Raw genomic sequence first — 57671 nt, 5'->3', positions numbered from 1 at the left:
AGCAATAAAACTATGGCCCCAGAACGCGATACCTGCATCACCAGTCACAGGAGAGGGTTCAAAACCGACTCGGTTCGCCACAATAACTGGCACTGAGTTCGCGACGGCATGAGAGCGTTGGATAACTTGCCACGCGTCCTGTTGGCGCTGCTGTTCTTCCTTCGTATCGTTTCGGTCCCAACCTATAGCTGTCGGGTAGAAGAGTATATCGGCGCCAGCCATTGCCATGAGCCTAGCAGCCTCTGGGTACCACTGATCCCAACAAACTAGCACGCCGAGCTTACCGACACTGGTTTGGATAGGTTCGAAGCCCATGTCGCCGGGGGTGAAATAAAACTTCTCATAAAAACCAGGATCGTCAGGAATATGCATTTTGCGATACTTGCCTGCGATTTCAGCGCTGCGATCGAACACTACAGCCGTATTATGATAAAGGCCTGAACCACGTTTTTCGAACAAAGAGGTGACTAACACGATACTCAATTCTGCTGCCAGCTTGCCGAAATACTCGGTGGCTTCACCAGGAATTGGCTCAGCCAAATCGAAGGCATCAACATCCTCTTCTTGGCAAAAGTACAGCGTGCTGTGGAGCTCTTGTAGTAAAATACACTCGCAACCATTAGCGGCAAGCTCTCTTACTTTTTGTGCGCTGTTCTGCCAATTTTCGAGCTTGTCATTTGAGCTTACAGCTTGTTGTACCAAGCCCACTTTTAGGCCCACTTTTAGTTTTTTTGTCTGAGATTGATTCTGTTTCATAATACGGCGACTCCATCTCTGGCTAATTCTATAATATCGGGTGTGATTGTGTTGCTTGGCACTTGCATCGTAATACAATGCAAGCTACCAAACTGTTGCACCAAAGGAGCACAGTTTATCGCGACGATGCGGTGATTTGGAAAAGCGTTTTGAATGACTTCTAACGCAAGTGCATCTTCGCTTTGTTGGTACACCGGAAACAATACGCTTTGATTGCAAATGAGAAAGTTTGCATAAGAAGCCGGTAGTCTTTCACCTTCTGCATTCCTCATATTTGGCAGCGGTAATTCATAAATCGCGTGTGTTGGAAATGTTTGCTGACAGGTTTGTACCAATTTGAACAGGCCCGGAAAGTGATTATCCTCAGGGCAATTATTGGCACTTTGAATCACTAAGCCGTGCAAGGGCGTAAACCGTACTAAGGTATCTATATGTCCGTCGGTATCATCGCCTTCCAAGTGACCGTCAGCAAAAAGTGTGGTTTTTTCAGCGCCTAACGTCCCGTGAAACAGGTTGTCATATTCCTGCCCAGACATGTTCCCATTCCGAAGAGGATTGAATAAACAAGATTGAGTCGATATTAAGTGTTGGTTTTGGTCAATTTCAATTGCGCCACCTTCTAATACAATATCAAAATGTTGCATTGGGTTTTGACATAGCTGCGCGAACACACCCTCATTGATCATTGTGTCTTTGCTTGCATCAAACTTTTGGCCCCAACCATTAAACTGAAAATTAACGGGAACATTGCCGTTTTCACTTTCGCAAGTCAGAAAGGCATAATCTCTCACCCAAGTATCGTTATAGTCACATGGAATACACAGGACTTTGTTGCGATAAGGCACCAAGCTTTTAATTATACCAAGCTCGCTCTCACGACACAGCAAAAGGACCACGCAGCCACTCTCATTTATTGCTTGAATAAGGCTTATATAAGTACTTTGTACTTCGTCTAACCAGGGTTGCCAGTCAGTATCTGAGTGTGGCCATGCGAGTATGACAGCCTCTTGCTCAGCCCATTCAGGCAGCAAGGTAAGTGCAGATTGATGTTGAAAACTTGCCATGTTTTTTGAGTTCTCGAGTTCGAGCCAATTTCCGCTAAGTATAGCCGCCTTGTGCTTGACACAAAAGCGGCATGTTCACATTTCTCTCAGGGTTTATTTGCTATTGCTGAGACCATGACCATGTAGCACCGACAAATATCCTGCGAGGCTGTCCCACAAAGTAACGATAGTTACCAAAGCCAAAATCTGCGCGTTCAGCATAGTCTTTATCCAGTAAGTTATAGATGTTTGCATTGAAGCGTAGTTGCGGTGAATATTCGTAGTGAAGATTCAAATCGACCAATGTGTGACCATCGTACTCAGCCGTGTTTTCAGGGTTCAAAAAGTAGTCGCCCACATGTTGAAGTGATAGTTCAGTTTGAATAGTGTCACTGACATGCCAACCAAGCTGAGCTGAACCAATTGTGCGAGGCGCTGTGTCTATTTCATTACCTTCAATATTGGTATTTGAAATGGCAATGGCATTCGCATATTCATGTGTCGCATAAGTTGCATTGCCAGAAATATAAACGCTTGGCGAGAGATGATATTTTCCACTCAACTCAAGACCGCGGTGACGAGTCTCTCCATTAGATATATTTTGCCGATTAGTATCTTGGAAAATAAAATCTTTTTTCTCTTGCCAAAATACAGACGCATTGAACGCATATTTGTCGCTGACTAATCGCCAACCCAATTCTATAGCGTCTATCTCTTCTTCATTTAGGTCGGCAACGCTTTGATTGTTTTGCAAACGAAATAGCTCTGTTGCTTGAGGGGCGCGAAAGCCTTGACTGAGTTTGAAGTAAGCCGTTTGATACTGGTTTACAATATACAAGGCTGAAAAGCTTGGTGAGAATACAGTGAAGCTTACGTTTTGATCTTCAGGGCGCGTAAACCGACAGGTTGCTACCTCAGGTGCGCAAGCGTTTCCATCTTTTAACAGGTTGTCGTAGTCAAAAAGTACATTTTCAAGTCTTCCCCCCAGCGTTAGTTGCCAGTTAGATAGCTCCCATTGCGCCTGAACGTAAGCTGCTGTTGTTGAGGCATTCACATTGTAATCATAGTGCTCACCTTGAGGAATGTTAGGTGAAAAAGCCTGGTCTTGAGTTTCGCGTAAATTGGCCCGAGTAAAATCAAAATCAAAACCTGTCGTCAAGTTGAGATTATCTTTTTGATAGCGATATTGTGATTGTATCCCGGCACTACTGTGACTATTTTCTTCTAGAGCTTTCCAAGGCAAAAAATGTTGCAAGAAGGCCATTTGGTTTCGTCTGATATATGGCGTTACTGAGAAGTTACCATTCGCTGTTTCCATGCTGAACTGTGAATATGCACGCAATGATGTTGCATCCCGAAATGCTTCAGGGTTTGGGTTTGAACGACGTATTTGTTTATCCTTAAACACCTCAAAGCCTTGCACAAAACCTGCTGTTTCTTGCTCTAAGTTTGCTATATCCAGAACCGTTTTATTTTGCCACACGTTTCCAGTTTGTTGGTATACCAAGGTCATTTTTTGTTGGTCGTAGCCACTGTTTTGTTGATAACCATTATTTTGAGTAAGGTTGCCAAAAACAGCGAAGGCGCTGTTATCTTCTTGTGTGCGGTATGCAAGACTCGCTCGAAGGTGGTCGTCACGTCCTGCCCGTAAGCCGACCGAGTTTGCGGTGCTAGCATATGCATCAGGACTGATGATGTTGATTACGCCATGCACAGCATTCGAGCCAAACAAGGTGCTTGATGGACCGCGCAAAACTTCGATACGTTGAGCTTGCTCTGTGTTGGCATCAAACAATTGATTCGCATTACAGAATCCAGGGGCGCGCAATGATATGCCGTCAAGTGCCATAAAAAAAGCGCCACACCCGCCAGCGCCAGTGAGTACTGGAGATCGAATAGCGGTGAGGTGCTCTTGGCCATTTCCTCTGCTGATCCATGTGCCAGAGATTCGATGCAAAGCTTGATTAATGTGCTGGTGGTTTATCAAATCCAACTCGGACTTGTCGACACTACCAATACTGGCAGCGGTCGTCAGCAATCGACTAGGACTGCGGTTTGCCGTCACTAGAATCCGCTCTACGGCTTGAGAATTCGCTTGCTGTGATACATCGTTATCAAAAGCGTCATTTTGAGTTTGCGCTTGAGTAGCCAAACTAAACGTTGCTAGTGTTAAAGCACTGAAAGCGATGCGACATGGTGAAAATAATACGTGCAAACCTTGTTCCTTTGTTTATAAATCAAAATAGCAAAATGAAAACTGACGAATGGGCCTATTTTAAGTGGCGTCCACCATCGAGATGAATTGTCTGTCCGGTTATATAGTTGCTGTTCAATAAAAAGTTCACTGCTTTGACTGCCTCTTCTGCGCCGGGGCAGGTTTCCAATAGTGACTTTTTCAAAGCGCGTGCGCGGTATTCCTCTGAGTCATGGTCGTTGAACATAACAAGGGCAGGGGCAATGCTGTTGACTTTTATCTGCGGCGCCAGCAAGGCACTAAATGACAGAGTGAGGTTATGTAAGGCAGCCTTACTTGCCGCATAGGCGATATGTTTCTTACTTCCCTTTAACTGCACATAGTCAGTCATATGGATGATATCGCCAAAAGCCTCGGATTGTGTCGCGTGTTTTTGCAACAAACCTTGCAAGGCAAGGTTGATCTGATAAGGCGTGTTAGCGTGAACTTGCATCATTTTACCAAATAGTTGGTTGTAATCCTGCGTATCTGATTCTTGGTCCCAATCAGACGCATTATGGACTATGCACCTGAGGGATGTTGTTTCTTTTTTTATTGCTTCTATAAAGCTGTCTATGCCATCTTGAGTTGAAAAATTGGCTTGAATGGCCAGAGCACCTAAGCCTTTTAATTCATCTACTGAGGGCTTTTTCGTTCTATATGTTATAATCACTTTATGATGTTGACGTAATAAGTCCTTTGCGATGGCTAATCCTAGGCGTTGAGCGCCACCGGTAATGAGAATGGGAGAAGTCATGAAGCGAGAGTTTCCTTATCGTATTTAGAGGCTTGCTGTTTCGTACTATGATTATCATAGTACGACCTTGTACGTGGTGTCGGTTTTATTTAGACCATAATTGGAAGAATTGTTGCCTATATGAACAAATTGTCATTTTTTAGTAAACCAATTCATCAGATCATACCGTATACCACTTTATAAATATTCACCGGAAGACCAAATGTTAGCAAAAGAAGCTATAAAAATCCGCGAAGCAGCAGAGCCTTCGATTTCTGCAGAAGCGGCTATTGTCAGACGTGCATTGGAAGCTAAGGGCCTAGAAACCCCTATGGTGGAAAACGGATTAAGCAATGAAGAAAAGCGAACCAAGATACAAAACGCAATGCGTGAGGTGATGGAAACCTTGGGCTTAGATCTGCAAGATGATAGCTTGCAAGATACACCAAAACGCATCGCGAAAATGTACGTTAATGAAATTTTTTCAGGTTTAGACTACCGCGCGTTCCCAAAAATAACGCAAATTGAAAACAAGATGAGCATCGACCAACCTGTCCAGGTGACTGATATCAGCTTGACTAGCACTTGCGAGCATCACTTCGTGACGATTGATGGTACAGCGACGGTCTCTTATATTCCCAAGGACACCGTGATAGGTCTATCTAAAATAAACCGTTTAGTTGGCTTCTTTGCTCAGCGCCCGCAAGTGCAAGAGCGTTTGACACAACAAGTCATGGTTGCGTTACAGGCACTCACGGGAACCGAAGACGTTGCGGTAAGTATTAACGCTACGCATTACTGTGTGAAAGCTCGCGGTATCCGCGACAGTAACTCATTCACCAGAACGAGTTCACTAGGCGGTGCGTTCAACAACAACCCTGAGTTGCGTAGAGAATTTTTTCAGCTTTAGGTTCTAGTGATTAACAATCCAAAGAAACGTGGTAGTGTTCAACTGCCACGTTTTTTTTTAAGTTTTTTACATCATCCCTTCTTAGGTTCTACCGCGACTCTTGCCCTTTTTAGCTTCATCAATACTCAAGCATAAAAACGAACAATGACTGCTAAGCCTGTTCATAACCGAGCCCGTCCACAATGCGCTAACTAAACTGTTTTATTCAAAATAAATAAGGGCTGAAACAAAAAGACCCCCACTCATGAGTGGAGGTCTTCTTAACGAGCTTTTAGGATTTACATTGCTGCTGGCTCAAGCATCTCTGTAATCACTGTGTCGATAACATGAATGACACCGTTAGTTGTGTAGATATCGGTGGTGGTTACGTTAGAACCTTGGATTTGAAGAGCAACAGGTGCCTGACTAACTTTAAACCAAACATTGCCAGCGCCGTCACCATTCATATCACCCGCTTCAGTATCGCTAGCGAAGAAGTACAATGGGCGCCCTTGATATGCTGCTTGCATTCCGCCATCGGCACGTTCAATCGTGCTTAAACCAGGTACACCGCTTACTGCATCGTCAGTAACCAACACAGGTGGCCAGTTGGTAGCACACGCATCATTACAGTTGCTGCTAGCAGACCCTAAATCATTGTTGAATACATATAATGTTAAGCCTGGGTTTGCTGAGCCATCACCGCCCACCAACATTTGGTTTACTGCATCATAAGCAACTTCCGCATTGTCGTCGTTCACAGATTGTGTGAAGTTAACTAGGTTTACGCTTACATCATTACCTGAAACCGTATCCACACTTGCGCCATTTGCCGCATATGCTTGTACTGCAGTGATTTCAGCATCTGCTACAACATGTTGCAGTAGTACACCTGTTAGCGCATCAACATTCATCAGCAGGCCATCTAGCGCAGCGTCTTCGATTTTATCAAAGGCTGCATTTGTTGGTGCAAACACGGTGAACGTAGCATCTTCGTTTGCTAAGGTATCTACAAGATCAGCCGCCTGTAGGGCTGTTACTAGTGTTGAGAAATTATCGTCTGCCAATGCTGTCTCAACAATATTTAGCGTAGGCTCGCCGCGCATTTCTGGTGGTAAAATGACTTGGTCAAGCACATGAATAACACCATTATTAGCGATAACGTCAGTCGATGATACTGCTGAGCTATTTACGTAAAGGGTTGAGTCTGGGAAGCTAAGTGCAGCGCCTTGCTCATTCGCCATCGTCACAATGTTGTCGCCAGATTGTGCTACTGTTACTGCTGCATCTTGCAAGACTGCACTGCCTGCAATTACGTGGTACAGCAAAATATTTTCTAATGTTTCAGGATCTGCAAGTAACGCGTCGATAGTATCTTGACCAAGCTGTGCGAATGCCGCGTCAGTTGGCGCGAAAACAGTAAACTGCACACCACTTTCATCCGCTAATACAGCGTCCAAACCAGTTGCTTGTAAAGCTGCAACAAGGGTAGAGAAGTTTGCGTTATCAGCTGCGACTTCAACGATATTCTCGCCCGCAGGTGGTACAACAACGTCAGCAACGACAACCATATCAATTACATGGATAACGCCATTCGTTGCATATACATCTGCAGCGACAACATTAGCACCGCCAAATGTGAGACGATCATTATTTGTGTTAATACTTAGTGGGATTTCAGCACCAGAGGCTGTTTCTACATCGTTTCCTGCTAAGGTGTATGCGGTAAGTGAATCGACAGTTGAACCAACGACGACATGCTGGAGTAAAATTGCCTCTAGGACTTCAGGGTTTTCACTTAAGGATGTTAAGACGTTCTCACCCAAACTCTCGAATGCAGCGTCTGTTGGCGCAAACACTGTAAACTCTTCGTCTGCATTTGTCAGCACGTCTACCAAGCCAGTTGAAGTGAGTAAATCTGCTAGTATAGTGAAATCACCTGCAGCCACCGCTGTTTCAACGATATTTGCACTTGGCATTCCACGCTCAGCTGGTTCTGATAAAACTGCATCTAAGATGTGGATGACGCCGTTTGATGCTTGAACATCAGCTAGTGTTACCGTTACGCCATTGATCAGCAAGCTGTCGCCAAGCAGAGTAATTGCTATGCTAGCGCCGTTTACTGTCTCAACGGTTGTGCCAGCTGCAGCGATAGCGGCTGCGGCATCTACTTCGCCCGCTAATACGTGGTAAGTTAAGATTGACGTTAGGGTGTCAGTGTCGTTTAACAATGCGTCGATGGTATCTTGGCCGAGTGCGCTAAATGCTGCGTTGGTCGGTGCAAAAACAGTAAACGAACCTGCAGGGTCCGCTAATGTTTCGTCTAAGCCAGTCGCTTCCAACGCTGCAACTAAGGTAGTCAAGCCAGTGTTCTCTTTCGCTATATCAGCAATTGTATTTGCTGATTCAACTGGAGGAATTGGTTGAGGTGCAGGATCATCATCATTACATGCTTGCAATAGAAACATTGCAAATGTCACAGACACTATTTTTGTTATGAGCTTCATGGTTAACATTTCCTTGATTGTTTTTGATAACAATAAGATTACGCTGCGGTAAAAATGGCAGATCAGGATATTGAACTGCAAAATGAAGGTGAGTTTTGTATCTAGCCTGTAAGCCTTTATTTTAAAGGTCTACAGAATCATTACATTTTTTTAACCTTTGGTAATATAGCTGGAATACCGCTTGGTTTTAGGTGTTTCTGTTCATACCTAATTGGGAAAGGTTGAGATTGAAGTTCAGCTATTGTGCTTCGACTAAGTGAAATTGAGTCTGCCTACCATCCATATATTCTACTCTTTCGCCATCAAAGTAAGCATTTTCCTCGAGCATGATCCGGATTTCTTTACCCCATTCCTCGACGAATGTAGCGGCGTTCAACTCAATGGAATAGGCTGTGTGGGCGTGCAATGGGTAATCGCCTTGAATGGGAACCCCACCCTGCGAGTCCCACATGCCTAAAGTTGTTCCCGCGGCATGGCCATGATAACCCAAAGGATGAGTGTAAATTGATGGCTTGATTCCCTCTGAAATAGCTTGCGCACGCGCTTCCTTCAGAACGGCATTACCTGTTTTATCCAGTTCAAATAATGAGGTAAATATATCTTGTAGGCGATTCCCATTGGCTAATGCTTTTTTCAAATAATCAGGCGCATCAGTTTCGCCATCATTTAACACATAGGCATGTTGTTGTTGATCCGTATTTAAGCGCAAGTAGGTGATACCAAAGTCCATATGTAACAAATCGCCTTTTTGCACAACCTGAGGGGCAGCGCGCTTACTGAATGCTTGAATATGATTGAACTTTTCTGGGTTTGCTCGCTGAATACTTACGCTAGGGTGAAACCAATTTGTAAGGGCCAATGAACGGCTTTTGTCTCTGAGCCACCAAATAATATCTTCTGTTGTTGTTTCGCCGGGTTTAATAAAACCACTGGTGTAGGCTTCTTTTATAATCTGATGTCCAATGCTCACAATAGTCGGATACAGTTCCATTTCAAGTTGTGTGCGTGTTTCGAGCCAAGCCAAGCTTAACATTTCGGCAGACACAACGCGTTCACGGTATTTTTCTCCGAGCTTCTCCATAAACGCAAGATATTCAGTTGCAGTGATGCCGTCTGCAAGGGCAAAATGTTCTGACTTATTGATACCGATTTTCTTAGGATTGATTTGCTTAATAAGGTCGACAAGACGCTGCCATTGATCTGGTTCGGCTTCTTTATCCCAGGCCTTTTTAAACAAGGTGTCAACTTGATAACGAGCAACAGCATAGCGCTCTAAATCCTTCCCTTCACCCGGATCAACAATCAGTAATATGGTGCGTCTACGAGCAGACAACCAAGTAGAAGGTAACATTGTTTTTAATACTGGATCTTCATTGTATTCACGTGAAATGAGCAGCCACATATCGATACCCTCACGTCGCATTAAGGAGGGTAAGGTATTATTGAGCTTATCATTTAATAATTTATCGATAGTCTCAGCGCGTTCTCGCATTGGCATGATCAGCTCATAAGGACTCTGCACTTCAACTTCCTTGTGGGTGGCAGAGGTATTAGCGTGTGTGATTTCGGCAAAAGCGAAGGAAGCTATTAACATCCCTAGTAGTAATGAAACCCTAGCATTATATACATTCAGCATTAACAATATCCCTTTAAATGGAGAGCACCATAGAGTCACGCATGTGTAGAAAAAAATCAAGACATGGCGCGGTTCGGCATGCTGTAGATTTGGGTGTCATTGATTTTATGAAGCGCTTTTGCAATACGGAGAGCACGTTATTTCGTATAACAATTATCTGCAGCTAGCTTTAGAAACAGGGTTTACCGTTCAGTAAACCCAAGTTCATTTGTCAGACCTATAGTTTGAAGGTTTTACTCATTTCGTTTTCGCTACTGTCTTTCACAATCACTTTCAATTGTGTAACACCCTCTAATTGCTCTGGGAGCAACACTGCGCGATAAGGCGACGTATCATCGTTTGATAGGAACGTTTCAGCGCCGCTTTCATCCACAGCATAGAATGACACATCAGCTACCTGTAAAGCTTGTTGCGAACCAAAGCTCAAATTCACTGGCAAAAATACGCGCTCATTGTCAGTATATTTTTCACTCATTTTTACATCAAAAATTTCGCTACCTTTGTGTACTTGATCGGCCTTTAACAAAACGAAGCTGAGAGGCTCTATGGTGGTTGTAAGTGAGCCTTGATTCACCTTAGCGTTATTACCAAGTACGCTAGAATATGAAAGTGAATCGACGTTTAAAGCAACCTTTCGAGTTTCTGTATCCATATTGAAAATAGCTAAGTATTCACGCATTTCTTGTTTATCGATGCGAGAGAAAGCGACGATACGATTTTTGTTATCAATCAAACGATTTTGGTGAATACCGGTGCGTAATGCTTGATGCTCACTTCTTACTTTAGCGAAGTTTTTAAGTGATTGATAAATTGGATGTTTCTGATCGAAATTATCATCGGCAGTGGTTCTCGATGTGCCAATGAGCACGTTGTCGTTGTACTCTGCCACGAATGACGGGTCCATATTTTCTCGTGCATCTACGTCTCCTCCGTCACCTGTAAAACCTTGTTCATCGCCATAATATACGACTGGAATACCTCGGGACATATACATAAATGCATGACCTAATACCGAGCGTTGTAACTTCTCGGCCTTGCTAGCATCCGCAAAACCTTGATTAATAAAGAGACCCACACGACCAGCGTCATGGTTTCCTAAGAAATTCATTAACAAATCAGGTGAAGAGTCTGCATCACGATAATAGTCATCATTATCAAACAATTGACCGATACGATTCACATCTTTGTTATGGAAGAGCGCGTCTTTCACATTAAAATGAAAACTAAAATCAAGCACGCTAGGCAGCTTTCCTGCTGTCGTGAATTTACTCAATACTGCCGGGTTTCCATCATAGACTTCGCCAAAAATGTGAAAGTTTGGAATACCGGATGATTTTGCATGTGCCACAATTGCTGGCCCAAAGGATTGCCAGAAACTAAGGTCGACATGTTTTACTGTATCAATACGAAAACCATCGGGTTTAAATTCAGTAATGATGTTTTTGAATATTTCCGTCATCCCAGAAACGACTTCTGGGTTGGCTGTGTCAAGATCATCTAAACCAACAAAATCGCCATGCACTGCGCTTTCGCCTTGCCAGAAACTATCCCCTTGATTGTTATAATATTTCGGATCGTTTAACCACTGAGGTACTTTAACGCCTTTCTCTTGGTCTAATATAAACGGCGTGTAGGTATCGCCCGCAGCAACGTCTGCTTTTGACTTATATTTGCAGCCAGGTTCACCACTAATAAATGTGCCGTCTTCGTTGTGGCATTCCTTGTATTTAATTACGTCGGCAGTATGATTGGTGATAATATCGAAAAAGACTTTGATTCCGCGCTCATGTGCGGCATCGATCAAGCTGCGTAGATCTTCGTTCGTGCCAAAATGCGGATCAATTTCGGTAAAGTCAATTACCCAATAACCATGATGGCCAAAACCATCACTTTGAACCGCTTTGTTACGCAATAAGGGCGTCATCCATATTGCCGTTACGCCCATGTCTTGTATGTAGTCTAGTTTAGCTTCAACGCCGCGCATGTCTCCGCCGTTGAAAGCCCACTTGGAAGTATTATCGAAACCGCCGTATGAAATTGGGCGAGTCGGATCACCTTGATCATTGTCTGGATTACCATTATGGAAACGATCTGGCATCACAAAATAGAAAATATCGTCACGAATATCCCGCGTGAGATATGCTGCAGTTGCCGTGTTTTCTTCTTCAGCCGTTTTGCCACTATCAGGCATTTCATTTTTAGCTACACCACAAGCACTCAAGCCCATTACAATTGAGCTAACGAGCAAGGCTTTACCCAAGAGAGGGCGAAGACTGTTTGACCAAAGCGTGTGCGAATTTTTCATAATCTGTCTCGTTTTTATGGTTCTTTTAGTTAATCAAGGGAGCACATTTTTACCTAGGGTAAACTCGCCTAGGGAATTTCGTGTCCTCGGGCTTTTTCGAATAGCAGATACCAGTCTTCTCGACTCAGATTGACCTTACCGGCTTTCGTGCATTCAATAATCCTATCAGTGTTAGTGGTGCCTATGACTGGTTGGATATTTACCGGGTGCTTCATTAGCCATGCTAAAACGATGGCATTAGCATTACTTGAGTAGCGATTGGCTAGCTGACTGACTAGCTTGCTTGTTGCCAATTCAGCCTCGGTCGGTGAGTCACTGCTATTACCGGAGTATTTCCCTTGAGCGAGGGAACCCCATGCTTGCAATTGCATATTTTGCTGTTCACAAAACTCCAGCGTACCCCGTGGAAAGCCGCTGCTGCAGCCCTCTTTCATATTCGTGGTAATTGTTTCTTCGACAAAATCAGCATGTTCTAAGCTCATCTGCAATTGGTTTGCAATAATGGGTACTGTCGTCGCCGATTGTAACCATGCAATTTGTGCGGCATGCATATTCGATACAGCAAGATGACTAAACTTACCTTGTTTGTGTAATTTGTTGAGTGCTTCTGCAGTATCGTCCAGATCCATAAGTGGGTCGGGGCGGTGTAAGAATAGAATATCGACATTTTCGCTCTGTAAGCGTTTCAAACTGTTGTTTAAGGCTTTCGTAATCCATTCTGGTGACAGATCATATTGTTTAACTTCGTGTGTTGGCGTGAGCTTAATACCAACTTTGGTTTGTAAGATCATTTGCTTACGTAGTGATGGCATCGACTTCAGAACTTGTCCGAAAACTTCTTCCGATTTTCCAAAAGTATAGATATCAGCTAGATCGAAGACGTTAATTTTGTGTGCCAGGCACGTTTCAACGATCGCCGTCGCTTCCTTAATATCGCTGTCGCTCACACTATTGTTGTTCCAACCGCCACCCAAATTCATGCAACCGTAGACAAGTTGACTGGCTTGAGGGTAATAATCGTGAATAGGTAATTCGGTCATTGTTCGCTCTCAGTATTTCGTTAAATAAATGTAACAGGAATTCAGCGTATCTTAGAATGAATACGTATGCGTAGCGAATGCTAGGCAGCAAAGCTGAAATAAGACCGACAAGTGTAAAGATTTAGTACTCAAGTACAAGGTATCTGTCTTATTTAGTAGTGTGACGGTAACGTGATAATTTCGTTATGAAAAAATTAAAGATCAGTGAATGCAGCTGTTATATGCTAGTTATCTTGATTTTACGCAATAATAATTCAGCTTTTCGCTGTTTTTGCGCGAATTATAATAAAAATGAAATAATTTATAGTAACCTAAGGTCTACAATGAGAGCTGGTTAAGACCTCGTATTTGCGATAAATGTGAAACACCACTAGTATATCGAACATTGATTGTTTGTAGCTCTAGTATTCTGAAGAAGTGTTAGCACGGTAACAAACGAAAAAGAAAAACGATAAGGGTAAACATGTCAAACAGTTACGTCGATGTAGTAGAGCAAGCAATCAGTTTACTGGATGACATTAGTCTCACTGATTATCAAGCCTCTCTGAAGCCTCATTTCTCGAGTAGTATCGGTGCTCACATTCGACATATTGTTGACCATTTTCTAGCGATTGTTGATGCCGCTGACAGCGGTGAAATTAACTACAACAAACGAAATCGTCATGGTGAGGTTGAGCAGTTTCCGCAGAAAGCGATCGCGAGACTAGAAGAAATCAGTACATGGTTAGCCGATACCTGCAGTCACACATTATTAAATCGCAAAGTCAAAGTGACAACCGAGATTGATATCAGTCATACAAAGTCAACGACGTGCGAATCCACTTTAGAGCGCGAACTGGTTTTTGTCGCAAGTCATGCCATTCATCACTATGCTCTGATTCGTATTATTCGCAATATGCAGGGTAAAGAGCTTCCTGAGTTCTTTGGATATGCTCCTGCAACAATTACGCATTTAAATCAAAGTGCATAAACAAATATAAATCCACATTATTTTTGTGTGTTTGCGTGTTATTATGCGCGCAAATTCACAATGACTGCTCTAACTACATTATGTCCATCGAAACAACCTTACATGCTCGAAGCAATGAAAAGTGCGAGCTATGTGCCAGCACTAGTGACCTTTCTGTATATCCATTGCCACATTCTCCTGATGAAACAGCCAACTGCGCAGTGCTTGTATGTGGACATTGTTTGTCACAAATCACAGCAAGCGAAGACTTAGATTATACCCACTGGCGTTGTCTCAATGATGCGATGTGGTCAACAGTACCTGCTGTGCAAGTGCTTGCGTATCGGATGCTGCATAAATGTAATTCTGAAACATGGGCGCAAGATGCGCTTGATATGATTTATTTAGAGGAAGACACCAAAGCTTGGGCCGATGCTGGTGTGGCAGATGATCAAGAGCCAACTCTAGATGTTAACGGTGTTGCTTTATCGGCCGGTGATTCGGTAACCATTATCAAAGACCTTGACGTTAAAGGTGCTAACTTTACCGCTAAGCGCGGCACACCAGTGCGTAATATTGGTTTGAGTGACAACCCTCTGCATATTGAAGGCAAAGTAAATGGGCAGCGGATTGTGATTATTGCGGCCTACACGAAAAAGAACTAAGCGAACTACGAAGCTTGCCAATCTCGATAAGCTTCGTACTCCTCACCCACATATAACTTCAATAATTTTTCAGGCGCACTCGGGAAGTGAACACTTAGCAGTAACCCTGGCGTATGATTGAAGCTGGTATCGATACCTAAAGCATGAAACTTGCCACCCATTTTTAAGTATTGTCTGGCGAGCACCGGCACATCTTTTCCATCACTTTCAATGCTACTTAAAAAGCTGGTGAGTTGATCTCGAAGCTCAATTTCTTCAGCAAGTTCATCAATTTCGACATGACTGTCAAATTCAAATTGATTGTGCGCGCTCACCTGAGATGCACTTTCATTGTCAATATAGGCCTGCTCTATCAGCTTTACGCTTCGCGGATCGAAAAGCTTACTGATAGAGACCGTTCCATACAATGTGCGGTATTGTGGAAATTTTGCGGCGAATCGGCCAATTCCTTTCCAGAGCAAGAGTAAGCCTTGATATGAACCTTGCATCTCGGGGATCAAAAATGAGCGTCCCATTTCCATACATGGACCTTGTTGATTAGCAAAGCTAGATTTGAACTTGAACATCTTATGTAAATACAAACCTGCTATACCGTCCTTCTCCATGAGCTTGTCACTCAGCCCCATACGATAAGCACCGACAATTTTCTGTTGTTCATTATCAATGATAAATAAATGTGTGTAGGTTGCATCGTAGTGGTCGGTATCAAGTGGCTGGCCACTACCCTCATTATGCATGCGAAACACTATTTCACGTAAGCGAGCAATTTCCTGAACGATTAGAGGGAGTTGTGATTGATAACCATAGTAAACAGAGTAACCTTTGTTGGTGAGGAGTAATTGGTCTGAAGGCAAGGCTTGAAGCTCTGTCAGCAATTGATGTTTATCTATTTCTTCAATAATAGGTAGCTGTTCGGTTATTTTATCTGCTGGCCATTCATAGCGCCATCTATTGTCTTGTGCGTAACTCAATGCTCGGCAAAGTTTTGCTTTCTGCTCGTAATTCAGGTCTCGAGAGATTTGTTTTTCTTTAATCGCATTGCCGCAAGAAATCTGAATCGTTGCCCCAGTTTTGTTCAGTAACTCTCTTCCTAAAAAAAGCATACGTAATTTGAAGTAAAGCTTCTCAATACGATAAAACGCTGGGCTATTAAAGCCATTCACAAAAACAGGAACGTACTGACATTGATCAATGCTCACGAGTCTTCCTACTAGTTTATTCCAAGTGTGCTCGCTAATACCTGCTTTTGCTTTTTGATAATAAGACACTTTGCCAGCGGGAAAGATAAGCAGTGCACCTTGTGCGTTTACGTGCTTCATACATTGGCGTAAAGAAGGGCCGTTTTTGGGATCATTGGGCGATAGTGGATTTGTAAAAATAAAGTAGTCTGACAGTTCTTTGAAAATGCCTAAGCCTTTATTTGCAAGGACTTTGAGGTCAGGGCGAACTTCACCAATCAAACGGGCCAATATCACCCCCTCTATTCCTCCGAAAGGGTGATTGCTAGCAATCACCACAGGACCCGATTTAGGAATGTTGCTCTGCAGCGCGTCAATTCCTTGTATATCCAATTCAAGTAACTCAATTAAGCGATCAGAGAACGACTCCTTGCTTAAACCCTGCATTTTATGTTGTTGATATAGGGCATTCATTTTTTTTACCCCAAGTATTCGATCCAATGCCCAAATTAAGGCTTTTTTGGCGGGGCTAGGGTTGGGCATGATGTTACGGATACTGATCGAATGCTGCATGAAGATATTCTTTACCAAGGTCTAAATATGTAAAATAGGTTTGAGTCTGTTGACTTGTCTCTAAAAGACCAAGATTAGCGGTTTTTCTTTCATTTTGCTACGTAATAAATAGCAGTGTACACGCTATTCAAAGCAGATAATCGATTGAGCGAATACATTTATATTTCGGCTTGGGGTATCATCTATGCAAGGCAAAACAACAATCTGGGCAACATGAACACTGCAGCAATACTGAGTCAAGCGGAGAAGCTTCATCAACAAGGTGACTTGCAACAAGCAGAGCTAAACTATCAAGCCGCTTTAGCACAGGCTAAAAGCCAACAGGAGCCTTCAAATATAGCGTCAGCCTTGTTTGGTATTGCCACGCTATATAATCAAACCAAGCGCTTTGATCTTGCTATTCAGTCTTTTTCAGAAGCTCTCCTCTTAGAGCCAGAGGCTTTCGATATTAATTTCAACGCGCTTGTTTGTTTGGTCAACGCAAAGCAAGATAAAGAGGCAAAGAAGCGACTTTCCAAGGTATGTTCACTTGTACCAAATGACCAGAGAATGAAAGAGCAACTTGCTGCAATAGCTTCTCGTTTGGGCGAACATCAGCAAGTCATCGAATTGCTCAAGAATTTTTCAAGCTTGTCTGCACAAGCAAAACTCAATCAAATTTCAGCTTTTATGAAGCTAGAACAATGGCCAGCCGCTTTAGCGCATAGTGAGACCTTAGTTAAACACTTTCCCAAGGAGCCGAACGTTTTAAGCCAGCATGCGATTTGTCTGTTGAAGATGCAACGTTTCCAGAAGGCTGTCGAAGCTTATACAACGCTCAGTCAATTGGTACCAAATAACGCACAAATACATATTAAATTTGCTGACCTATATTTACTTACGCATCAATCTACACAGGCGAGACAAGAGCTAAACAAAGCCATTTTACTCGGTGACCAATCGATTCAGCGCTTTGAATTAGAGTGTAAGGTATGTCGTATTGAAAATGATAAGGCGGGTGCGCTAGTAGCTGCGGAGGCGGCGCTAGGTATTAAACCTGAAGCAGAGTTTGCATGGCAAGTAAAACAAGATCTCGGTAGCGAGAAGGACAATGCTGAGTGTATTGCTCATTTGCCCGCGTTAATTGGGGAAGAACTTCTCCAACAGCAAAAAATAGAGGTCGAAAAAGTCTATTCATACGATCGCCAACACAACCTATTTACCCTTGCTAAGGCTTATGAAAAGCTAGAGCGCTACCAAGATGCGTTCGATACATATGCTATTGCTAATGAATTACAGAACCAACACTTAACGATACATAAAAAAGGCTATCAGCCACAGGTGATTGAGGCGCAGTATCAGCGTTTGCGTTCCTTCCCCTATGTAAGTAGCGGGAGCCGTATAGGTGAAAATGCGCTTAAGTCGAAGGAGTCGCCAGCACATTATTTTATTGTTGGCATGCCTCGCTCAGGTACTACCTTGGTGAATCGTGTTTTATCTCAACAAGCTAATTTTCAAAGTGTCGGAGAAAGCAACGCTGTTGCCAATCTATTTGAAAATAAGCTCTTATACCCGAACACGCAAACATCAACTGAGCAAGTTGTTACAGATCTGAAAAACATGCAAGCAAGCATCGATTCACAATACCGAGAGTTGAATCAAATATCTGATAAGCAGCTGAATTTGGTTGATAAAATGCCTCACAACTTCCGTTATGTGGGAGCTATCTTGAGCGCATTTCCCAACTGTAAAGTTGTTCAGATGCGCCGAAATTTAGGTGACCTAGCACTATCAATTTATTCCCAGTTTTTCAATGTGCATCATGCGTATGCTTGTCGTTTAGCTGACATCGCACACGCCATATACACTGCCAATACCTTGATGGACGAGTGGAGTAGACGCTTCCCAGAGCAGGTGATTGACGTTTATTACGATGAACTTGTTACAGCCCCGGAATCACAATTTGCGAAGCTGTTTTCTTTTTGTGAACTCCATTGGGATGAAAAATACCTTCAGTTCCATCAAGAGGTTGTCGCCAGTTTTACCTTCAGTGAAACACAAGTACGTCGGCCGATTAATACCCACAAGCTCGGTTACTGGAAACGCTATGAGCAGCAACTTAAACCCGTTTTTGATGCTTATCAATTACTTGAAGCCACATAAATCAACGCTAGTATTCTAGTTTCCGACTAATAGGGTATTGATAAAAATACGCTATTGAGTGATTTCTCCGCGATAATAAGGCTTAAGCGACATTCGCCGATAAAGGTGTATATCGACATACGAGCTGCGCTTTTGTGCGGCCTGTGATGTTCGTTAAATTGTTACTCACCGTGCTGAGGAAAATAGAAAATATATGTTAACCATGTCTCAAGTGCATATTGATATTGCGCGCAATTCGACAGATGATTTTAATTTGTTTCATGATAAAAATCGCTGGCATTGGTTGCGCGACAATCCATTTGAGGGGCCTATTTCCCTTGGTTTTCAACTCGGCTGTTACATTGAGTACCAGTTTCGTTTACTGGCCACTCAAGATGCCGATGAAGTGGATACTGAACACTTTCGCTATAGCGCTTACGACTTCAACTTTGCTTCGTGCGTTCGCCCTGATGATGAAGTAGCCCTATCGGTAAAGTCAGGAAAATGGAGTCACAACGATGGACCAAGCATTTATTCTCGCAGACTCGTATTGAAAGCAAATAAGAAACCCGCGATAGTGGGCTTTAAGCGTGATGGTAATCAAATGACCTTAGCGCTACCTGCGGGCTTGCCTCCTATGCACATGCTGAATGACCTGCCAGATAGAGATTTAGTACCAGGGACGGATTATTTTTTAAAAAGAAAATACATGATCCTTGGGAACGCAAAGAATTTTCTCGCCAGTGCGGGAGCAGAACAAAACCTCTTCATTGATGAATTTGCCGATAAAGTCGACTTTCCAGAAATGTACCCTTTAGGGCTCATCTCATCAGCTTTGCTAGAGCGTGCGGCGTTCGAAGATATCGACTTGATTTCTAATCCTATGATTTACGCGACACAAAAGATGTGTATCGATAAAAAACAATTAGCGGCTTTGCGCAGTAATGATGCCGTGAACATCCTTGTTGGTCCTGATATTTCAGAGGATGCAAAAGAGTTTGGTCCTGAATCGAGTCAGAAGAAAAAAGTGATTCAAGAATGTGTTGCTTATTGCAAAGAGGACACACCTCTGTTCATTGCCAAAGTAAGCTTACTGCCTGTGCAGTCATTAAAGGGAATTGAAAGGTAGTTTTTTACCCGTTCAAGGTCATTTTAGGGCATAATATGCGCCATTGATTTTTCCTCTTCTACAGCATGGTGAGACTGGCATGACGGCAACCCTTACAATTCAAACTCCTGATGATTGGCATTTACATTTCCGCGATGGCGATATGTTGCAAGAAACAGTGCCAGCCACTGCTCGTTGTTTTAAACGCGCCATTGTTATGCCCAACTTAGTTCCGCCTGTCACGACGACGAAAATGGCCTTAGATTATAAGCAACGGATCATGGCCTGCGTACCTCAAGGTGTTGACTTTGAGCCACTGGTCACACTGTTTCTCACTAACCATACGACCAGTGAGGAAATTAAAGAGGCGAAAGCGGCGGGTATTGTGGCATCAAAGCTTTATCCTGCAGGCGCAACAACCAATTCAGATGCTGCGGTAAAAGGTATCAAAGCTTTATATCCTGTGTTTGAAGCGATGCAAGAAGTGGGCATGTTATTACTCATCCACGGCGAGGTGACAGAATCCCACATTGATATATTCGACCGTGAAAAAGCCTTCATTGATACCTATTTGCGCGATATCGTAAAAGACTTTCCGGGATTGAAAGTCGTGTTCGAGCACATCACAACCAAAGACGCGGCTGACTTTGTGCTTGAATCATCGGAGAATGTCGCAGCAACGATTACTCCTCAGCATTTGTTATTGAACAGAAACGATTTGCTTGTTGGTGGAGTAAGGCCACACAACTATTGTCTGCCAGTACTAAAGCGAAATACGCACCAAGAGGCTCTTAGAGCTGTTGTTGCATCGGGTTCTAAGAAGTTTTTCTTGGGCACAGACTCAGCGCCGCATGAAAAACACAAAAAAGAAAATGCTTGTGGTTGTGCAGGTTGTTACAGCGCCTGGAGCGCAATTGAACTTTATGCACAAGTCTTCGAAGATTTAAACGCTATCGATAAACTAGAAGGTTTCGCGAGTCACTACGGGCCGGATTTTTACGGTTTACCTAGAAATGAGGGGACAATTACCCTGCACAAGCAAAGTTGGGATGTTCCAGACAATATCGTATTACCAACAGGTGATGACATAGTCCCTTTCTTTGCTGGTGAAACACTGCAATGGAAACTCGCATGAGCAATGAATTAAGCTTTGCCAAACTTGGTTTGATTACCGAGTTAAACGAAGCGCTTGAAAGCGCAAACTATACACAAATGACTGAGACTCAAGCGGCTTGTCTACCGGACGTACTTGCTGGCAAAGATATCGCAGTACAAGCAAAAACAGGGAGCGGTAAAACTTTGGCTTTCGCCCTCGGATTACTCAGCAAGATTGAGGTCAATGCGAAAAACCCTCAGGCGCTGATCATGTGTCCAACTCGTGAATTAGCCGAGCAAGTGGCAGAGCAGATTCGTTTATTAGCCAAGCGTATGTCGAATTTAAAAGTCGTTAGCTTAGTTGGCGGTATGCCAATGGGTCCGCAGATTGTAAGCTTACGTTATGGTGCGAATGTGGTGGTCGGTACGCCAGGTAGAATCATGGACCATATTGGCAAGCGCACCTTGAGTTTGAAAAAAGTGAACACCTTTGTACTTGACGAAGCCGATCGGATGCTCGATATGGGATTTGAAGATGAAATGAAAGTCGTCATGCACAACTTATCTCAAACGGCACTAGCAGCAACACGTCAAACTTTGCTTTTTTCAGCAACTTACCCCGAACAGATACAAAGTATTACTAAGCAGTATCAGCGCGATGCAAAAATTATTAAAGTAGAAGAAGATAAGCAGCAAGCGCCTACAATTGAGCAACAAGCTTATCGCATTAATAGCGAACATAGAACACAAGCTGTTGCAGCGCTGCTAACGCATCATCAGATCGAATCGACGATCGTTTTTTGTCGTACCAGACGCGAAACTAAAGAACTAAGTGACGAACTTTATCAAATGGGGTTTAAAGCACTTGGTCTGCATGGTGATTTGGAGCAATCAGAAAGAAGCCAAGTGTTGGCGCGATTCTCAAATAAAACAGTCAGTGTGTTAGTCGCCACTGACGTTGCCGCGCGTGGCTTAGATATTGAGCGCGTCGATCTTGTCATCAACCATCGTGTTAGCGAAGATATTGATACACATACCCACCGTATCGGGCGTACGGGTCGAGCTGAAGAAAAAGGCTTAGCAATTACCTTAATCGACCAAGCTGAAGAAGATAAGTTAGATGAGATTGCAGCAAAAACAGATGCGACGATTAAGAAATTAAACATTCAGACCGTTCGTTTTCATGCAAATCGTATCAAGCAACCAGAGTATGTTTGTATTGCGGTAGATGGCGGAAAAAGGGATAAGCTGAGACCTGGCGATATACTTGGGGCGTTGACTAAAGAAGCTGAAATACCCGGGGCTGATATCGGTAAGATTTCGATCAGCGCTCGTCACGCTTATATTGCGATTAAAGAAAGAAGCGTCAAAAGAGCGTTGGCGCAGTTCCGTGAACGTCGGATCAAAGGCAAACGTTTCAAGGCCAGAAAACTGTAGCGTTTTGATAAAGACTTAGCGCGCTAACTAACGCGCTAAGTCTTTGCTAATATTCAATTAGGCGCTTGAACCTGCTGCCATAACTCTATCTTAATGCCGTCAGGGTCTAGTAGCCAAGCAAACTTGCCGTAGCCCTCGTCCACCGAATCTAATATAGCCACGTCTTTGTTTTTCAACTCTGCGAGAAAACCATCGAGATCATCCACGCGCAGATTGATCATAAAATCTGATTTTCCAGGCTGAATATAGTCATGCTTTTCAAAATGACTGATTAACGAGTAGGGCTTATCGCCTGTTTCTTCAGACCAGTTTAGTTGTGGTCCATACTCTCCATCTATACCCAGCTTCTCTTTGTACCATTGTCGAGTTTTTGCTGGATCCTTTACAACATAAAACACACCGCCTAAACCTGTGATTTTAGCCATTTTGCGTCCCCATTGAATAATTATTCTTAAGCTTAGCTCAATTTCACAATGAAGCACAATCTGCCTTACAAGTTAATTTAAGTCACGGAATAACACGATTTGGCCAATATAGGCTTTCTCTTATTTAAATTTAAAAGGACGAAATGTCTAAAGCTTATAGCGCGTTGCCTTTGAAAGTAATAGTATACAACGTAAGCAGCGGGGCTTTAATGAAAAGGTATTTATGCACTTCTTGAGACGTAGTTTTTACTTGGCCCTTGCCATTGCTGTATTTGGCGGGTTCGAAGTAAAAGGACAAGACGCCAAATACAATACCCCAGATGACTTAATTTCTGAGCTACGTGCCTTAGCTGAGGATACGACTCAAACACCTATCGAAAAACGTTCAAGTGTCGCTCAATTGAAGGCTAAGAGTATCACTAAAAATTGGGAATACGCTGAGCTTCTTGCGTCAATATTGGATGTTGAACTAGAAGTTAGTCTCGACAATACCAATGAAGCAAACCGTAAACTCAAGCCCCTTTACGAAGCAGCAAAATCGTTTGAAGACCCTGAAGTTCACTTGCGCTTAGACATGAGCCAGATACGAATTGACGCAGCACTTGGAAACTTTAAAAGTGTGAAGGTATTGCGACAAAAGTTACTTGAAGATGTTATTGAAATAACAAAACCAAGCATAAAAGGTGATGTATTCGTAGCAGTGGCAGAAAGCCAGTATATGATTGCAGAGTATGCCGATGCGATTAAGAACTATCGCTTCGCTTATCAAGCTTATGCGGAAACTAACAATGATTCAGATAAGGCCTTTGTGAAGCTAGCTCTAGGTAATGTCAATACTGACATCGGCAATCCAACAAAAGCGATGGCGTATTTTAGCGAAGCCTTGAAAGCAACCAATGCTGCAGGCGATCAATTTTTGAAATCTGTCGTGTTATACAACATAGGGAATACTCACTTTCAACAGGGCGAATATGAGCTCACGATTCACTCCTTGTCACTTGCAAAGTCAATCAGTAAAAAAATCAATGATGAAATTGGTATTGCCTGGGCAGTTAAACGTCAAGCTGATGCCCACAAAGAACTAGGTCAGTGGCAATTTGCGATTGATGGTTATAATCAAGTTGTAGATTTATTCGCCGAAACAGGCAGTTTGTTAAACCAATTTGATATTCATGTTGGTTTGGCGGCTTCATACCTTGGACAAGGCAAGTTTGATAAAGCGCTTGAAAGCTTGCGAAAGAGTGAGCCTTTCTTAGACAAGCTTCAAGAAGCATCTGATCGTGATGAGTATTTTCTTACCTTGGCTGATATTCACGCTGCAAAAGGCGAGTTTAAGCTGGCTTTTGAGGTGATAAGTAATAACTATGATAATTTAAAAAATGCGTTTTATCTTGACCGACAGCGTGACATTGAAAAGTATCGGATTCAGTTCGATAGCGAATTAACAGACGAACAAAATCAAATGCTACTGAGCGAGAACCAACTTAAAAACCTTGAAATACAGACTAAACAAGAGCAAACCAAAACCTTGTTATTAATCAGTATACTGGTTTTAATGCTCCTACTCGTCGTTGGTTTTTTACTGTTTAAGCAAGTGAAAAACCGAGACTTATTTAAAGCCTTAGCACTGAAGGATTATTTAACGGGCTCTCCGAATAGACGCGCTGTCTTAGACAGTTTATCGCTGAAATTTGAACAAGCTGAACAAGGAAGTACTGAATTAATCGTTGGCCTCATTGATTTTGATAACTTTAAGCAGCTCAACGACAAATATGGACATGCGGCGGGTGATAAAGCGCTACAGGCATTTTCAGACACCTGTAATCAGGTGCTACGAAAGCAAGATAGTTTTGGTCGCTATGGTGGTGAAGAATGGTTAATCGTTTTTGACGATATAGAGTTTGGTAAAGTTTTTGACGTTTTTGAGCGCCTTCGCCATTTTCTAAATGAACACGAAATTGAAGGTGTGCCGAGTACGCATCAATTTACCTTTTCAATGGGCCTAGCAAAATATGACGCTGCTCTCGACGATAATATGGAATCGTTAATTAAACGTGCCGACCAAAGTTTGTATTTAGCAAAAAGTGAAGGAAGAGATCGCGCGGTTGAGTGGAGTGAACAAGCATAAGTTTTTAGAGGTATTTGTAGCAAATTACAAATAGGTAAAGATGAAAAAAAAGCCAGCAACGATAAGAAAGTCGATGCTGGCTTTTTTGATCAATTAGCGTCTTACCAAATTTTCACACGCTCTTCAGGTGGAAGGTAAAGTGCATCACTTTCCTTAACATCGAAGGCAGTATAGAACTCAGGTACATTACGCACAGAGCCATTGGCTCTATATTGTCCTGGTGAGTGCGGGTCGGTATTGATTTGGCTTTTCAGTGCTTCATCTCGATACTTTCCAGCCCAAACTTGACCGAAACCTAAGAACACACGCTGTTCACCGGTAAAGCCATCTAGTACAGGTGACTCTTCACCCTGTAGCGACATTTCGTATGCTTTCAATGCAATACTAATTCCGCCTAAGTCACCGATGTTTTCACCCAGTGTAAACTCGCCATTAACGAAGACGCCTTCTAAAGGCTCAAACGCGTTATATTGCTCTACTAATTTGCCAGTACGCTGTTTAAATTCCTCACGATCTGCATCTGTCCACCAATTACGAAGCACGCCGTCTCCATCGAAAGTGCTGCCAGAGTCATCAAAGCCGTGACCTATTTCATGGCCAATAACGGCACCAATGCCACCATAATTGACAGCATCTTCAGCATTTAAGTCGAAGAACGGCGGCTGTAATATTGCAGCTGGGAAGACAATCTCATTAGCCGTTGGATTGTAGTAAGCGTTTACTGTTTGGGGTGTCATTCCCCATTCAGTTTTATCAACTGGCTTACCTTGTTTTGCCAATTCTTCCGCATAAGTGACTTCAGATGCCTTCCGTAAGTTACCAAATAAGTCTTTATCTGAAACCTGTAGGGCAGAATAGTCTTTCCATTCATCTGGATAGCCAATCTTCACGGTGAACTTAGACAGCTTATCTAGTGCTTGTTTACGTGTTTCATCAGTCATCCAATCTAATTCATTGATGCTAACTTCATATGCTTTAATGAGGTTATCAACCATCACTTGCATGCGTTGTTTTGCTTCAGGTGGGAAGTGCTTTTTCACATACACCTTACCAATCACTTCACCTAAGGTGCTATTCAGTAGACCTGTCGCTCGACGCCACATAGGTCGCTGTTCTTCTACGCCGTACAATATGGTGCTGTAAAACTCAAAATTTGCCTTGTCCAAGTCCATGCTTAATGAACCAGCTGAAGCGTTGATTAAGCCCCACTGAAGAAAGGTCTTCCAGTCTTCTATAGAAGTTTCAGTAATAATCGTATCAATGCCAGCTAAAAAATCGTTTTGCATAATGATCATGCTGTCTGGCATATCAAAACCACTCGCTGCAACGAAAGCGTCCCAATTAAAATTAGGCATTAGTGCTTTTAACTCGTCCATACTCAATTTGCTGTAGTTCTCTGCCCAGTTTCTCGACTGTTCTTTTTTCATGTGCTGGCCAGCAATTTGCGTTTCTAAAGCAAGCAACATTTCCGCATTTTCGGCACCGTTTTCAATACCAGCCAAGCCAAACATTTTTTCGATATGCGCTTTGTAGGCGGCTAATATCTTCTTCCCATCTTCATCTTCTTTGAAGTAGTACTCTCGATCCGGAAGGCCAATGCCAGCTTGCCACGCATAAAGTGCATATTCGTTTGGTGACTTGAAGTCAGCATATTGGAAGAAGCTGACGGGGGTGCCATAGCCATATTTAATGGCATAGGCAAAATATTCCACTAAATCGTTATAGTTTGAAATTGCCGCAATTTTGGCAAGCTCTGGGCTAAGTGGAGACACTCCCATTGCGTTTCGGTTATCAATATCCATGTAAGAGCTATACATATCGCCGACTTTCTGCTCGTCTGAGCCTACCGCGAAGTCGCCTTGTGAAGCTGTATCGATAATTGCCTTTACATCTTCTTGTGCTTCGTCTGCCAAGATAGCAAAACTGCCGTAAGATGCTTTATCAGCAGGAATTTCTATCGTTTTTAACCATGAACCGTTCACGTAACGATAGAAGTCATCACCTGGTTTTACGCTCAAGTCCATATTTTCAGTGATAATGCCTGATTTTAAGGCCACAGCTTGCTCGGCTGCTGGCACTGTACTTTCAGTATTTGCTTGTTGAGCCGGCGTACAAGCACCCAGTGCGACTGCAACACTCATTGCTAAGAGTGCTTTGCTTAAATGTTTCATGTGTCTTCCTGTGTTGATATTGATAACTCGAATTTCGGTAATACAACACCTTATCCGCTCTTGAAAAAGAATCAACTACAATGGACAAAATGAAATAACTTGTAACATTAATCTGTCTATCAAACAGAGTATGCATTAGCATAGGTGTCAATACGGCGGTTTTTTTACTCAAAAAAGTGACACTAAAAATAATAAAATAGGATATTTATGAACGAAACAATTATTACTCTTTTAGGGTATATTTCCATCATACTCATACTGCTACTCATGCTGGCAGGGTATCGTAGTGCTATTACTTTCAGCGGTAAAAAGAAAGGTTTAAAATTTCAAGCGGATGGTAGTGATGTACCAGAGCTCGGACAACGCTTAACTCGGGTTCATGCTAATGCAGTAGAGTGTTTTAGTTTTATTGGTGGCACACTGATTCTCGCGATTGCGACCGACTCAACGGCCATTACCAATGGTTTGGCCTATGTCCTGTTACTTGCTCGTGTATTGCAAGCTTTAGTGCACTTAGTGTCGACGTCAAATGTGGCCATTCAAGTTCGCTTTGTCTTTTTCTTAGTGCAATTTGGTATTGTCATATACTGGGTCTTTAAATTACTTCAAAAATTCCTCTAGCAAAAACAAAGAATGTGGTGTCATTTGATGCCACATTTTCAAGATCACGTCACAATTGCCTGTTATCATTGTTCACTCAATGCAAGTACCTAAAATTACCAAGCTAATAAAAAGAGATTGAATGTTTTCATTTTTCGAGAGTTTAACTAAACCTTTCCCAGACACTAAGCCAGGCAAGCCGCCTACCGATTTTGTTGCATTTTGCCGTCATTACTCTACGGGAATGTGGCCAGTCCTATTTGCCGTTTCAACCATCAGTGCACTCGTGGCGATGCTCGAAGTATCATTGTTTGGGTACATGGGACAATTAGTGGATTGGTTTTCTACGCGCGACAAAAGCACTTTTATTGATGAAGAAATGACAAGCCTGATTTGGATGGCGGTTGTGGTCTTGGTCGTATTGCCTTTCCTTGTCATATTAGAATCTGCGTTAACTCATCAGTCTTTATTGGGCAACTTCCCGATGCGTATTCGCTGGCAAGCTCATCGCTATCTATTAGGGCAAAGCTTGTCATTTTATCAGGATGAGTTCGCTGGTCGAGTTGCAACCAAAGTGATGCAAACCGCCTTGTCTGTGCGCGAAACTGTGATGAAAATCATGAATTTGGCGGTGTATATTTGTGTCTATTTCATCAGTATTATCGTGCTAGTTTTTTCGACCGACTGGCGTTTAGCGATGCCGCTCATCATTTGGTTAGTGGCCTATGTGACGATATTGCGAATACTATTGCCGCGTCTAAAAAGAGTCTCTCAAAAACAAGCTGATGCGCGTTCAATCATGACCGGACGGATAGTTGATAGTTACACCAACATCATGACGGTGAAACTGTTTTCACATCATAAGCGAGAAGAAAACTACGCGCGTGAAAGTATGGATGGTTTCCTGCAAACCGTGTATCCGCAAATGCGACTAGTGACAGTCTTGCAGGCCTGCGTTTGGACCAGTAATTCCTTATTAGTATTCTCAATGGCTGCTTTGGCTATATATTTGTGGGTCAACGGCGTTGTATCTCCTGGTGATCTCGCCATCGCAGTGAGTTTAAGTCTGCGCTTAAATGGTATGTCACAATGGATAATGTGGGAGGTTTCCTCCTTGTTTGAAAATATCGGTACCGTGCAAGATGGGATCAATACGCTTGCCGTGCCCGCTGCAATTACGGATAAAAAAGATGCACCAAAACTGCAAATGCAGGGCGGAAAGATAGACTTTGAAAAAGTTAACTTTGCTTATGAAGCAAAAAATAACACTGAAATAAGCGTATTTGAACAACTCGATATCAATATTAAAGCAGGTGAAAAAGTCGGCTTAGTTGGCCGCTCTGGTGCTGGTAAGTCTACCTTGGTTAATCTTCTCTTGCGATTCTATGACATTAAGTCAGGTCGGATACTTATTGATGGACAGAATATTACTGATATCACGCAAGAAAGCCTGCGTGGACACATTAGCATGGTCACTCAAGATACATCTCTTATGCATAGAAGTGTGCGGGACAATATAATTTATGGTCGCACTGATGCCACCGAAGAAGATATGATCACAGCCGCCAAACAAGCAGAGGCACATGAGTTTATTTTGAGTCTGAGTGATGCAAAAGGGCGCACAGGCTATGATGCTCATGTGGGTGAGCGAGGTGTAAAACTTTCAGGTGGGCAAAGGCAGCGTATTGCGATCGCTCGGGTGATGCTAAAAGATGCCCCCATTTTGATTTTAGACGAGGCAACATCCGCGCTTGACTCAGAAGTAGAGGCGGCCATTCAGCAATGTTTAGATAAAATCATGGAAGATAAGACAGTCTTGGCCATTGCACACCGCTTATCTACCATTGCGCAAATGGATCGATTATTAGTACTTGATCAGGGCAAGGTTGTTGAAGCTGGCAGTCACCAAGAGCTAATCGCCTTAAATGGCATTTATGCAAAACTTTGGGCGCATCAAACTGGCGGGTTTATCGGTATAGACTAAGTGACAAACTGAGGAGCAAGAAAAGTGAGTGAAAGCTTTGTACCTAGCAATATGCCAAGCCCCTTGGTATTTGAGCGTGTATCTCGCGAGCAGTTTGAGCAAGAGTTACAACCAATGGGCCAGCCATTCGTTATGAAAGGCTTTGCCAAACATTGGCATATTGTTAAATCGGGTTTGAATTCACCCAATGACTTGCGCAGAAAGGCACCACAGCTGAACGAGGCTATTTCGGTCACTCGTATTTTGGCCGAAGAAAAAAGCCGGATGTTTTATAACCCAGATATGACAGGGATGAATTTTGGTGTCGCAAGCTTGTCTTTAGATGACTGCTTGCGACGCATGCAAGAGACAGCTGATAATGGTAAAGATGACAGTCCTGATTATGCCGCTCAATGTGTGCCCGTCGCAAAATATTTCCCTCAGATCCTGAATAACATTGATAACCCGCTGGTTGAAAAAGGCTTGGAGCCCTTTATTTGGTTTGGAAACCGAGTGATTGTCGCTCCGCATTTTGATGAAACAGATAATATCGCCGTCGTCGCAGCAGGGAGAAGACGCTTTACACTCTTTCCACCTCAACAAACAAAAAACCTATACATTGGCCCGCTCGACTTCAACCCAGCCGGACAAGCCATTAGTTTGGTGAATATCCTAAAACCTGACCTTGATGCGCACCCAAAATATGCAGAAGCTTACAAACATGGCTTGTCTGTAGAGTTAGCACCTGGAGATGCTATCTACATTCCAACTCCTTGGTGGCATCACGTTCAGTCATTGTCTCCTTTTAATGTCTTAATCAACTATTGGTGGAGTCAAAATGACTTTGGCACTGCAAAGCCCCTCGGTGCGCTATTACACGCAATCCAAGCTTTCCGGACCTTACCAAAGCCTCAGCAAGACGCTTTTAGGGCGCTTTTAGATTATTACGTATTTGACGAAGCTAATGCTTCACGTGAACACATACCTGAACATGCTCATGGTTGGTTAGGGGAGTTGGATGACGAGAAGCGTCGTGTATTAGAGCATTGGATTAAGAATTTTTCGCAATAGAATGAATATCAATCACAAACGTTGATGAGGATGAATGTGAACAATAAGCACGAAACACTACTGCAACTATTAACAGAGATTCTTCATTCCTTTCAGCCAGCTTTTCGTGATGGTATCAGTGAGTTTGAACTCATTTCAAAATTAAAAGCGAAACCATTTTTTTTATTTGATGAAGATGCTTTGCGTGAGCCCTTAGTGCTCTTCCAGACACATTTTGTATTGTTTCATGCGCTTTATATTTTGCGTGAAGAATGGCGCCAGCAAAAAGTGGGTGAGCTAACTATCAGTGCACTGAAAATCAAATTAGAGACATTTATTGATCAAGATGCTGCCCTAGTTCAAGCCGATCCACTAGCAGATTACTACCTCGATTGGCAGAATCTATCAAAGACAGATGAAGCTGGTGTTGAAGATTTACTTAATCAATTTTGGCAAAAAATGGGAGGAATGAAAGCCAACAAAGAACCCACGCTAGAAGAGATTAATGTAGCGTTGGAGCATATGCAATTAGAGGCTATTGAAGGCCTACAACTGGATGAACTTAAGCGCCAGTATCGGAAATTACAACACATGTACCACCCTGATAAAGGCGGAACAGCAGAACAGGCGCAAATTATTTTAGCCGCTTATACTACTCTTCATTCTGTGATTTATAATTCAACCAAGTAAACGTCATCAAACAAAGGATTTCGTTCAGGCTCCCAAACGCCATCTTTCAATTCAATACCACTTACATTCAGTTTTTCAAGTGTATCTATTCCGTAGTAAAAACCGAAATATCTATAAGACTGGTAGGTGCTTTCATAATCGTGGAGCTGGCCATAGTAAGGAATGTTTTTATCCATAAAGGGATCGACACTGTCATATAGCATCTCTTCCATTTTGATAAGAAAATTTAAACGTTGTTGGGCGCTGTATGGAACGCAGCGGCCATCAAAATTCCGTATTTGGTCTTCAGGACATTCGTTTCGCTGGTTTGCGCTTCGCAAAGCATAACGGGCTTGTCTATAATCTTCTGAAATTGTCACTACGGCTTCGTAGTTTTCGACACCATAACTTGTCCCAACCGGAGCATCCTCGGCGTACGCGCGCTCCATTTGGTCAAGAAAGTTCTTTTGCTTGGGACCACCGTGAAACACGACCAAGGCATGGCGACTAAGTGTTTTTACCGGTGCAGATAAAAATACATAATTCGCACAAGAAGAGATACAAAAGTCGACAACCTCTAATGGAATCCTGTTCTCATGAATGAATCGCCCAAAAGCCATCCCTACATTTAGATCACCGCCTGTACTTCTAATTAACAATCGGTCACCGCGTTGATACAGTCGTTTGAACTCTTCGAAACGTCCATTATCAATAGGGCCGTAGTACTTGATTTCTCCGTTTTCATTGCGCGAAACACCGGTAGTATCGGCTTCAAATAGAAAAGAGAAAGCCCATGTTAGTCCTACTAATAAGGCAATGAAAAATAACGATGTTTTTACTGCTGGGCTCACATTATGTCCTTATATCCTAGCGTGAATGATTTCTTACAAAGCGATTGTTTTGAGGATTTGCATCATTAGCGCTTTTAAAAACCAATACTTAATTAAACTGATTTGTCATTGCAAAGGTTCAAGATATCATGTTTAGTGGATGACAAATAACAGTTAAGTAACGTGAATGTGTTGTAGGAGTAGGGATATGCAACTTCAAGGATGGTGGAAAGGCGTTTGTTTAGTCATCTGTTTGCTTTGGGTAAATGCTTGTGCGGCTTTTGAAAACCAACTTGGTAATCGTTTAGGAACGGATCCGCAAGATGACCCTATTAACCTAGAGGAGTCTAATATTGCTCCAGACGAAGTGCTTCAGTTCTTCACAACAGATGCTTTCCAAAGTGACATTGATGGTGATGGTAACTACACGTGGCAAATACCTGTGCATGCTTGGGTATATGAACCCGTTAACAGCCAATTGCGCATGAAAATGGTGAAAGAAAGTATGGCATTCGTTTACGACCTTCAAGTTTCATCAGAAAATGTCGCTACTTTTGAACAACGAGTGAATCATTTCTTAGTCGATAACGAGCGTGGAAAGTGGTTTACGGTGCAACTACAACAAGCAGGAAATGCCGACTCAAGGTCGTTATTTAGAGTGGGTAATACTGAAGCGAATGGGCACGTGACTGCCAATCTATTAGCTGAACAGTTTGTTCAAGAGTTGGCACTAAAGCCTGCCACTGCAACCGTATATTACTGCGCGAAGGTCAATGCTAGGAAAGTATGCGGCCGTGCACGTTTGATATCTCAACAAGGCCTTTCGGTCATCAGCGATATTGACGATACAGTCAAAATTAGCGATGTAAGATCTAAGCAAGCGTTGATTGAAAATACCTTTTTTAATCCATTCGTCGCGGTCCCTGATATTGCTGAAGTCTACTCCGCCTGGTCTAAACAAGGAGTGAACTTTCACTATGTTTCTTCTAGTCCATGGTATTTATATACTGAACTTACTTCATTTCTGGAGCGGGCAGGGTTCCCGGACTTTTCCCTTTCGCTGAAGTCATTTCGTTTTCGAGATGAGAGTTTGCTGGAACTGTTTAAGGATGGCGAAGCAACAAAGCCAGGTCAAATTCGTCAAATTTTAGAAAAGTTTCCGCAACGTCAGTTCGTGTTGATCGGCGATAGTGGTGAACAAGACCCCGAAGTATACAGCGCCATAAAACTGCAATTTCCTGAGCAGATAAAGGGTATCTACATCCGAGATTTGGGGCCTGAAGATACCAACCAACTACGAGTGAAAGGCTTGATGGATAATATGGATGGCTTTCCTATCATTCTGTTTAAAGACGCATCTGAGTTACCAGTGTCTCTAAAGCCAACACGCTAAGTTCAGCTTTTTATTTGAATCAGTGACAAATGTCATGTGGTATTGATGACTTTTGTGTCTACCTGAATATATCCCAATGTAAGACACTGTTTACCTCGAAAACTTATTGATAAACAGGTGCAACATTATGGATACATCATTAGATCATCAACGAGAATTATTCTGCCAACGTCGCTTCTTAGCAATGCCATTAGCAGGGGCGATTGTCTGGGCACTCATCGGTATCATTTCTTTATTTGCCAATGAATATGTAAAAACTTACGCAGTGTGGCTTGGTTGTGGCAGCATCTTCTATCTTGCAATCTTCATAGCCAAGTTCACGGGTGAAGACTTTTTTGGTAAGCACAGAGAAAAGAATGTATTCTATAACTTGTTTATGGGTGGGGTGATCATGTGCCTCTTAATGTTTTCGGTTGCCTTGCCATTTGCTACATATGACCATACCGCTGTGCCCTTAGGTGTCGGCATCCTGGCAGGACTAATGTGGATACCTTTTTCTTGGATCATCCAACATTGGGTCGGTTATTTTCATGCCCTAAGCAGAACTGTTGGCATTGTCACTGTTTGGTACTTGTTTCCTGAGCATCGCTTTGAAGCTATCTCATTAGTAATAGTGGTGATTTATGTGATTTCCATTTATGCTCAAGAGCGCAGGTTTCAGTTGGTCCATTGTGAAAAGGGAGTTTGAAATGTCTGCCACTCAGTTTGTTGCAAGCCGCAAAGTCAACATGCCTTCTTTGGTCGCGGGTAGAAAGAAAATATGGTCTGGTGTTAGTGTCCTTTTCTCGTTATTTTATTTTTTACCCTACTTTTATTTCGAAACACCACAATTTGAATTAGGCAGTTTACTACTCGCTTACTTGGCTTTTTTATTTACCTATGTGTTGGCTTTACGTAGCCAAGTACCTCAAGTCCTAGGACATTTACTCTTGGTAGTGGTCGTCTGTTTTATGGCATCCTTACTGACTTATGGTGGCTTATTTTTATTTGCTTATATCGCATTTGTGATTGCCTATCACTTACCTTTTTCCTCTCAAGAGCGAGGGGCGAGTGAACAAAATGAAAGACCTTCCTTCTTGTTACAGAGTCGTACTTGGCTTATTTTTTTATTACTTGTCATCACTTTCCGGTGGGCGATACAAGACACGTATTCTTTTTGGTTAAGCGAAACTATTATTCAATGGCAGTTCACGCACTTCACGCCAATCTATGCGGCTGTACTAATGTTGTTTTGCTTCGGCTTTTTGGAACGACGAGAAACGCGTTTTGCTTCAATGAATGAGCGCTCTCGAGAAGAGATTGAACAAATCAGTACTATTGCCGAGCGCGAACGTATCGGTCGAGATTTACATGATATTGTCGGACACTCATTATCGAGCATCTCGGTGAAAGCAGACCTAGCCGACAAATTAATTATTAAAGGAAAGGTAGATGCAGCGCAACAAGAGATGCGTGATATTGCGAGTATTTCTCGAGATATTTTGAGTGATGTACGCAAAGCGGTTAGCAATATCAAACACCGCAGTTTGCACGATGAAGTGCGCAGTTTGACGAAACTGCTGGAAAGCAAATCCATCATGGTAGATTGCGACATTGATGAAAACGCGCTCCAAAAGTTAAGCTTGAAAAGTGAATCACAGCTCGTACTGATACTCAAAGAACTGGTCACGAATGTGCTTCGTCATAGCAATGCCAGCGAAGTCTATTTCAGTGCGAGAGAAAAGCAAGGTGCGCTTGAAGTTATCGTTCATGACAATGGAGCAGTATCGAATATTCAGTTTGGAAATGGCTTGTCTGGTATAAAAGAGCGATGTAGAAATATTTCTGCAACTGTTTATTTTAATCACGACAACGGTTTTAAATGCGAGCTTGAACTCGGGCTACACAGCGAAAGATAGCCGCAGATTGGCAGAAATAGCCTAAGGATTGATAATGCAGACAATCATGGTGGTAGAAGACCAAAGCTTAATTCGAGATGCCATTTCGACGCTGCTTTCATTGGAAGATGACTTTGACGTAATTCACCAATGTGAAGACGGAGAGCAAGCTTTAAACTTACTTACTCAATCAAGTGCACTACCTGATATTGTCTTGAGCGATATTGAAATGCCGAATGTCACTGGCATTGAGCTAGCTGAACAAGTTTCTGAACTATTCCCAGATATAAAGTTTGTTATCATGACCACCTTTGCTAAAGCAGGTTACGTTCGGAGAGCTATGTCGAGTGGCGCAAAAGGCTTTATTCTTAAAGATGTACCTAGTGATTATTTGGTATCTTCATTACGAGATATTTGCAAGGGTAAGGTGATTATTGATCCTGAATTGGCAGTACTTGCTTTGGGCGACAAAGACCCCTTGTCTGAAAAAGAGCGCAAAGCCATACAACTGATAGGGGATGGCTTATCTACTCAGCAGGTGGCGGATAAATTGTTTCTTTCCCAAGGCACGGTTCGCAATTATTTATCAGAAGCGATATCAAAACTAAATGCAATGAATAGCAACGATGCTGCGCGAATAGCTAGGCAGAAAGGGTGGCTATAGAGTGACTACTGAGACGCTTGGTCACCTTTAGGTTTAGCCACCACGTCATAAATTTCAGAAATCAGTTTCTTGGCGACAATGGGTTTATTCAAATGGCGATTCATGCCCGCCTGCATTGCTCTTGCTTTTTCATCGGAAGATGCGTGTGCAGTCAGGGAAATGATGATGATATCATTATACTTTTCGCCAGCGTCACCCGCGCGAATATTTTTTGCAGCAGTATAACCATCCATAACCGGCATTTGGATGTCCATGAGTATCAGGTCGTAGACTTTGTCTAAAGACCGCAGTAATTCAATTGCTTCTAAACCGTCACTAGCGATGTCGCAATCTAAGCCAAAAGTTTGCAACTGAGAGCGGACTATTTCTTGGTTAATCGGATTGTCTTCAACTAACAGAATGTTGATACTCTTCAATGAAGATGTGTCAAAAGGCAGTGTTTCATGCTCGATAGCTGCAATGGCCTGTGCTCGCTGGAATGGGATTTTAACAACAACTTTCGTTCCCTTGGATACCTCGCTGTTTAGCTTTATTTGTCCATTCATTAAGCCAACCAGTTCTTTACATATGGATAGGCCTAAACCTGTCCCTTGGTTCGACTGTTGCAAGTAGTTGTGGATTTGATTAAAAGGAGAAAATAGCTGTTCTTGGGCTCGTTCGGAAATACCGATACCCGTGTCTGCTACCCAACATTCAAGTTCATAGTGGGTACCTGATTTATGTATTTTAGCGCCAATCGAAATTTTACCCTCTGGGGTGAATTTGACGGCATTATTCACTAAATTGTCGATAATTTGCCGAATTCTGCTTCGATCACCCAATAACGGGACATCAACTAAAAATTCCGTTTCTTGTTCAATCGCAACACTTTTGTCCTCACACAAAATCTGAGCGTAATCGACTAATTCTGTGATCAACGACTTTGGAGAAAAGCCAGCAACATCCAGCGTGAAGTTGTTCGTTTCGAGTTTTGAAAAATCAAGGATATCATTGACCGTTCGCAGTAATGATTCTGTTGAGAATCGGCCCATGTCCACTAACTTTCGTTGTCGTTGCGACATCTTAGTGGTGTTGAGTAGATCAAATACGCCCATCATGCCATTAATTGGCGTGCGGATTTCGTGACTGATAATAGCCAAAAATTTACTTTTTGATTCAGACGATTCGATCGCCAGTTTCGTTTCTTGGCCCGCTTTTAAATTAGCTTCGTGTAAGTGTTGATGGGCAGCTTTTAGTTTTGTATGTTTGAGATAGAAGAGGATAAGTAAAGTAAGAGAAATAGACGCGAAGATAAATACTATTTGCAATGCATAGCGTTCTACAAGGCTGCTATCAGGATTCAAGATGCTTACCTCGCGCTCATGGTACTGATCGGACAATGTAAAGTTAAATTGTGCTAAACGTGTCTCGTCAAATACCCATTTTGCTACAGGGTAAAACTTCCGTGGCGCAATAATCCCCTTTTTTGCAAGCGCCATGTTTATCATCGCATTTCCCTGAAGTTCAGCGTCATACAGATACCCGCCGACAATTCCTGAGCCAGCCAAAGTGCTCCAAAAGCTAAAAATCGGGGCATCGCTGAGTTGAGCATAGTATTCCAAGGCTGATTTTGGAGACGTAGATTGGACTGAGCGCATTTGAAATACAGGAAAATATATAAAAAGGTCGTTCGATGTAAGTGAGCGCAACTCTTGTTCAAAATTTTCATCCGTAGACGCTAGTTGCTCTAGTTGATAATTTGGATAAGCGTCACTGATATGTCGAATAAGTTTTTTATAATGAGCAATATATTCATTTTCGAAATTGGTGTTAATGATTATACGACCGGGCTTTGGTACGAAATCAAATATAGCATTAACCTGGGTTATAAAGGTTGACTTGTCTTTATCAGAATCATTATTTGAAAGACTCAAATGACTCGACTCTACGACATTAAGTACGATGATCTCTGCGTCATACAAGCGAAGCTTTTGTTGAATTTGGCTTAACAGTGTCTTTCCTAAAAAATCATCCGTAACGATCACATCAATGTTTCTGTTCGCAAATACTCGCTCAATATTGGCCAATAGCGCTGAGTAATTGCTTTCGTCCTTAATCAGATCGGTATATACATTTTCTACAAAAAGATTCACCTTAACAGGGCTTCTAGCAATGCTTCTAGACATCCCTTTAATGATATCTTGGGTCCAGGGTAAAACCGGATCGTGACCATTCAAAAATAAGATATTCAATTCGTTTGGAATTGTATGCTTGCCCAGTTTATCGTCACCCGCGCAGACATGGGCGGTGAACATTGATAAACATGCAATAAAGAGTACGACAATTTGCTTCAATAGATGCTGCTCGGTTTTAAAATATCGAGGATGCTGAATAGCTCTAAGGCTAGTGTGTTCATTATAAAAGTGCAACCATAATAAAGCAGTTTATGAATGGAATGATTCGGTGTAGATAAGCGATGCCACACATAAGAGCGTGCGCTTCGGTGAACGTTTCTATTAATTAACTTGATTACACCGGTTTCGACCCTACATAGAAAAGGTAGAAGGAAAATACTTAAAAAACCGAGTCGACATAGAAAAGTATCCTAGTTAGGTACTTGTATAACTTGCTTGCATGAGTATAATACGCGTCCCTCCCTTATGACGCTGATGACTTCCTTTCAAGAACACAACATCACAAGGGAAATGTAACTAAAATATGTATCGCACGGATGTAGGGGTGTAGCTCTAATTGGTAGAGCAGCGGTCTCCAAAACCGACGGTTGGGAGTTCGAGTCTCTCCACCCCTGCCACTTTGTGGTGAATCCTGTGAAAAGAATTAATTAATAGCCGGTCCGTTATGACGCGGCTAGTTTAGGGTAACACTGATGAGTGAAAAGGCAGAAAACACGTCTAACCCGTTAGACTTAGTAAAGTGGTTATTAGTAATCGTGCTGTTGGGCGGTTTAGTATACGCTTATGGTGCGTATGAAGACGTTTCAGTTCTTTACAGAGCCTTAGGAGCGGTAGCTATCGTTGCTATATCTTTGGGCATTGCTGCAACGACAGCTAAAGGCAGTGCGTTTTTGGTCTTTGCAAAAGATTCACGCACAGAAGTACGCAAGGTTATCTGGCCAGACCGTACCGAAGCCAATCGTATGACACTAATCATCCTTGTTGCTACCGCAATCGTTGGTCTGTTCTTATATTTGATTGATATGTTCATCGTTTGGGGAATTGGTCTGTTCACTGGGATCGGAGGTTAAGCATGTCTGACAAGAAATGGTATGTAGTTCAAGCGTTCTCTCAGTACGAAGGTCGAGTTCAGAAAACCCTACTTGAATACATCAAAATGCACGGTATGGAAGATTACTTCGGTGAGATTCTTGTACCTACAGAAGAAGTCGTTGAGATGCGTGCTGGTCAAAAGCGCAAGTCTGAGCGTAAATTTTTTCCTGGCTACGTATTAGTAGAAATGGAAATGAACGAAGAATCATGGCACTTAGTGAAAAGTATTCCTCGAGTACTTGGTTTCATTGGCGGAACATCTGATCGTCCAATGCCAATCACTAAGAAAGAAGCTGATGCAATATTGAATCGTCTTGAAGAATCAGTTGATAAGCCAAAACCAAAAACCTTGTTCGAACCAGGCGAAGTTGTTCGCGTTACCGATGGTCCATTTGCTGACTTTAATGGTGTGGTCGAAGAAGTTGATTATGAAAAAAGCCGCTTGAAAGTATCAGTGCTCATCTTTGGGCGTTCAACCCCAGTTGAACTAGAGTTCGGTCAAGTAGAAAAAGGCTAGAGTTAAAAGCAAAAAAGGGGTCAGAGTTAATTAATTTGCATTCGCATATTAATTAACTCTGCCCCCTTTTTTTATTGTTAAAAATTAAACAATTGTAATGTTACATCTTTATGAGTTGGAAACCGGTATCAAGCTACAGAAACGCATCTTGCGATTCTTACTACTTTCAATCAAAAGGATAATTTATGACAGCTCTAGCCAATAAAATGTTAAAAACAGTTTCTGTACTAGCACTTACTTTCATGATGGCCGCCACTGCTTCTGCGGGTCACCACGGCGATAAAAAGGACATTGTTGATACTGCAGCAAGCAACAAAGACTTCTCTACTTTGGTTGCAGCAGTGAAGGCAGCTGGTTTAGTCGACGCGTTGAAGGCCGATGGTCCACTCACTGTTTTTGCACCGACAAATGCAGCATTTGCAAAACTACCTGCTGGTACCGTTGAATCCTTATTAAAGCCTGAGAATAAGGACAAGTTAGTACAAATATTGACTTACCATGTGGTTGCTGGAAATGTGATGGCAGCCGATGTAGTGAAGTTGAAGTCAGCAACTACACTAGAAGGTTCAGATGTTACAGTATCAGTATCAGATGCCGGCGTTAAAATTAACAACGCTAATGTAGTAGCAACAGATATCAAAACATCTAATGGCGTAATTCACGTTATCGACACAGTAATCTTGCCATAAGAAGTATCACCCATATTAGGGAAGGGGTATTAATCTCTTCCCTAACTATTTTCTGCGACAGCATCAACCCGCGATACAATATGCGAAAAAGGGCCTATTGAAGGTCGAAAGGTAACAGCGCTTCTCGCATCTTTGCGATTCTTAAAAAACTGGCAAACCGTGGTACTCCGTTTTTCGTGTAGCCGTGAAAAGTAAAGGTTATTGTGCTGCCAATAGCGGGTGGGGTTTTCCGTTCTGAATCAGTAAAGCCTGTACCGATTTTGAACGTCACTTCGTTTCCGTTCTTATCCTCACTTTGCACCAACAGAGAACCCAACAAGCCAGAGTACTTCCCTTTTCCTTCAATATGCCCCAAGACAAGTGCTTCACTATCCATGTATGGCTTTAATTTTAACAGGTCATCACTTCGACCAGATTGAAAGTCGCTATCAGCCTTATGGAGCATAAGCCCTTCCGCACCATTTTGAGTGATATCCATTAATAACTCCGTGAGTTGATGGTTTGTTGCAAGCGTTAATTGTTCAACCGGTAAAACATGAGACAAATTCAGTGCCAGCAGTACGCTAGTGTAGTGTTTTGATCTGATTGTGAACTTGTCTTCAAAATTTGGCGCATCGAAGACCATATATTTCACCCGTTTCCATTCGTTATTGTCGGCTGTATATCTACTAACGATTGAAGCGATTTCCTCAAACGTGTTTCGAGATATCCATAGCTCTCCATCTAACCACATATCGGGGAGTTGTTCGGTAAACCAAGCTGGCGCATTGATCATGTTGCCCTGACGGGTCATCAGTGTTCGATTTCGCCAAATTGCACGAACGCCATCAAATTTCTCACTGACCAAGTATTCTTGCACATCTTGTGCTTCGTATACCTTTGCGAGTTGTACTTCGACAGCGTCTGAAATCGTCATGGCAGAAGTACCAATGCACCATGAATTGAACAGTACAAATATCACTAGTTTAAGTGCGGGAAATTCATAAGGTTTAGATTTGAAAAATGTAATCATATTATTCTCGATTTAAAACATATTGCTGATACAAAATCTTGCTCAATTTCAAGGTTTTAAACAACTCAACCAAAGCACAGTTCTGCCAATAAAAAACTAACTCTGACCCCTTTTTCGGGCGCTTTTCGGCAAACGCTAAAATAACTTGAATTAAGGCTTGTGTTTACTGCACCAAAAGCATATAATTTGCGCCCTTTTTTATGCACAGGGAAGCCGTTTGAGAAGATATTCTCAGTATCTTCAAGGCGTTATACCCACAAATAGAGAGTAAAAAGTAATGGCGAAGAAAGTCACTGGCTTAATTAAGCTACAGGTTGCAGCAGGCGCTGCTAACCCAAGTCCACCGGTTGGTCCTGCACTAGGTCAGCATGGTGTTAACATCATGGAGTTCTGTAAAGCGTTTAACGCAAAAACAGAATCTCTTGAAAAAGGCGCTCCGGTACCAGTAGAAATTACTGTATACGAAGATCGCTCTTTCACATTCTTAACGAAAACTCCTCCAGCGTCTTTCTTACTTAAGAAAGCGGCAGGCATCAAGAGTGGTTCTGGCCGTCCTAATACTGAGAAGGTGGGTAAAGTTACTCGCGCTCAGCTTGAAGAGATTGCAAAAACAAAAGAACCTGATTTAACAGCTGCTAGCCTTGACGCTGCAGTGAATACCATCGCGGGTTCTGCTCGTAGTATGGGCTTGGTAGTAGAGGGTTAATAGAATGGCTAAATTATCAAAAAGAATGCGTAACATCGCTGAAAAAGTAGACGTTACAAAAGAATACGAAATTAATGAAGCTGTTTCACTTTTAAAAGAACTTGCAACTGTTAAGTTCTCAGAAAGCGTAGACGTTGCAATTAACTTGGGTATCGATGCTCGTAAATCTGACCAAAACGTTCGTGGTGCAACTGTACTACCAAACGGTACTGGTAAAGAAGTACGTGTTGCTGTGTTCACTCAAGGTGCAAACGCTGAAGCTGCTAAAGAAGCTGGTGCTGACATCGTTGGTATGGAAGACCTAGCTGAGCAAGTTAAAAAAGGCGAAATGAACTTTGACGTTGTAGTTGCTAGCCCTGACGCGATGCGTGTTGTTGGTACACTCGGTCAAATCTTAGGTCCACGTGGCCTAATGCCAAACCCTAAAACGGGTACAGTTACACCAGACGTAGCGACTGCAGTAAAAAATGCAAAAGCTGGTCAGGTCAGATATCGTAACGATAAGAACGGTATCATCCACGCTAGCATTGGTAAAATTGCTTTTGAAGCAAACCAAATTCAAGAAAACCTTGAAGCACTGCTAGACGCGTTGAAAAAGGCTAAGCCTTCTTCAGCCAAGGGTACATATATTAAGAAAGTTAGTTTAAGCACAACAATGGGCGCTGGTGTTTTATTAGACCAGGGTTCTTTGACTCAAGCTTAAGTAACTTTTCTCTTTAAGGTTATGGGTTGGAGTTGTTTGCGCCAAAAGCGTAACTCAACTCCCGTCCAAGACCGCAGGCGCTAGGCAGTGAAAGAGGTAAGAGAACTTTCACACACTTCTTCGGGAGCGAAATGCCAAGCTTAATATTACCTGCGCAGACGGTGGTTTCAACTCAGACTCTCTGGGAATGAACACCGTAGAGCGGTACAAGATATGCTTCAGATGTTCGCATCCAGTATATCGAGTATCAATCTGTTAACGCTGACGATAGCGTTTATCGAAAGGTAAACAAAAGAGTCAGATTTTAAGAAGGTGAACTCAGTGGCACTAGGCTTAGCAGCAAAAAAAGAGATCGTAGCTGAAATTGAAGAAGTTGCTTCTCGCGCTCTATCCGTTGCCGTCGCTGAATACCGTGGGATGGAAGTTCATGAACTGACTGACCTACGTAATAAAGCTCGTGAACAAGGCGTATTTCTTAAAGTTGTACGTAACACACTAGCTAAACGTGGATTGGCCGACAGCAAATTTGCTGACATGGATTCTGCATTAGTTGGACCGTTAATTTATGGTTTCTCTATCGAAGCACCGGGCGGCGCAGCGCGCTTGTTCAAAGACTTCGCTAAGACAAATGATAAGTTGAACGTGACAGCATTGTCTATTGGTAGCGGTTTACTAGGTCCAGAGAAATTGGACGCAGTAGCATCACTACCTACCCGCGACGAAGCGCTTGCGAAATTACTTGCAACCTTCAAAGCACCTGCCGAGAAATTCGTTCGTACTATCAACGAAGTTCCAGGCAAGTTTGTGCGCGTATTGGCGGCGATCAAAGAAGAAAAATAATTTTCTTTTTTGGCATTATAAATTTTTAACATTAAACCCAGGAGTTTAGAGAAATGGCTCTAACCAAAGATGATATTTTAAACGCGATCGCAGAAATGCCAGTTATGGAATTGGTAGAATTGATCGAAGCAGCAGAAGAAAAATTCAACGTATCTGCAGCAGCAGCAGTAGCAGTAGCTGGTCCAGCTGCAGCAGCTGAAGCGGCTGAAGAGAAGACTGAATTTGACGTAGTTCTTACTTCATTCGGTGCTAACAAAGTTGCTGTTATCAAAGCAGTACGTGGCGCAACTGGTCTTGGCTTGAAAGAAGCTAAAGAAGTAGTTGAGTCTGCACCTAAAGCAATCAAAGAAGGCGTTTCGAAAGAAGACGCTGAAGCATTGCAGAAAGAACTTCAAGAAGCTGGTGCTGAAGTAGAAGTTAAGTAATTAGTATTTCTAATTACTGGCCTTAACAGGCTCAGGCAGGTGATTTTTAATCACCTGCCTTTTTGCGCTGTAGGATATGCAATATTTCACCCTTTGTTTGCTATCCAGGAAAGCGTTGGTATTTAACCGGTAAGTTTTTGTTTTCGTTAGAAAGCAATATTACATTTTATGATGTATGCTTAGGTTAATGCCCTATTAAAAGGGTACTGGAAGTTTGTTACACGCAAGGCAGTATGTGTAGCAGGTTGGGTCTAAAATCAGTCGGCTGAGGAACCCATGGTTTACTCTTATAGTGAAAAGAAACGTATCCGTAAGGATTTTGGCAAGCGCCCCCAGGTATTGGAAATTCCATACCTCCTTTCAATTCAACTGGACTCATTTAAAAAGTTCATTGACCAGGATCCTGATGGTCAATATGGCTTAGAAGCGGCTTTCCGCTCTGTGTTTCCAATAAAAAGCTACAGCGGTAACAGTGAGTTACAGTATGTAGCATATCGCTTAGGCGAGCCCGTGTTTGACGTAAAAGAATGTCAAATTCGTGGTGTAACTTATTCAGCTCCTTTAAGAGTCAAGCTGCGTCTTGTCTTGTTTGATAAAGAAGCCGCGCCAGGTACAGTTAAAGACATCAAAGAACAAGAAGTATACATGGGTGAAATCCCATTGATGACTGAAAACGGTACGTTCGTGATTAACGGTACTGAGCGAGTAATCGTATCTCAGCTACACAGATCACCAGGTGTTTTCTTTGACCATGACAAGGGCAAAACTCACTCGTCTGGTAAAGTTTTATATAACGCTCGCGTAATCCCATACCGTGGTTCATGGTTGGATTTTGAGTTCGATCCGAAAGATAATTTATTCGTTCGTATTGACCGTCGTAGAAAACTACCAGCAACAATTATTCTTCGTGCATTAGAAATGAGCACTGAAGAAATTCTTGAACTTTTCTTTGAAAAGACAGCTGTTCGCATCGATGGCGACAAGCTGATGATGGATGTTGTGCCAGATCGCCTACGTGGTGAAATTGCGCAATTCGATCTTCTCGATAAGAAAGGCGAAGTGATTGTAGAAACCGGTCGCAGAATATCTGCCCGTCACACTCGTGCATTAGAGAAAGCAAAAGTATCAGAATTGGAAGTTCCAGCTGAATACTTACTTGGTAAAATTTACGCCAAGACTTTCGCGAACGAAGAGACTGGTGAGATTGTTGTCAATGCGAACGATGAAGTCACTTTAGAAAACCTACTCGCTCTTCGTGAAATGGGAATCGATACTTTCGAGACATTGTATATCAATGAGCTTGATCACGGTTCATACATTTCAGACACCATTAAGATTGATTCAAGCACTAATAAATTAGAAGCGCTTGTTGAAATCTATCGCATGATGCGTCCTGGTGAGCCACCAACGAAAGATGCTGCTGAAACACTGTTCGAGAACTTATTCTTCTCTGACGACAGATATGACTTATCTGCTGTTGGTAGAATGAAGTTCAACCGTCGCTTAGGTCGTGAAGAACTCACTGGCTCAGGCACACTAGCGAAAGAAGATATTGTTTCTGTAATGAAGCAACTTATCACTATTCGTGACGGTAAAGATGAAGTTGATGATATCGATCACTTAGGTAACCGCCGTATTCGTTCGGTTGGTGAAATGGCAGAGAACCAATTCCGTGTTGGTTTAGTCCGTGTTGAACGTGCTGTTAAAGAACGTTTAAGCTTGGGTGACCTAGATGCCATCATGCCTCAAGATCTTATTAACGCTAAGCCTATCTCTGCGGCTGTGAAAGAGTTTTTTGGTTCAAGCCAATTATCTCAATTCATGGATCAGAACAACCCGCTTTCAGAAGTAACGCACAAACGTCGTATTTCTGCTTTAGGCCCGGGTGGTTTGACGCGTGAAAGAGCTGGCTTTGAAGTTCGAGACGTACACCCGACTCACTATGGTCGAGTATGTCCAATCGAAACGCCTGAAGGTCCAAACATTGGTTTGATCAACTCGCTTTCGAGCTTCGCAAGAACAAATGACTTTGGTTTCTTAGAAACCCCATATCGTCGTATTGTAGATGGTGTCGTGACTGACGATATCGATTACCTATCGGCTATTGAAGAAGGTCAATTTGCGATTGCACAGGCAAACGTATTATTAGATGACAAAAATGCATTAGTTGAAGACTTGATTCCATGTCGTCACCGTGGTGAAACCACATTGATGCAGAAGCAAGACATCACATACATGGATGTCTCTCCACAGCAAATCGTATCAATCGCTGCAAGTATTATCCCGTTCCTAGAACACGATGATGCTAACCGTGCATTGATGGGATCAAACATGCAACGTCAAGCTGTACCAACGCTAAAAGCGGATAAGCCTTTAGTTGGAACGGGTATGGAGAAGACCGTTGCGGTTGATTCTGGTGTGACTGTGGTTGCTAAGCGTGGCGGTACTATTGACTACGTCGATGCTAGCCGTATCGTGGTTAAGGTTAATGAAGAAGAAATGACAGCCGGTGAAGCTGGTATTGATATCTACAACCTAACTAAGTACACGCGCTCTAACCAAAATACTTGTATTAATCAAAAACCAACTTGTAATGTAGGTGACCCTATTGTTACTGGTGATGTACTGGCCGACGGTCCATCAACAGACTTGGGTGAGCTAGCGCTTGGTCAAAACATGCGCATCGCATTCATGCCTTGGAATGGTTATAACTTTGAGGATTCCATCCTTATTTCTGAGCGAGTTGCTCAAGAAGACCGTTTCACTACGATTCACATTCAAGAACTTAGCTGTATCGCTCGTGATACCAAGCTAGGTCCTGAAGAAATCAGTGGCGATATCCCGAATGTGGGTGAGTCAGCGCTAGGTAAACTAGACGAATCTGGTGTTGTATACATCGGTGCTGAAGTGAAAGGTGGCGATATTCTTGTAGGTAAAGTGACGCCTAAAGGCGAAACACAACTTACGCCGGAAGAGAAACTACTGAGAGCAATCTTCGGTGAAAAAGCGTCTGACGTTAAAGATACTTCATTACGTGTACCAAACAGTGTACGTGGTACGGTTATCGATGTTCAGGTGTTTACTCGCGACGGTGTTGAAAAAGACAAACGTGCGCTAGAAATCGAAGACATGCAATTGCGTCAAGTGAAGAAAGACTTAGGTGATGAATTCAGTATTCTAGCCGACGGTATTTTCGCTCGTGCCCAGAACTTGTTACTTAAGTCTGGCATTGACCAAGCTAAATTAGACAGCACTCCTCGTGAGAAGTGGTTCGACATCGTATTAAAAGATGAAGACGCACAAGCTGAGCTTGATCAAAGCGCTGCGCAACACGAAGAAGTGAAAAACGACTTCGATAAGAAATTTGAAAACAAACGCCGCAAGATTACTCAAGGCGATGACTTAGCACCAGGTGTGTTGAAAATCGTTAAGGTTTATCTTGCTGTGAAACGTCATATTCAGCCAGGTGATAAAATGGCTGGTCGTCACGGTAACAAGGGTGTTATCTCAGCAATTCAACCTGTTGAAGATATGCCATACGATGGAAACGGCACGCCGGTAGACATCGTATTGAACCCGCTAGGTGTACCGTCACGTATGAACATTGGTCAGATTCTTGAAACTCACTTAGGCATGGCAGCCCATGGTTTAGGTGTGAAGATTGACCGCATGATCAAAGAGCAAGAAGAAGTCGCGAAATTGCGTAACTTCTTGAAAGAGGTGTATAACCTTGGTGAATCTCATCAAGAAGTTGACCTTGATACTTTCTCTGATGACGAAATTAAGCGTTTAGCTGAAAATCTGCGCAAAGGTGTGCCTGTTGCTACTCCGGTATTCGACGGTGCGCGTGAGTCAGAAATCAAAGAAATGCTGAAACTAGCAGATATTCCTGAAAGTGGTCAGATCGAGTTATTCGATGGTCGCACAGGTAGATCTTTCGAGCGTCCTGTTACTGTTGGTTACATGTACATGCTGAAACTTAACCACTTGGTTGATGACAAAATGCATGCACGTTCAACTGGTTCATACAGCTTGGTTACGCAACAACCGCTTGGTGGTAAAGCACAATTCGGTGGTCAGCGCTTCGGTGAGATGGAAGTGTGGGCACTAGAAGCATACGGTGCTGCGTATACGCTACAAGAAATGCTAACTGTTAAGTCAGATGATGTTAACGGCCGTACTAAGATGTATAAGAACATCGTAGATGGCGACCACAGAATGGAGCCTGGCATGCCAGAATCCTTCAACGTATTGTTGAAAGAAATCCGTTCATTGGGTATTAACATCGAGCTTGAAGAACAGTAAGCGTTCGGGTAGAGCAGAAACAGGTTGGCCCTGTCTTCACTAAGGTGAATTCAGGGTCGTGACAATGACTCCGTTGGGAGAGAAATGTGAAAGACTTATTAAAGTTTATTAAACAACAAAACAAGACCGAAGAATTCGATAATATCAAAATCGGTCTTGCTTCACCGGACATGATTCGATCATGGTCTTTTGGTGAAGTTAAGAAGCCTGAAACGATTAACTATCGTACGTTCAAGCCTGAGCGTGATGGTCTTTTCTGTGCTCGTATATTCGGCCCAGTAAAAGACTACGAATGTTTGTGCGGTAAGTACAAGCGTTTGAAGCACCGCGGTGTTATCTGTGAGAAGTGTGGTGTTGAAGTAACACTCACTAAAGTACGTCGTGAGCGTATGGGTCACATTGAACTGGCAAGCCCAGTTGCACACATTTGGTTCCTAAAATCATTACCGTCAAGAATCGGTTTGATGCTAGACATGACACTTCGTGATATCGAACGTGTTTTGTACTTTGAATCATATGTTGTGACAGAAGCGGGCTATACAGAGCTTGAAGCAAGACAGCTATTAACTGAAGAAGAATACTTAGATTCTTTGGAAGAGCATGGTGATGAGTTTGAAGCGAAGATGGGTGCAGAGGCAGTATTTGAATTGCTTAAGCAACTTGACGTTGATGCAGATGTTGCTGCAATGCGTGAAGAGTTACCATCAATCAACTCTGAAACTAAGCGTAAGAAAATTACTAAGCGTTTGAAACTGTTAGAATCTTTCCAACAGTCTGGCAATAAGCCAGAGTGGATGATCTTAACTGTGTTACCGGTATTACCACCTGAACTTCGCCCACTAGTTCCACTAGATGGCGGTCGCTTTGCGACTTCAGATTTGAACGACCTTTATCGTCGAGTAATAAACCGTAACAACCGTTTGAAGCGTCTTTTAGACCTTGCAGCACCAGACATCATTGTCCGTAACGAAAAGCGTATGCTTCAAGAAGCGGTTGATGCGTTACTTGATAATGGTCGTCGTGGTCGTGCAATCACAGGTTCTAACAAGCGTCCATTGAAATCACTTGCTGACATGATTAAAGGTAAGCAAGGTCGTTTCCGTCAAAACCTTCTTGGTAAGCGTGTTGACTACTCTGGTCGTTCTGTTATCACCGTTGGTCCAACATTGCGTTTGCACCAGTGTGGTCTACCTAAGAAAATGGCTCTTGAGTTATTCAAGCCGTTTATCTATGGCAAATTAGAAGGCCGTGGTCTTGCGACTACGATCAAAGCTGCTAAGAAATTAGTAGAACGTGAAGCGCCGGAAGTATGGGACGTTCTTGACGAAGTTATTCGTGAACATCCAGTGTTGCTTAACCGTGCACCAACACTTCACAGACTTGGTATCCAAGCGTTCGAACCAACCTTGATTGAAGGTAAAGCTATTCAATTGCACCCATTAGTATGTGCGGCATATAACGCCGACTTCGATGGTGACCAAATGGCGGTTCACGTACCATTGACTATCGAAGCTCAGTTAGAGTCTCGTGCGTTGATGATGTCAACTAACAACATCCTTTCACCAGCCAACGGTGAGCCAATTATCGTTCCTTCACAGGACGTTGTATTGGGTCTTTACTACTTAACACGTGACCGTGTTAATGGTTTAGGTGAAGGCATGGTATTTACTAGCCCGCACGAAGCTGAAAAAGCATATCGTACAGGTAACGCTGAGCTTCATGCTCGCGTAAAAGTACGTATAACAGAGTTTGATGTTGCAGAAGACGGCTCAAAAACTGAAAAAGTAACGCTAACAGACACTACTGTTGGTCGCGCAATTTTCTCGTTGATACTTCCTAAAGGCCTGCCTTTTGAAATCATCAACAAAGCAATGGGCAAAAAGCAAATTTCTCAATTGTTGAACACTTGCTACCGTGTTCTAGGTCTTAAAGATACTGTTATCGCAGCTGACCAAATCATGTATACCGGTTTCCACTACGCGATGATCGCGGGTGCGTCTGTTGGTATCGATGATATGGTTATTCCAGATGCGAAGAAAGAAATCATCGACGCTGCAGAAGCAGAAGTTGTTGAGATTCAAGAGCAGTTCCAGTCTGGTCTAGTAACAGCGGGTGAGCGTTACAACAAAGTTATCGATATTTGGTCTACGGCAAACGAAAGTGTTGCTAAGGCGATGATGGACAACTTGAAAACTGAAACTGTTAAGAACAAAGACGGTGAAGATGAAGAGCAAGCCTCTTTCAACTCAGTTTACATGATGGCCGACTCCGGTGCTCGTGGTAGTGCTGCACAGATTCGTCAGTTGGCGGGTATGCGTGGTCTTATGGCGAAACCAGATGGCTCAATTATCGAAACGCCAATTACTGCAAACTTCCGTGAAGGTCTAAACGTACTACAGTACTTTATCTCTACTCACGGTGCTCGTAAAGGTTTGGCCGATACAGCATTGAAAACAGCTAACTCGGGTTATTTGACTCGTCGTTTGGTTGACGTTGCACAAGATTTGGTTATCAATAACGACGACTGTGGTACTTTCGAAGGGGTTAAAATGACTCCATTAATCGAAGGTGGTGATGTTGTTGAAGCACTACGCGAACGTGTTCTAGGTCGTGTTGTTGCTGAAGACGTTGTTAAACCAGGTACTGACGAAGTGTTGGTTGAGCGTAATACGCTACTAGACGAAGGTTTAGTAGATATGCTTGAAAGCAACAGTGTTGATCAAATCATGGTTCGCTCGGTTATCACTTGTGATAATGACTTTGGTGTTTGTGCGAAGTGTTACGGTCGTGACCTAGCACGTGGTCACATGGTTGGTTCTGGTGAGTCTGTCGGTGTAATCGCAGCACAGTCAATCGGTGAACCTGGTACACAGTTGACCATGCGTACATTCCACATCGGTGGTGCGGCATCAAGAGCAACAGCAGAGAACAACGTACAAGTTAAAACAACCGGTACATTGAAATTCTCTAACGCGAAGTTCGTACGCAATACAGATAAGAAAGTGGTTATTATCTCACGTTCAACTGAGTTGACAGTGATCGATGACCAAGGCCGTGAGAAAGAGCGCTATAAAGTGCCTTACGGTGCAGTACTAGGTGTAGATGACGGTTCAGCGATTAATGCTGGCGATGTTGTTGCTAACTGGGACCCGCATAGTCACCCAATCGTGACTGAGCGTGAATCTAAGATCAGCTTCGCAGACATCGATGATTCAAACACTGAAATGCAACAAGACGAATTGACGGGTTTGACTCGTATCGTTGTTAAAGATCTTTCTAAAGCAAATGCGAAAGAGCCGAAGCTTATTCTTGAGAACGACGAGTTCGGTCTTCAAGAAATCCGCTTGCCAAGCTTTACGACTATCGAGGCCTCTGATGGCAAGGTAGCTAAAGAAGGTGACGTGTTAGCTCGTATACCGCAAGAAAGTTCGAAAACTCGTGATATTACCGGTGGTCTTCCTCGAGTTGCTGACTTGTTTGAAGCACGTAAGCCGAAAGAGCCTGCAATCTTAGCTGAAATCTCTGGTGTGATTGGCTTTGGTAAAGAAACCAAAGGTAAGAAGCGCTTAACGATTACGCCGAAGGCGGGTGAATTTGCTTCGCAAACAAACGACGCAGGTCATTACGAGGAGATGATCCCGAAATGGCGTAACCTGAACGTGTTTGAAGGTGAATCAGTTGAAAAAGGTGAAGTTATCGCGGACGGCCCAGAGTCGCCACACGATATCCTACGCCTAAGAGGCATTAGTGCTGTTTCTAATTACATCGTAAACGAAGTACAAGAAGTATATCGCTTGCAAGGTGTAAAAATTAACGATAAGCACATTGAAGTTGTTATTCGTCAGATGTTACGTAAGTGTATGATCACTGCGTCGGGCGATACCCAGTTCCTAGAAGGCGAGCAAGTTGAGGTTTCTCAAGTTAAGATCGCTAACCGTGAAATGGAAAAACAAGGTAAGTTACCAGCAAGCTATGAAACACAGTTGTTGGGTATTACTAAAGCTTCATTGTCGACTGAATCATTTATCTCAGCTGCATCATTCCAAGAAACAACTCGTGTGTTAACGGAAGCTGCTGTTCAAGGTAAAGAAGATGATTTACGTGGCTTGAAAGAGAACGTTATTGTTGGTCGCTTAATCCCAGCTGGTACTGGTTTTGCGTATCACCAAAAACGTGCTGCTCGTAAAGCAGCTGAGAGAGAAGAGTCAGTAGAGCCGTCAATGGCTGCTGATGAAGCTGCTCAAGCAATCTCTGAACTACTAAACGCTGGCGATGACAGCGCAGAGTAAGTCAACTTAAGGCGAAAGCTTTTAGAAAGAATAAAAACGGGGAGCTGACGAAAGTCGCTCCCCGTTTTGTTTTGAAAAAGTGAATAAAGGAGCATAAATTCATTATTGAAATGTCTTCACAAATTCAGCTTGAAATGGATCTACTCTCGATTCGTCACACGCATCATGAAAACCATATTCAAAGATGCTTTCAATGTGTCTTGCAATGTAGGGGTCTCGATTCGTATTTTTGTATCGAGTGAGCATGTCAGTCGCCATTTTGTTGTTTCCATTACAAGCAAAACGAAGGGCATCGTATATTCGGGCATAGCTATCACCGTCATTAGACGCCTCTCGAACTAAAGATATTCCATCCTCTTTAATCGTCATCATGCCCAAAATAAACTTTGCTCTTGGTTCTTGTCTTTCAGAAACTAAGTACTTTAAGATGGTTTTCGCTTTATATGTCGAGCTTGGGTAATAGCTTTCAAAGTAACCGTACTTGTTCAGCAGAGTTCCACTATAGAAAGCGTAAGCATGTCGCAGCGCCACTTTCGTGGTCAACTTATCTAAATCGTTTACTTCTACAGATATTGCTATATTTTCGAATGACTCTTGTCTTTGTGCTACAAACTCTTCTGCTTGCTTAGCCTCTATAGCTATATCGAATACATAAAGAAAACTAGTTGAAACCAACATAAGCCCAGAGCTTAATACCGCCATTACGGGTAGTGATATAAACCAACGGTTTTTCATTGTTTTGTAGCTAGAATGTGGCTCTATTTCTGTGAGCCTAAAAAAAGCTCTATGCAATTCAAACGGTATTTTCTTGCGTGCTGTGAAGACGGCTAACCAAGCTCCTCCTGCACACATCCCAAGTAGCACAGAGGCCCATACTAATGATCCGGGAGGTAATAAAATATTAAGTAATACTGCAGCATAGATAAGTAACGCATGAAGTAGAAAAGCGATTAGTGAAAACACTATCGTATAGCCTCGGCCATGCATACGCACGGCGCCGCCTATGACTAAACCGCTTATTAGTATAAATGTTGCTGCAATGTCGGGCACTTGCAAATATGTAAAATACCAGAGCCACAATGACAAAACACACCATAATGAGCCCAAGACTCCTGCTTTGAGGGCGTTTTGTTTTGATAATAGTTTGTCTACCTCAGCCAATTCCTTTTGCGTCACTTCCACGTTTCTTTTTACTCCTTCGATACCTACAATACTCATTCATAGGCTGAAAAATCTCACTATGTTCTAAGCTATCAAAGCAACTCAAATGAAGAAAGTTTTATTCTTAGAATACTGAAAAATTCTAGTTTTGTAGTGCATTTTCTGTATACATTTTCATAAGTTCACCGATGCTTATTTTACTGTTTTAGCGCCCAGCCTGCTTGACATTCAGCCCTTTGATCTATAACATTCCGCGACCCGAATTTGCCAAAGTCTTATTTTTTTAAAAATCTGACTGAAATATTCAGCTTTCTTCGATTGCGTAAGTTATTGGTTTTATTCGGTAAAAGAGCAGCAAGTTTATTTTCATAAAGACATAAACTTGTAACAGTACTCGTGTAATCTTCGGCGCTTTCGTCAATTTTACATTGAGAATATATTTTTTAATCAGGAGCTAGTTAATGGCAACAGTTAACCAGTTAGTGCGTAAGCCACGTAAAAAGCCGGTCGAGAAATCGAACGTAGCTGCTTTACAAGCCTGCCCACAACGTCGTGGTGTATGTACTCGTGTATATACAACTACGCCAAAGAAGCCGAACTCTGCACTACGTAAAGTATGTCGTGTTCGCTTAACAAACGGTTTTGAAGTGTCTTCATACATTGGTGGTGAAGGTCACAACTTACAAGAGCACAGCGTGGTACTTATCCGCGGTGGTCGTGTAAAAGATTTACCAGGTGTTCGTTATCACACAGTTCGCGGTACATTGGATTGCGCTGGCGTTAACGATCGTAGACAAGCCCGTTCTAAGTACGGCGCTAAAAGGCCTAAGTCTTAACGGTTCTCCGTTAGTAAGGCCAAACTATTAAATTAGAGTTTTGGGTTATACCTGAATTCCACGGAGAATTAAGATGCCAAGAAGAAGAGTCGTAGGTCAAAGAAAAATCCTACCGGATCCTAAGTTCGGATCACAGTTGCTTGCTAAGTTCATGAATGTCGTAATGCTCGACGGCAAGAAGTCCACCGCTGAAAAAATCGTTTACGGTGCCCTTGATATTGTTGCTGAAAAAACCGGCAAACCACACCTAGAAGTGTTTGAAGATGCACTAGAGAACATCCGCCCTACAGTCGAGGTTAAATCTCGTCGTGTGGGTGGTTCTACGTACCAAGTACCTGTAGAAGTTCGTCCAGTTCGTCGTAACGCACTAGGTATGCGTTGGATGGTAGATGCGGCACGTAAGCGTGGTGAGAAATCCATGGCACAGCGTTTAGCAGCTGAAATGATTGATGCACAAGACAACAAAGGTAGTGCGGTTAAGAAACGTGAAGACGTTCACCGCATGGCAGAAGCTAACAAAGCATTTGCTCACTACCGCTGGTAGTCTTGAGATATTGATTGAATTGGAGTCAAAGCGTTTTGCTTTGGCTCCTTTTGAGTTTTAAAACACGAAGAATAATGCGGTCAAGGCTAGACATAAATTAACCCTGACCACATTGTTTTTTTTAACAAATAAGAGAGAAGTATGCCTCGTAACACTCCAATAGAACGCTATCGCAACATCGGAATTGTTGCACACGTTGACGCGGGTAAAACCACGACAACTGAGCGTGTTCTTTTCTATACCGGTATTTCACATAAAATCGGTGAAGTTCATGATGGCGCTGCCACTATGGATTGGATGGAGCAGGAGCAGGAACGCGGGATTACGATAACGTCTGCAGCAACGACATGTTTTTGGGCAGGTATGCAGCAGCAATTCGACCAACATCGTATCAACATCATTGATACTCCGGGGCACGTTGACTTCACTATCGAGGTTGAGCGTTCGCTGAGAGTGCTGGATGGTGCTGTCGTCGTATTTTGTGGTTCTTCAGGTGTTGAACCTCAATCTGAAACGGTATGGCGTCAGGCAGATAAATATCACGTCCCTCGCATGGTTTTTGTTAACAAAATGGACCGTGCTGGTGCAGATTTTGAGCGCGTTATCAACCAGATCCGCAAGCGTTTGGGCGCTAACTGTGTGCCTATTCAATTGAATATCGGCGCTGAAGAAGAATTTAAAGGTGTGATTGACCTCATCAAAATGAAGTCAATCAATTGGAATGAAGCCGACAAAGGCGCGACGTTTACATACGAAGACATTCCTGCAGAACACTTAGATAAAGCCGAACAGTATCGTACGGAAATGGTTGAGGCTGCGGCCGAAGCAAACGATGAACTGATGGAGAAATATCTTGGTGGAGAAGAATTAACAGAAGCAGAAATCAAAGAAGGCTTACGCATTCGTACATTGAACAATGAGATTGTTTTAGCAACTTGTGGTTCAGCGTTCAAGAATAAAGGCGTACAAGCTGTTCTTGATGCTGTTGTTGAGTATCTGCCAGCGCCAACTGAAGTACCGGCGATTAAAGGCATCCTAGATGATAAAAACGAAACTGAATCGACTCGTGAAGCTGATGACAGTGCACCGTTTGCAGCCTTAGCATTTAAGATTGCGACAGACCCATTTGTGGGTACATTGACCTTCTTCCGTTGCTATTCTGGTGTTATCAAAACAGGCGATACCGTTTATAACCCAATTAAGGGTAAGAAAGAACGCATTGGCCGTATGGTGCAAATGCATGCTAACGATCGAGCAGAATTAAAAGAAGTTCGTGCAGGTGATATAGCTGCAGCGATCGGCTTGAAAGACGTTACGACAGGGGAAACCTTGTGTGATCCAAGTAATATTATTACACTTGAAAAAATGGACTTCCCAGATCCCGTTATTTCGATTGCGGTTGAGCCAAAATCAACAGCTGACCAAGAACGAATGGGTATTGCCCTAAGCAAGCTGACGGCGGAAGATCCTTCATTTAGAGTGAAGACTGATGATGAGACGGGACAAACGATCATTTCTGGTATGGGTGAATTACACCTAGATATCATCGTTGATCGTATGAAACGTGAATTTAATGTTGAATGTAACGTAGGTAACCCTCAGGTTGCTTATCGTGAGACAATTCGCAAATCGGTTGAAGCTGAAGGTAAGTTTGTTCGTCAGTCTGGTGGTAAAGGTCAGTATGGACATGTTTGGTTGAAGATAGAACCAAACGAAGAAGGCGCAGGCTACGAATTCGTAAACGAAATTGTTGGTGGTACAGTGCCAAAAGACTTTATACCAGCAATTGATAAAGGCATCGAAGAACAGATGCAAAATGGTGTGCTAGCGGGTTATCCCGTATTAGACATCAAAGTAACCTTATTCGATGGTTCTTACCACGATGTTGACTCTTCGGAAATGGCGTTTAAAATTGCTGCTTCGATGGGTTTCAAGAATGGGTGCGCTGATGCAAACCCAGTGTTACTTGAACCAACTATGCAGGTTGAAGTAACGACTCCTGAAGACTGGATGGGTGATGTGGTCGGAGACCTAAACCGCCGTCGAGGGATGATTGAAGGTATGGAAGAGGGTGTAGCAGGCATTAAGATTGTGCGTGCTAAGGTGCCACTTTCGGAGATGTTTGGATATGCCACGGCATTGCGTTCTGCAACGCAAGGTCGCGCGTCATACTCAATGGAATTTTATAAGTATGCGGAAGCACCGAGTAATGTCGCTAAGGCAATAATCGACTCCCGTATGTAAACAATTTTATTTTTAATTTAAACTATAGAAGTTAATTCACTCCAATATTGGAACGAATACTAAACTTAGGAAACAAAGAAAATGGCAAAGCAG

At 42.7% G+C, this 57671-nt stretch carries 43 protein-coding genes and 1 tRNA gene (1 of these 44 running past the window's edge); 29 read left to right on the top strand and 15 right to left on the bottom strand.

Going from position 1 to position 57671, the window contains the following annotated elements:
* The 4 genes from RM556_RS16725 to folM form a co-directional block, all read right to left on the bottom strand.
* Positions 1-756, bottom strand: the 5' portion of a protein-coding gene (locus tag RM556_RS16725; RefSeq protein WP_311362317.1) for a carbon-nitrogen hydrolase. It extends 165 nt beyond the left edge of the window; the window shows 756 of its 921 coding nt (coding positions 1-756); the start codon lies at positions 754-756; the stop codon falls past the left edge of the window.
* Complete coding sequence (locus RM556_RS16720) at positions 753-1820, bottom strand: agmatine deiminase family protein (protein ID WP_311375159.1); 1068 nt, start codon at positions 1818-1820, stop codon at positions 753-755. Before RM556_RS16720 ends, RM556_RS16725 begins: the two co-directional genes overlap by 4 nt.
* A 100-nt stretch (positions 1821-1920) precedes the next feature.
* Positions 1921-4014 (bottom strand): TonB-dependent receptor, encoded by a 2094-nt coding sequence (locus RM556_RS16715; protein ID WP_311375158.1) that lies wholly within the window; start codon positions 4012-4014, stop codon positions 1921-1923.
* Positions 4015-4069: 55 nt separating this feature from the next.
* The gene (gene folM / locus RM556_RS16710; protein WP_311375157.1) at positions 4070-4789 is read right to left on the bottom strand and encodes a dihydromonapterin reductase; all 720 of its coding nucleotides are present in this window, start codon (positions 4787-4789) and stop codon (positions 4070-4072) included.
* Between the two features lie 202 nt (positions 4790-4991).
* Here folM and folE point away from each other — a divergent pair, with 202 nt between their 5' ends.
* Positions 4992-5678: a GTP cyclohydrolase I FolE gene (gene folE, locus RM556_RS16705; RefSeq protein WP_311362321.1), complete on the top strand. Its 687-nt coding sequence runs from the start codon at positions 4992-4994 to the stop codon at positions 5676-5678.
* Positions 5679-5956: 278 nt separating this feature from the next.
* Here folE and RM556_RS16700 read toward each other — a convergent pair whose 3' ends face one another.
* From RM556_RS16700 to RM556_RS16685, 4 genes are all read right to left on the bottom strand, one after another.
* Positions 5957-8164 carry a fasciclin domain-containing protein gene (locus tag RM556_RS16700; protein ID WP_311375156.1) on the bottom strand — a complete coding sequence of 736 codons (2208 nt, stop codon included), beginning with the start codon at positions 8162-8164 and terminating at the stop codon, positions 5957-5959.
* A 238-nt stretch (positions 8165-8402) separates the two neighbouring features.
* Positions 8403-9800, bottom strand: coding sequence for a Xaa-Pro aminopeptidase (locus RM556_RS16695; RefSeq protein WP_311375155.1), 1398 nt, complete (start codon positions 9798-9800; stop codon positions 8403-8405).
* 217 nt (positions 9801-10017) lie between these two features.
* On the bottom strand, positions 10018-12105 hold the full coding sequence (locus RM556_RS16690) for an alpha-amylase family glycosyl hydrolase (protein ID WP_311375154.1): 2088 nt from the start codon (positions 12103-12105) through the stop codon (positions 10018-10020).
* 68 nt (positions 12106-12173) lie between these two features.
* A complete protein-coding gene (locus RM556_RS16685) occupies positions 12174-13145 on the bottom strand; it encodes an aldo/keto reductase (protein WP_311375153.1) in 972 nt (323 codons plus the stop codon).
* 463 nt (positions 13146-13608) lie between these two features.
* Here RM556_RS16685 and RM556_RS16680 point away from each other — a divergent pair, with 463 nt between their 5' ends.
* A complete protein-coding gene (locus RM556_RS16680; RefSeq protein ID WP_311362326.1) occupies positions 13609-14115 on the top strand; it encodes a DinB family protein in 507 nt (168 codons plus the stop codon).
* An 80-nt stretch (positions 14116-14195) separates the two neighbouring features.
* Positions 14196-14759, top strand: coding sequence for a PhnA domain-containing protein (locus RM556_RS16675; protein WP_311362327.1), 564 nt, complete (start codon positions 14196-14198; stop codon positions 14757-14759).
* Positions 14760-14764: 5 nt separating this feature from the next.
* Here the strand turns inward: RM556_RS16675 and RM556_RS16670 are convergent, their stop codons facing one another.
* Complete coding sequence (locus RM556_RS16670) at positions 14765-16510, bottom strand: lysophospholipid acyltransferase family protein (RefSeq protein WP_311375152.1); 1746 nt, start codon at positions 16508-16510, stop codon at positions 14765-14767.
* A gap of 144 nt (positions 16511-16654) precedes the next feature.
* Between RM556_RS16670 and RM556_RS16665 the strand changes: the two genes are divergently transcribed.
* The 4 genes from RM556_RS16665 (at position 16655) to dbpA (ending at position 22271) form a co-directional block, all read left to right on the top strand.
* Positions 16655-18652 (top strand): sulfotransferase, encoded by a 1998-nt coding sequence (locus RM556_RS16665; protein ID WP_311375151.1) that lies wholly within the window; start codon positions 16655-16657, stop codon positions 18650-18652.
* 193 nt (positions 18653-18845) lie between these two features.
* Positions 18846-19760: a hypothetical protein gene (locus RM556_RS16660; RefSeq protein WP_311362330.1), complete on the top strand. Its 915-nt coding sequence runs from the start codon at positions 18846-18848 to the stop codon at positions 19758-19760.
* Between the two features lie 79 nt (positions 19761-19839).
* Entirely contained in the window at positions 19840-20874 is a 1035-nt protein-coding gene (pyrC, locus tag RM556_RS16655; protein WP_311375150.1) for a dihydroorotase, read from the top strand.
* A complete protein-coding gene (gene dbpA / locus RM556_RS16650; protein WP_311375149.1) occupies positions 20871-22271 on the top strand; it encodes an ATP-dependent RNA helicase DbpA in 1401 nt (466 codons plus the stop codon). The genes pyrC and dbpA overlap by 4 nt, the downstream gene beginning before the upstream one ends.
* A 53-nt stretch (positions 22272-22324) precedes the next feature.
* On the opposite strand, the gene RM556_RS16645 is transcribed toward dbpA, so the two are convergent.
* Positions 22325-22696, bottom strand: coding sequence for a VOC family protein (locus RM556_RS16645; protein ID WP_311375148.1), 372 nt, complete (start codon positions 22694-22696; stop codon positions 22325-22327).
* A 223-nt stretch (positions 22697-22919) separates the two neighbouring features.
* On the opposite strand from RM556_RS16645, the gene RM556_RS16640 reads away from it, so the two are divergent.
* The gene (locus RM556_RS16640; RefSeq protein WP_311375147.1) at positions 22920-24824 is read left to right on the top strand and encodes a diguanylate cyclase; all 1905 of its coding nucleotides are present in this window, start codon (positions 22920-22922) and stop codon (positions 24822-24824) included.
* 101 nt (positions 24825-24925) lie between these two features.
* Here RM556_RS16640 and RM556_RS16635 read toward each other — a convergent pair whose 3' ends face one another.
* Positions 24926-26995, bottom strand: coding sequence for a M13-type metalloendopeptidase (locus tag RM556_RS16635; protein ID WP_311375146.1), 2070 nt, complete (start codon positions 26993-26995; stop codon positions 24926-24928).
* 207 nt (positions 26996-27202) lie between these two features.
* Here RM556_RS16635 and RM556_RS16630 point away from each other — a divergent pair, with 207 nt between their 5' ends.
* From RM556_RS16630 to RM556_RS16615, 4 genes are all read left to right on the top strand, one after another.
* Positions 27203-27616 carry an MAPEG family protein gene (locus RM556_RS16630; protein WP_311362336.1) on the top strand — a complete coding sequence of 138 codons (414 nt, stop codon included), beginning with the start codon at positions 27203-27205 and terminating at the stop codon, positions 27614-27616.
* A 121-nt stretch (positions 27617-27737) separates the two neighbouring features.
* Positions 27738-29579, top strand: a complete 1842-nt coding sequence (locus RM556_RS16625) for an ABC transporter ATP-binding protein (protein ID WP_311362337.1) — start codon at positions 27738-27740, stop codon at positions 29577-29579.
* Between the two features lie 24 nt (positions 29580-29603).
* Positions 29604-30629, top strand: coding sequence for a cupin-like domain-containing protein (locus tag RM556_RS16620; RefSeq protein WP_311362338.1), 1026 nt, complete (start codon positions 29604-29606; stop codon positions 30627-30629).
* A gap of 36 nt (positions 30630-30665) precedes the next feature.
* Positions 30666-31298 (top strand): DNA-J related domain-containing protein, encoded by a 633-nt coding sequence (locus RM556_RS16615; RefSeq protein ID WP_311375145.1) that lies wholly within the window; start codon positions 30666-30668, stop codon positions 31296-31298.
* Here RM556_RS16615 and RM556_RS16610 read toward each other — a convergent pair.
* Positions 31280-32128, bottom strand: coding sequence for a hypothetical protein (locus RM556_RS16610; protein WP_311362340.1), 849 nt, complete (start codon positions 32126-32128; stop codon positions 31280-31282). The two genes, RM556_RS16615 and RM556_RS16610, sit on opposite strands and share 19 nt — an antisense overlap.
* 187 nt (positions 32129-32315) lie before the next feature.
* Between RM556_RS16610 and RM556_RS16605 the strand changes: the two genes are divergently transcribed.
* The 4 genes from RM556_RS16605 to RM556_RS16590 all read left to right on the top strand — a co-directional run bounded on the left by RM556_RS16605 (position 32316) and on the right by RM556_RS16590 (position 36041).
* Positions 32316-33500, top strand: a complete 1185-nt coding sequence (locus RM556_RS16605) for an App1 family protein (RefSeq protein ID WP_311375144.1) — start codon at positions 32316-32318, stop codon at positions 33498-33500.
* 127 nt (positions 33501-33627) lie between these two features.
* Positions 33628-34188 (top strand): DUF7010 family protein, encoded by a 561-nt coding sequence (locus RM556_RS16600; RefSeq protein WP_311375143.1) that lies wholly within the window; start codon positions 33628-33630, stop codon positions 34186-34188.
* 1 nt (position 34189) lies between these two features.
* On the top strand, positions 34190-35398 hold the full coding sequence (locus tag RM556_RS16595; RefSeq protein WP_311362343.1) for a histidine kinase: 1209 nt from the start codon (positions 34190-34192) through the stop codon (positions 35396-35398).
* 34 nt (positions 35399-35432) lie between these two features.
* On the top strand, positions 35433-36041 hold the full coding sequence (locus RM556_RS16590; protein ID WP_311362344.1) for a response regulator transcription factor: 609 nt from the start codon (positions 35433-35435) through the stop codon (positions 36039-36041).
* 5 nt (positions 36042-36046) lie between these two features.
* On the opposite strand, the gene RM556_RS16585 is transcribed toward RM556_RS16590, so the two are convergent.
* Complete coding sequence (locus RM556_RS16585; RefSeq protein WP_311375142.1) at positions 36047-38374, bottom strand: ATP-binding protein; 2328 nt, start codon at positions 38372-38374, stop codon at positions 36047-36049.
* A 381-nt stretch (positions 38375-38755) separates the two neighbouring features.
* On the opposite strand from RM556_RS16585, the gene RM556_RS16580 reads away from it, so the two are divergent.
* The 4 genes from RM556_RS16580 to RM556_RS16565 all read left to right on the top strand — a co-directional run bounded on the left by RM556_RS16580 (position 38756) and on the right by RM556_RS16565 (position 40513).
* Positions 38756-38832, top strand: a tRNA-Trp gene (locus RM556_RS16580).
* 75 nt (positions 38833-38907) lie between these two features.
* Positions 38908-39285: a preprotein translocase subunit SecE gene (gene secE / locus RM556_RS16575; protein ID WP_311362345.1), complete on the top strand. Its 378-nt coding sequence runs from the start codon at positions 38908-38910 to the stop codon at positions 39283-39285.
* 2 nt (positions 39286-39287) lie between these two features.
* A complete protein-coding gene (gene nusG, locus RM556_RS16570; protein ID WP_311362346.1) occupies positions 39288-39824 on the top strand; it encodes a transcription termination/antitermination protein NusG in 537 nt (178 codons plus the stop codon).
* Positions 39825-40009: 185 nt separating this feature from the next.
* Positions 40010-40513, top strand: coding sequence for a fasciclin domain-containing protein (locus RM556_RS16565; protein ID WP_409220103.1), 504 nt, complete (start codon positions 40010-40012; stop codon positions 40511-40513).
* A gap of 94 nt (positions 40514-40607) precedes the next feature.
* On the opposite strand, the gene RM556_RS16560 is transcribed toward RM556_RS16565, so the two are convergent.
* Positions 40608-41525 (bottom strand): DNA ligase, encoded by a 918-nt coding sequence (locus RM556_RS16560; RefSeq protein ID WP_311375141.1) that lies wholly within the window; start codon positions 41523-41525, stop codon positions 40608-40610.
* 277 nt (positions 41526-41802) lie between these two features.
* Between RM556_RS16560 and rplK the strand changes: the two genes are divergently transcribed.
* From rplK to rpoC, 6 genes are all read left to right on the top strand, one after another.
* Positions 41803-42231: a 50S ribosomal protein L11 gene (gene rplK / locus RM556_RS16555; protein ID WP_311362348.1), complete on the top strand. Its 429-nt coding sequence runs from the start codon at positions 41803-41805 to the stop codon at positions 42229-42231.
* A 4-nt stretch (positions 42232-42235) separates the two neighbouring features.
* A complete protein-coding gene (gene rplA, locus RM556_RS16550; RefSeq protein WP_311375140.1) occupies positions 42236-42934 on the top strand; it encodes a 50S ribosomal protein L1 in 699 nt (232 codons plus the stop codon).
* A gap of 321 nt (positions 42935-43255) precedes the next feature.
* Positions 43256-43774 carry a 50S ribosomal protein L10 gene (gene rplJ, locus RM556_RS16545; protein WP_311362350.1) on the top strand — a complete coding sequence of 173 codons (519 nt, stop codon included), beginning with the start codon at positions 43256-43258 and terminating at the stop codon, positions 43772-43774.
* Between the two features lie 53 nt (positions 43775-43827).
* Positions 43828-44199 carry a 50S ribosomal protein L7/L12 gene (gene rplL, locus RM556_RS16540; RefSeq protein WP_311362351.1) on the top strand — a complete coding sequence of 124 codons (372 nt, stop codon included), beginning with the start codon at positions 43828-43830 and terminating at the stop codon, positions 44197-44199.
* Between the two features lie 276 nt (positions 44200-44475).
* Positions 44476-48504, top strand: coding sequence for a DNA-directed RNA polymerase subunit beta (gene rpoB, locus RM556_RS16535; protein WP_311362352.1), 4029 nt, complete (start codon positions 44476-44478; stop codon positions 48502-48504).
* 86 nt (positions 48505-48590) lie between these two features.
* On the top strand, positions 48591-52793 hold the full coding sequence (rpoC, locus tag RM556_RS16530; RefSeq protein WP_311362353.1) for a DNA-directed RNA polymerase subunit beta': 4203 nt from the start codon (positions 48591-48593) through the stop codon (positions 52791-52793).
* 102 nt (positions 52794-52895) lie between these two features.
* On the opposite strand, the gene RM556_RS16525 is transcribed toward rpoC, so the two are convergent.
* A complete protein-coding gene (locus RM556_RS16525) occupies positions 52896-53975 on the bottom strand; it encodes a hypothetical protein (protein WP_311375139.1) in 1080 nt (359 codons plus the stop codon).
* A 440-nt stretch (positions 53976-54415) separates the two neighbouring features.
* On the opposite strand from RM556_RS16525, the gene rpsL reads away from it, so the two are divergent.
* From rpsL to fusA, 3 genes are all read left to right on the top strand, one after another.
* On the top strand, positions 54416-54790 hold the full coding sequence (gene rpsL, locus RM556_RS16520) for a 30S ribosomal protein S12 (protein WP_195733806.1): 375 nt from the start codon (positions 54416-54418) through the stop codon (positions 54788-54790).
* 73 nt (positions 54791-54863) lie between these two features.
* Positions 54864-55334 carry a 30S ribosomal protein S7 gene (gene rpsG, locus RM556_RS16515; RefSeq protein WP_311362355.1) on the top strand — a complete coding sequence of 157 codons (471 nt, stop codon included), beginning with the start codon at positions 54864-54866 and terminating at the stop codon, positions 55332-55334.
* A 141-nt stretch (positions 55335-55475) separates the two neighbouring features.
* Positions 55476-57578, top strand: coding sequence for an elongation factor G (gene fusA, locus RM556_RS16510; protein WP_311362356.1), 2103 nt, complete (start codon positions 55476-55478; stop codon positions 57576-57578).
* Positions 57579-57671: the final 93 nt, after the last annotated feature.

The sequence above is a fragment of the Alteromonas sp. W364 genome (genome assembly GCF_031846205.1).
In the GTDB taxonomy this organism is placed as follows: Bacteria; Pseudomonadota; Gammaproteobacteria; order Enterobacterales; family Alteromonadaceae; genus Glaciecola; species Glaciecola blandensis.
This window is presented reverse-complemented; position numbering and strand designations above follow the sequence as displayed.

Excerpts from the sequence above, each read along its gene's own strand:
- RM556_RS16720 (WP_311375159.1), bottom strand. The coding sequence starts at position 1,820 with ATGGCAAGTTTTCAACATCAATCTGCACTTACCTTGCTGCCTGAATGG.
- folM (WP_311375157.1), bottom strand. The coding sequence starts at position 4,789 with ATGACTTCTCCCATTCTCATTACCGGTGGCGCTCAACGCCTAGGATTA.
- folE (WP_311362321.1), top strand. The coding sequence starts at position 4,992 with ATGTTAGCAAAAGAAGCTATAAAAATCCGCGAAGCAGCAGAGCCTTCG.
- RM556_RS16700 (WP_311375156.1), bottom strand. The coding sequence starts at position 8,164 with ATGAAGCTCATAACAAAAATAGTGTCTGTGACATTTGCAATGTTTCTA.
- RM556_RS16695 (WP_311375155.1), bottom strand. The coding sequence starts at position 9,800 with ATGCTGAATGTATATAATGCTAGGGTTTCATTACTACTAGGGATGTTA.
- RM556_RS16690 (WP_311375154.1), bottom strand. The coding sequence starts at position 12,105 with ATGAAAAATTCGCACACGCTTTGGTCAAACAGTCTTCGCCCTCTCTTG.
- RM556_RS16685 (WP_311375153.1), bottom strand. The coding sequence starts at position 13,145 with ATGACCGAATTACCTATTCACGATTATTACCCTCAAGCCAGTCAACTT.
- RM556_RS16680 (WP_311362326.1), top strand. The coding sequence starts at position 13,609 with ATGTCAAACAGTTACGTCGATGTAGTAGAGCAAGCAATCAGTTTACTG.
- RM556_RS16675 (WP_311362327.1), top strand. The coding sequence starts at position 14,196 with ATGTCCATCGAAACAACCTTACATGCTCGAAGCAATGAAAAGTGCGAG.
- RM556_RS16670 (WP_311375152.1), bottom strand. The coding sequence starts at position 16,510 with ATGCAGCATTCGATCAGTATCCGTAACATCATGCCCAACCCTAGCCCC.
- RM556_RS16660 (WP_311362330.1), top strand. The coding sequence starts at position 18,846 with ATGTTAACCATGTCTCAAGTGCATATTGATATTGCGCGCAATTCGACA.
- pyrC (WP_311375150.1), top strand. The coding sequence starts at position 19,840 with ATGACGGCAACCCTTACAATTCAAACTCCTGATGATTGGCATTTACAT.
- dbpA (WP_311375149.1), top strand. The coding sequence starts at position 20,871 with ATGAGCAATGAATTAAGCTTTGCCAAACTTGGTTTGATTACCGAGTTA.
- RM556_RS16645 (WP_311375148.1), bottom strand. The coding sequence starts at position 22,696 with ATGGCTAAAATCACAGGTTTAGGCGGTGTGTTTTATGTTGTAAAGGAT.
- RM556_RS16640 (WP_311375147.1), top strand. The coding sequence starts at position 22,920 with ATGCACTTCTTGAGACGTAGTTTTTACTTGGCCCTTGCCATTGCTGTA.
- RM556_RS16635 (WP_311375146.1), bottom strand. The coding sequence starts at position 26,995 with ATGAAACATTTAAGCAAAGCACTCTTAGCAATGAGTGTTGCAGTCGCA.
- RM556_RS16630 (WP_311362336.1), top strand. The coding sequence starts at position 27,203 with ATGAACGAAACAATTATTACTCTTTTAGGGTATATTTCCATCATACTC.
- RM556_RS16625 (WP_311362337.1), top strand. The coding sequence starts at position 27,738 with ATGTTTTCATTTTTCGAGAGTTTAACTAAACCTTTCCCAGACACTAAG.
- RM556_RS16605 (WP_311375144.1), top strand. The coding sequence starts at position 32,316 with ATGCAACTTCAAGGATGGTGGAAAGGCGTTTGTTTAGTCATCTGTTTG.
- RM556_RS16600 (WP_311375143.1), top strand. The coding sequence starts at position 33,628 with ATGGATACATCATTAGATCATCAACGAGAATTATTCTGCCAACGTCGC.
- RM556_RS16595 (WP_311362343.1), top strand. The coding sequence starts at position 34,190 with ATGTCTGCCACTCAGTTTGTTGCAAGCCGCAAAGTCAACATGCCTTCT.
- RM556_RS16590 (WP_311362344.1), top strand. The coding sequence starts at position 35,433 with ATGCAGACAATCATGGTGGTAGAAGACCAAAGCTTAATTCGAGATGCC.
- secE (WP_311362345.1), top strand. The coding sequence starts at position 38,908 with ATGAGTGAAAAGGCAGAAAACACGTCTAACCCGTTAGACTTAGTAAAG.
- nusG (WP_311362346.1), top strand. The coding sequence starts at position 39,288 with ATGTCTGACAAGAAATGGTATGTAGTTCAAGCGTTCTCTCAGTACGAA.
- RM556_RS16565 (WP_409220103.1), top strand. The coding sequence starts at position 40,010 with ATGACAGCTCTAGCCAATAAAATGTTAAAAACAGTTTCTGTACTAGCA.
- RM556_RS16560 (WP_311375141.1), bottom strand. The coding sequence starts at position 41,525 with ATGATTACATTTTTCAAATCTAAACCTTATGAATTTCCCGCACTTAAA.
- rplK (WP_311362348.1), top strand. The coding sequence starts at position 41,803 with ATGGCGAAGAAAGTCACTGGCTTAATTAAGCTACAGGTTGCAGCAGGC.
- rplA (WP_311375140.1), top strand. The coding sequence starts at position 42,236 with ATGGCTAAATTATCAAAAAGAATGCGTAACATCGCTGAAAAAGTAGAC.
- rplL (WP_311362351.1), top strand. The coding sequence starts at position 43,828 with ATGGCTCTAACCAAAGATGATATTTTAAACGCGATCGCAGAAATGCCA.
- rpoB (WP_311362352.1), top strand. The coding sequence starts at position 44,476 with ATGGTTTACTCTTATAGTGAAAAGAAACGTATCCGTAAGGATTTTGGC.
- rpsL (WP_195733806.1), top strand. The coding sequence starts at position 54,416 with ATGGCAACAGTTAACCAGTTAGTGCGTAAGCCACGTAAAAAGCCGGTC.
- rpsG (WP_311362355.1), top strand. The coding sequence starts at position 54,864 with ATGCCAAGAAGAAGAGTCGTAGGTCAAAGAAAAATCCTACCGGATCCT.
- fusA (WP_311362356.1), top strand. The coding sequence starts at position 55,476 with ATGCCTCGTAACACTCCAATAGAACGCTATCGCAACATCGGAATTGTT.